General features: G+C 46.2%; 47 protein-coding genes (1 of these 47 cut by a window edge). 24 read left to right on the top strand and 23 right to left on the bottom strand.

Going from position 1 to position 57671, the window contains the following annotated elements; genetic code table 11:
- The 5 genes from fusA to NC994_RS02640 form a co-directional block, all read right to left on the bottom strand.
- Positions 1–2068 carry the 5' portion of an elongation factor G gene (gene fusA / locus NC994_RS02660; RefSeq protein ID WP_190441036.1) on the bottom strand. 8 nt of this gene lie to the left of the window's left edge, so only the first 2068 of its 2076 coding nucleotides appear in the window; the start codon lies at positions 2066–2068; its stop codon lies off the left edge, out of view.
- 146 nt (positions 2069–2214) lie between these two features.
- On the bottom strand, positions 2215–2685 hold the full coding sequence (gene rpsG, locus NC994_RS02655) for a 30S ribosomal protein S7 (protein ID WP_190415409.1): 471 nt from the start codon (positions 2683–2685) through the stop codon (positions 2215–2217).
- A gap of 388 nt (positions 2686–3073) precedes the next feature.
- The gene (locus tag NC994_RS02650; protein ID WP_190415411.1) at positions 3074–3220 is read right to left on the bottom strand and encodes a hypothetical protein; all 147 of its coding nucleotides are present in this window, start codon (positions 3218–3220) and stop codon (positions 3074–3076) included.
- 18 nt (positions 3221–3238) lie between these two features.
- On the bottom strand, positions 3239–3616 hold the full coding sequence (rpsL, locus tag NC994_RS02645; protein ID WP_190415413.1) for a 30S ribosomal protein S12: 378 nt from the start codon (positions 3614–3616) through the stop codon (positions 3239–3241).
- Between the two features lie 98 nt (positions 3617–3714).
- Positions 3715–4095 (bottom strand): iron-sulfur cluster assembly accessory protein, encoded by a 381-nt coding sequence (locus NC994_RS02640; RefSeq protein WP_347275865.1) that lies wholly within the window; start codon positions 4093–4095, stop codon positions 3715–3717.
- Between the two features lie 265 nt (positions 4096–4360).
- On the opposite strand from NC994_RS02640, the gene NC994_RS02635 reads away from it, so the two are divergent.
- The 7 genes from NC994_RS02635 (at position 4361) to nblS (ending at position 15766) form a co-directional block, all read left to right on the top strand.
- Entirely contained in the window at positions 4361–4816 is a 456-nt protein-coding gene (locus NC994_RS02635; protein ID WP_190441034.1) for a CAAD domain-containing protein, read from the top strand.
- Positions 4817–4909: 93 nt separating this feature from the next.
- The gene (folK, locus tag NC994_RS02630) at positions 4910–5431 is read left to right on the top strand and encodes a 2-amino-4-hydroxy-6-hydroxymethyldihydropteridine diphosphokinase (protein ID WP_190441031.1); all 522 of its coding nucleotides are present in this window, start codon (positions 4910–4912) and stop codon (positions 5429–5431) included.
- A gap of 6 nt (positions 5432–5437) precedes the next feature.
- Complete coding sequence (locus NC994_RS02625; protein ID WP_190441028.1) at positions 5438–5986, top strand: NUDIX hydrolase; 549 nt, start codon at positions 5438–5440, stop codon at positions 5984–5986.
- Between the two features lie 389 nt (positions 5987–6375).
- Positions 6376–7827, top strand: coding sequence for a deoxyribodipyrimidine photo-lyase (locus NC994_RS02620; protein ID WP_190441025.1), 1452 nt, complete (start codon positions 6376–6378; stop codon positions 7825–7827).
- Between the two features lie 122 nt (positions 7828–7949).
- A complete protein-coding gene (locus tag NC994_RS02615; protein WP_190441022.1) occupies positions 7950–11903 on the top strand; it encodes a DUF2157 domain-containing protein in 3954 nt (1317 codons plus the stop codon).
- 276 nt (positions 11904–12179) lie between these two features.
- Positions 12180–13454: a phosphoribosylamine--glycine ligase gene (gene purD, locus NC994_RS02610; protein WP_190441018.1), complete on the top strand. Its 1275-nt coding sequence runs from the start codon at positions 12180–12182 to the stop codon at positions 13452–13454.
- 287 nt (positions 13455–13741) lie between these two features.
- Positions 13742–15766, top strand: coding sequence for a two-component system sensor histidine kinase NblS (gene nblS, locus NC994_RS02605; protein ID WP_190415723.1), 2025 nt, complete (start codon positions 13742–13744; stop codon positions 15764–15766).
- A 1-nt stretch (position 15767) separates the two neighbouring features.
- On the opposite strand, the gene NC994_RS02600 is transcribed toward nblS, so the two are convergent.
- A complete protein-coding gene (locus NC994_RS02600) occupies positions 15768–16136 on the bottom strand; it encodes a zinc ribbon domain-containing protein (RefSeq protein WP_190441015.1) in 369 nt (122 codons plus the stop codon).
- Between the two features lie 73 nt (positions 16137–16209).
- On the bottom strand, positions 16210–16518 hold the full coding sequence (locus NC994_RS02595; protein ID WP_190441012.1) for a TIGR03792 family protein: 309 nt from the start codon (positions 16516–16518) through the stop codon (positions 16210–16212).
- A 217-nt stretch (positions 16519–16735) separates the two neighbouring features.
- Here NC994_RS02595 and NC994_RS02590 point away from each other — a divergent pair, with 217 nt between their 5' ends.
- The 5 genes from NC994_RS02590 (at position 16736) to NC994_RS02570 (ending at position 22094) form a co-directional block, all read left to right on the top strand.
- Positions 16736–17059, top strand: coding sequence for a phasin family protein (locus NC994_RS02590; RefSeq protein WP_190415431.1), 324 nt, complete (start codon positions 16736–16738; stop codon positions 17057–17059).
- A 135-nt stretch (positions 17060–17194) separates the two neighbouring features.
- Entirely contained in the window at positions 17195–17758 is a 564-nt protein-coding gene (locus tag NC994_RS02585; protein ID WP_190441009.1) for an FKBP-type peptidyl-prolyl cis-trans isomerase, read from the top strand.
- A 227-nt stretch (positions 17759–17985) separates the two neighbouring features.
- Entirely contained in the window at positions 17986–19677 is a 1692-nt protein-coding gene (locus tag NC994_RS02580) for an iron uptake porin (RefSeq protein ID WP_199299812.1), read from the top strand.
- A 232-nt stretch (positions 19678–19909) separates the two neighbouring features.
- Positions 19910–21379 (top strand): ABC transporter substrate-binding protein/permease, encoded by a 1470-nt coding sequence (locus tag NC994_RS02575; protein WP_190441007.1) that lies wholly within the window; start codon positions 19910–19912, stop codon positions 21377–21379.
- Positions 21345–22094, top strand: coding sequence for an amino acid ABC transporter ATP-binding protein (locus NC994_RS02570; protein WP_190441005.1), 750 nt, complete (start codon positions 21345–21347; stop codon positions 22092–22094). Before NC994_RS02575 ends, NC994_RS02570 begins: the two co-directional genes overlap by 35 nt.
- A 293-nt stretch (positions 22095–22387) precedes the next feature.
- On the opposite strand, the gene NC994_RS02565 is transcribed toward NC994_RS02570, so the two are convergent.
- The 10 genes from NC994_RS02565 to NC994_RS02520 all read right to left on the bottom strand — a co-directional run bounded on the left by NC994_RS02565 (position 22388) and on the right by NC994_RS02520 (position 38746).
- The gene (locus tag NC994_RS02565) at positions 22388–24007 is read right to left on the bottom strand and encodes an adenylate/guanylate cyclase domain-containing protein (protein ID WP_190441003.1); all 1620 of its coding nucleotides are present in this window, start codon (positions 24005–24007) and stop codon (positions 22388–22390) included.
- A 76-nt stretch (positions 24008–24083) separates the two neighbouring features.
- The gene (locus tag NC994_RS02560; RefSeq protein ID WP_190440992.1) at positions 24084–24428 is read right to left on the bottom strand and encodes a hypothetical protein; all 345 of its coding nucleotides are present in this window, start codon (positions 24426–24428) and stop codon (positions 24084–24086) included.
- Positions 24429–24468: 40 nt separating this feature from the next.
- Positions 24469–25053, bottom strand: coding sequence for a DUF6272 family protein (locus NC994_RS02555; protein WP_190441295.1), 585 nt, complete (start codon positions 25051–25053; stop codon positions 24469–24471).
- Positions 25054–25359: 306 nt separating this feature from the next.
- Positions 25360–27300: a PAS domain S-box protein gene (locus tag NC994_RS02550; RefSeq protein WP_190440990.1), complete on the bottom strand. Its 1941-nt coding sequence runs from the start codon at positions 27298–27300 to the stop codon at positions 25360–25362.
- Between the two features lie 289 nt (positions 27301–27589).
- Positions 27590–30385, bottom strand: a complete 2796-nt coding sequence (locus tag NC994_RS02545; protein WP_190440988.1) for a SpoIIE family protein phosphatase — start codon at positions 30383–30385, stop codon at positions 27590–27592.
- A gap of 610 nt (positions 30386–30995) precedes the next feature.
- Positions 30996–33983: a UPF0182 family protein gene (locus NC994_RS02540; RefSeq protein ID WP_190440986.1), complete on the bottom strand. Its 2988-nt coding sequence runs from the start codon at positions 33981–33983 to the stop codon at positions 30996–30998.
- Positions 33984–34058: 75 nt separating this feature from the next.
- Positions 34059–35345, bottom strand: coding sequence for a glutamyl-tRNA reductase (locus tag NC994_RS02535; protein WP_190429782.1), 1287 nt, complete (start codon positions 35343–35345; stop codon positions 34059–34061).
- Positions 35346–35500: 155 nt separating this feature from the next.
- Positions 35501–36538, bottom strand: coding sequence for a class II fructose-bisphosphatase (gene glpX / locus NC994_RS02530; RefSeq protein WP_190415450.1), 1038 nt, complete (start codon positions 36536–36538; stop codon positions 35501–35503).
- 193 nt (positions 36539–36731) lie between these two features.
- Entirely contained in the window at positions 36732–37649 is a 918-nt protein-coding gene (locus NC994_RS02525) for an NAD(+) kinase (protein ID WP_190415730.1), read from the bottom strand.
- Positions 37650–37768: 119 nt separating this feature from the next.
- Positions 37769–38746 (bottom strand): SDR family oxidoreductase, encoded by a 978-nt coding sequence (locus NC994_RS02520; RefSeq protein ID WP_190440984.1) that lies wholly within the window; start codon positions 38744–38746, stop codon positions 37769–37771.
- 159 nt (positions 38747–38905) lie between these two features.
- On the opposite strand from NC994_RS02520, the gene NC994_RS02515 reads away from it, so the two are divergent.
- On the top strand, positions 38906–39064 hold the full coding sequence (locus tag NC994_RS02515; RefSeq protein WP_190441342.1) for a hypothetical protein: 159 nt from the start codon (positions 38906–38908) through the stop codon (positions 39062–39064).
- Here the strand turns inward: NC994_RS02515 and NC994_RS02510 are convergent.
- Positions 39026–39139: a PetM family cytochrome b6-f complex subunit 7 gene (locus tag NC994_RS02510; protein ID WP_190415454.1), complete on the bottom strand. Its 114-nt coding sequence runs from the start codon at positions 39137–39139 to the stop codon at positions 39026–39028. The genes NC994_RS02515 and NC994_RS02510 overlap by 39 nt on opposite strands.
- Before the next feature lie 58 nt (positions 39140–39197).
- Between NC994_RS02510 and pdxA the strand changes: the two genes are divergently transcribed.
- Positions 39198–40370: a 4-hydroxythreonine-4-phosphate dehydrogenase PdxA gene (gene pdxA, locus NC994_RS02505; RefSeq protein ID WP_347276605.1), complete on the top strand. Its 1173-nt coding sequence runs from the start codon at positions 39198–39200 to the stop codon at positions 40368–40370.
- 67 nt (positions 40371–40437) lie between these two features.
- Entirely contained in the window at positions 40438–41478 is a 1041-nt protein-coding gene (locus NC994_RS02500) for a phosphodiester glycosidase family protein (RefSeq protein WP_206753544.1), read from the top strand.
- Between the two features lie 110 nt (positions 41479–41588).
- Here NC994_RS02500 and NC994_RS02495 read toward each other — a convergent pair whose 3' ends face one another.
- Together NC994_RS02495 and NC994_RS02490 are read right to left on the bottom strand one after the other, a co-directional pair.
- A complete protein-coding gene (locus NC994_RS02495) occupies positions 41589–41945 on the bottom strand; it encodes a hypothetical protein (RefSeq protein ID WP_190415458.1) in 357 nt (118 codons plus the stop codon).
- Positions 41946–42543: 598 nt separating this feature from the next.
- Positions 42544–43221, bottom strand: coding sequence for a response regulator transcription factor (locus NC994_RS02490; RefSeq protein ID WP_190440980.1), 678 nt, complete (start codon positions 43219–43221; stop codon positions 42544–42546).
- A 150-nt stretch (positions 43222–43371) separates the two neighbouring features.
- On the opposite strand from NC994_RS02490, the gene NC994_RS02485 reads away from it, so the two are divergent.
- The 6 genes from NC994_RS02485 to NC994_RS02460 all read left to right on the top strand — a co-directional run bounded on the left by NC994_RS02485 (position 43372) and on the right by NC994_RS02460 (position 51649).
- Positions 43372–47115, top strand: coding sequence for a PAS domain S-box protein (locus tag NC994_RS02485; protein ID WP_190440976.1), 3744 nt, complete (start codon positions 43372–43374; stop codon positions 47113–47115).
- A gap of 105 nt (positions 47116–47220) precedes the next feature.
- Positions 47221–47823 carry a DUF1517 domain-containing protein gene (locus tag NC994_RS02480; protein ID WP_190440973.1) on the top strand — a complete coding sequence of 201 codons (603 nt, stop codon included), beginning with the start codon at positions 47221–47223 and terminating at the stop codon, positions 47821–47823.
- Between the two features lie 50 nt (positions 47824–47873).
- Positions 47874–48755 (top strand): hypothetical protein, encoded by an 882-nt coding sequence (locus tag NC994_RS02475; RefSeq protein ID WP_190440971.1) that lies wholly within the window; start codon positions 47874–47876, stop codon positions 48753–48755.
- A 1405-nt stretch (positions 48756–50160) separates the two neighbouring features.
- Entirely contained in the window at positions 50161–50385 is a 225-nt protein-coding gene (locus NC994_RS02470) for a hypothetical protein (RefSeq protein ID WP_190415469.1), read from the top strand.
- A gap of 116 nt (positions 50386–50501) precedes the next feature.
- The gene (locus tag NC994_RS02465) at positions 50502–50663 is read left to right on the top strand and encodes a hypothetical protein (protein ID WP_190428556.1); all 162 of its coding nucleotides are present in this window, start codon (positions 50502–50504) and stop codon (positions 50661–50663) included.
- A 644-nt stretch (positions 50664–51307) separates the two neighbouring features.
- Positions 51308–51649: a hypothetical protein gene (locus NC994_RS02460; protein WP_190440968.1), complete on the top strand. Its 342-nt coding sequence runs from the start codon at positions 51308–51310 to the stop codon at positions 51647–51649.
- A 72-nt stretch (positions 51650–51721) separates the two neighbouring features.
- Here the strand turns inward: NC994_RS02460 and nadB are convergent, their stop codons facing one another.
- Both nadB and psbU read right to left on the bottom strand, forming a co-directional pair.
- Positions 51722–53494, bottom strand: coding sequence for an L-aspartate oxidase (gene nadB, locus NC994_RS02455; protein ID WP_190440965.1), 1773 nt, complete (start codon positions 53492–53494; stop codon positions 51722–51724).
- 225 nt (positions 53495–53719) lie between these two features.
- Positions 53720–54154: a photosystem II complex extrinsic protein PsbU gene (psbU, locus tag NC994_RS02450; protein WP_190415476.1), complete on the bottom strand. Its 435-nt coding sequence runs from the start codon at positions 54152–54154 to the stop codon at positions 53720–53722.
- A gap of 242 nt (positions 54155–54396) precedes the next feature.
- Here psbU and NC994_RS02445 point away from each other — a divergent pair, with 242 nt between their 5' ends.
- The 3 genes from NC994_RS02445 to NC994_RS02435 all read left to right on the top strand — a co-directional run bounded on the left by NC994_RS02445 (position 54397) and on the right by NC994_RS02435 (position 56833).
- On the top strand, positions 54397–55035 hold the full coding sequence (locus NC994_RS02445; RefSeq protein WP_190415478.1) for a peroxiredoxin: 639 nt from the start codon (positions 54397–54399) through the stop codon (positions 55033–55035).
- A gap of 174 nt (positions 55036–55209) precedes the next feature.
- Positions 55210–55794, top strand: coding sequence for a Uma2 family endonuclease (locus NC994_RS02440; protein ID WP_190440962.1), 585 nt, complete (start codon positions 55210–55212; stop codon positions 55792–55794).
- A 64-nt stretch (positions 55795–55858) separates the two neighbouring features.
- Complete coding sequence (locus NC994_RS02435) at positions 55859–56833, top strand: cysteine synthase A (protein WP_190440959.1); 975 nt, start codon at positions 55859–55861, stop codon at positions 56831–56833.
- Between the two features lie 69 nt (positions 56834–56902).
- On the opposite strand, the gene NC994_RS02430 is transcribed toward NC994_RS02435, so the two are convergent.
- Positions 56903–57661 carry a 4'-phosphopantetheinyl transferase superfamily protein gene (locus NC994_RS02430; protein ID WP_190440956.1) on the bottom strand — a complete coding sequence of 253 codons (759 nt, stop codon included), beginning with the start codon at positions 57659–57661 and terminating at the stop codon, positions 56903–56905.
- Positions 57662–57671 lie beyond the last annotated feature (10 nt).

Here is a 57671-nt window from a genome sequence, read left to right as displayed (position 1 = left end):
TCCCTTTGCTCTTGGCGATGATGGTTTCAGCCACGTTGCGAGGAACTTCTTCGTAATGGCTAAACTCCATTGAGAAGATACCCCGCCCTTGAGTCATCGACCGGATATCCGTCGCATAGCCAAACATCTCTGCAAGCGGAACTTTGGCTGTTACTCTTGTAATGCCTTGTTCCGAGTTCATGCCTTCAATCTGACCGCGACGGGAGTTGAGGTTTCCCATCACATCCCCAAGGAAGTTTTCTGGAGCTTCCACCTCAACTTTCATCATAGGCTCCAATAGCACTGGTGAAGCCTTCATTACAGCTTCTTTAATCGCCATTGAGCCTGCGATTTTGAAAGCCATTTCTGAGGAATCTACCTCGTGGTAAGAGCCATCCACCATCGTCGCCTTGAGGTCAATCACCGGATATCCAGCTACAATACCCGATTCGCAGGCTTCTTTCATCCCTTGCTCTGCTGGGTTTATGTACTCTTTAGGTACTATACCCCCAACAATTTTGGAGACAAACTCGAAACCAGTCCCCGGCTCTCCTGGCTCGACTTGAATCACAACGTGACCGTACTGACCTTTACCACCGCTCTGACGGATAAATTTCCCTTCAGCTTTGACAGCTTTGCGAATGGTTTCGCGGTAGGCAACTTGCGGCGCACCAACGTTGGCTTCTACTTTGAATTCTCGCATCATCCGATCTACGAGAATCTCTAGGTGCAGTTCGCCCATCCCCGCAATTACTGTCTGGTTAGTTTCTGGGTCAATGTGAACTCGGAACGTCGGGTCTTCTTCTGAGAGCGATTGCAGAGCCTTGGAGAGCTTCTCCATATCCTGCTTAGTTTTGGGTTCCACTGCTACGGAGATTACAGGTTCTGGTATAAACAGAGACTCCAGAATCACTGGTGAGTTTTCGTCACAGATGGTATCGCCCGTATAGGTTTCTTTCAGACCTAAAGCTGCACCTAAGTCACCAGCCCGCATTTCATCTACTTCGATTCGTTCGTCAGCTTTGAGAACGATCAAGCGGGAGATACGTTCCTTTTTATCTTTGGTTGAGTTGAGGATGTAACTGCCCTTTTTGATTACGCCAGAATATACCCGAATGAATGTCAAGCGTCCATAGGGGTCTGCCATAATCTTGAAAGCTAAAGCAGCCGCTGGTTCGTCATCGCTAGCGTGCCTTACTACCTCAGTGCCATCTGGCAATAGTCCTTGAATTGGAGGAACGTCAATAGGAGCGGGTAGATAATCTACCACGGCATCTAACAGCAGCTGGACACCCTTATTTTTAAAGGCAGAACCACACAACAGCGGGACAATTGTGCCAGCAATTGTGCCTTTACGCAACGCCTTTTGAATCTCTGGTTCGGTTAGTTCTTCGCCTTCCAAATATTTTTCCGTCAGGGCATCATCGGTTTCTGCTACAGATTCGATGAGCTTAGTGCGGTACTCTTGGGCTACCTCCTGAAGGTTTGCAGGAATGTCTATTTCCTCAATTTCTTTGCCCTGATCGTCTTTGTAGAGGTAGGCTCGCATCCGAACTAGGTCTACAATTCCCTCAAAGTTGCTTTCAGCACCAATAGGAATTTGAATGGGGACAGCATTTGCCCGCATGCGATCGCGTATCTGGTTATAAACTTTGTAAAAGTTCGCTCCAGTCCGATCCATTTTGTTGATAAAAGCGATCCGAGGCACCTTATACCGATCTGCCTGTCGCCATACAGTCTCAGATTGAGGCTGCACGCCTCCCACCGAGCAGAACACAGCAATCACGCCATCCAACACCCGCATTGAACGTTCTACTTCAATCGTGAAGTCTACGTGACCAGGGGTATCAATGATGTTGATTTGGTGATTCCGCCAGCTCGTGCTAATCGCAGCGGCGGTAATGGTAATACCTCTTTCCCGCTCTTGCTCCATCCAGTCAGTCGTTGCTGTGCCTTCGTGGACTTCGCCAATTTTATGAACGATACCGGAATAGAACAGAATCCTTTCTGTTGTTGTTGTCTTGCCCGCATCAATATGGGCAGCAATTCCGATGTTGCGTGTTCTCTCTAGCGGGACGGTACGTGCCACAGCTACCTCCTTCCTCTGTGCCGCATAGCTAGTAATGTGCTATGCGTTCTATCTCGTTTAAAATTGTATACTTTATTTAAGATTTTCAGCTCGTACAGACGCGAGCAAAACAGTCGCAATAACCGATCTCGCGTCTGTAGTAGTGCTTAGTATCGATAGTGGGCGAACGCCTTATTCGCTTCAGCCATTCGGTGAGTTTCTTCGCGTTTGCGAATCGCATTCCCTGTCTCATTAGCGGCATCAAGCAGCTCATTTGCGAGCTTCCCAGCCATTGTGCGGCCTGGGCGAGAACGAGCAAACTGAATTAGCCAACGCAGCGCTAGCGCAGTTCCACGGTCAGGGCGGACTTCCATTGGCACCTGGTAGGTGGCACCACCCACTCGACGAGCCTTGACTTCCACCAAAGGGGTCGCATTCCGAACTGCTTTCTCAAAAGTCTCTAGGGGATCTGCTCCAATCCGTTCTTCGATGGTTTTTAGCGCATCATAGATAATCCCAGTCGCAATAGATTTCTTGCCACTATGCATAATCCGCCGCACCATCATACTGACAAGACGGCTGTTATACATCGAATCAGGGGGAACAGGACGCTTTTTAACAACGGTACGACGAGACATACTAAGCCTTCAATGAATAAAATACAGAATTTTTACGATCCCTCCCAATGTTCGTGCCTGAGATGGGATTTTTTTCAACAAGTCTTTGCGGGTTCTTGAGAGCCGCCTTCTACTAAGGTAGAGATTTCGCCCGACTGTGAAACTCTTCCCTACCTACATTGAGGACATTGAGGTTTTCCCTAAATGCCAGCAACGGTTGTCTCCCTGGCGCATTAATTTCCCAATTTTTTGGTTTGAGGAACTGAAGCAACCTTCTACGGATTTGGATACATCCTACTGGATTCGCATACACTCGCTTTAACGGGTGCTTATCTACGTGTTTACAACATCTCTGATGCGTCTTCCCGCACGGAATCCAGTAAAAACATCCTCAATTCAACTCTACCACCTATACCGGGGGTTCATCGGCATCCGCTCGTAAGCGGATATCTTCACACATTTCCTGTGCAATTGGCACGAGATTTGGGAGCTTTCGAGCCGTATGAGCGTTTTGTCTTTTCTGCAAAACGGAAGCCATCAATTGTGACTGTACCAATGCAGATAGGCACTCCGCTTACTTTGCCTTGGGACGTTTTGTACCGTACTTAGAACGACCCTGACGGCGATCCTTAACCCCGGCGGTATCTAAGGTTCCGCGAATAATATGGTAACGGACTCCGGGCAAGTCCTTAACCCGTCCCCCCCGAATCATCACAACCGAGTGTTCTTGCAAATTGTGACCGATGCCAGGAATATATGCCGTTACTTCAAAACCTGAAGTCAAACGGACTCTTGCCACTTTCCGCAGGGCTGAGTTTGGCTTTTTAGGCGTCGTTGTATATACTCTGGTGCAGACACCACGACGTTGGGGGCAGCTTTTTAGGGCTGGTGACTTAGTTTTCTTCTGTGTACTTAGGCGCTCGTTACGAATGAGCTGCTGGATTGTGGGCATGAGTTACTGGGGTTACTGAATCCTTGCTAGTTCCAAATGCAGACAAATTCTGAGTGTATCATCTGTCAGGGGTTCTGTCAATTTAAAGGAGCTGGAGATTAAGCTTCTGGGGTGGCAGAGTCGGCAAGCGGCTCATTAATAGAGAAAGAATTACCGCAACCACAACTTTCTTTAGCGTTTGGGTTGTGGAAGCGAAACCCGCCACCCATGAGATCCTCTGAGTAATCTAAGGTGAGACCATTGAGGTAGGCTAGGCTTTGAGCATCAACCAATACTCTAATGCCATTGCATTCATACAGTCTATCGTCCGGCTTCACAGCTTCATCAAAGCTGAAAGTATAGGAAATGCCAGAACAACCACCTGATTGAACTGCTAGACGAAATAATAGAGCGTTGGCGTTTTGACGCTTGGATTGCAAACGCTTTATTTCACTAGCTGCTGCTTGAGTGAGATCGATAGTGGACTGAGTGAGTTTCACAGAGCTTTCTATAGAGTGCTGAACCAATGCTACAGCCGGTTGCGGGAAAGCTTGTCAATTTTTAAAGGAGAAAATCGAGCGTTCGGTGTTCCAGCTTGGTAGTTTTGCTACTTGTACCTCAGGATGCTTGATTTTTATCACCCCAATAGATAATAACTTGGTAGCAGAGTCTGTTCTTCACTTTTTGATTAGAAAAAGCAGAACTAGAAGAAACACTCCCATAACCAACCAAGACATCAAGTTGTTGTCATTCCCAAAAATTGATATGAATCCTGAAACTCCCTCTTCTGAAAGTAGGCTCGAATCTGAAAATCCTTCAGTAGAAGTCAATGTACAAAACGTAGAAGCAACACCTTCGGAGTTACAAGTGTCGTCTACTCAAGCCTATACTGGGCAAGTGCAGCAGGTGTGGGCACAAATCGCTAGGTTTTTAGAAAAGATGCCAAGTTATGCGGGCAACTTTTTTTCCTCCTACCAGCGATCGCTCGTTACCCTTGGACTACTCTTAGCAGTGTTAGTCACATTAAGAATAACAGTAGCTTTGCTGGCGGCGATTCATAGCTTGCCGTTGATAGCGCCAACCCTACAGCTCATTGGCATTGGATATACGGCTTGGTTTGTTTATCGTTACCTACTTACTGCTGAAAGCCGCAAAGAACTATCTCAAGACTTCCAGACCTTAAAACAGCAAGTTTTGGGCAGAGGAGCTTCAAACAGCTAAGAGTCCTAATCTTCGATTCGACTGAGTTTGTTTAGCCTGTGTAGGCAGGCTAAGTTTCTTTATAGCCGCACCTGAAGGGGTCAGGCTGGAATCATGACATACGCAAAAGCTGCGTTAGCAAAGGGTGGGCGAAGCGCAGTTGCTCTTGGTAGCAACCTCGGCGACTCCCGCGCCACTCTAGAGGCTGCTCTAGAAACGCTGAACCGAACTCCTGGAATTACTCTGCAAGCCCAGTCTAGTTGGTATCAAACGAAGGCTGTAGGGCCACCTCAACCAGATTATTTGAATGGATGTGCCCTGCTGCACGTTCAGATGAAGCCTCAGCAATTGTTAGAGACCCTGTTGGCAATTGAAGATCGCTTTGGTCGCGTCCGTCATGAGAACTGGGGGGCGAGAACACTTGACCTTGATTTATTGCTCTTTGATGATGTGATTTTGGACACTCAGGGTGGGGAGGTTCCGCCTCTCCAGTTGCCTCACCCTCGGATGAGAGAAAGAGCGTTTGTGCTGGTGCCTTTAGCGGAAATTGCACCAGATTGGCTCGATCCAGTTTCTGGATGTGCGATCGCGCAACTCGTTCAGGCTGTAGACTGTTCAGAAGTCCGTCGTTTGTAGTTTCCTATGGCACTGGGTCAAGAACCCCCTGAAGTCCTCAAACAACGCTTGTTCTACCAGGGGCGTAAATTTAATTTTGAAGTCAGCCGTCTGCGCCTCCCGAACCAAGTAGAAGGAGACTGGGAATGCATTCGGCATCCTGGTGGTGCGCTTGCTGTTCCTGTAACCTCAGAAGGGAAGTTGATCCTATTGAGGCAGTATCGTTTTGCTGTACAGGGGCGTCTTTTGGAGTTCCCGGCTGGAACGATAGAACCGAATGAAGCTCCAGAGGAGACTATTAAGCGCGAAATTGAAGAAGAAACCGGATATCGCGCTCACAAATGGCAAAATTTAGGTAAGTTTTCCCTTGCTCCCGGTTATTCAGATGAATTTATTTACGCTTTTTTAGCGCAAGATTTAGAACGTTTGGAGATACCTCCCAGTCAAGATGTTGACGAAGATATTGAAACGATTTTGATGACTCCCCAGGAATTAGAGCAAGCAATTCTGGCGGGTGAACCAGTAGATGCTAAATCGATTTCTAGTTTTTTCTTAGCTCGTCCTTTTTTACAATAGTTCGTTAGGTTAAAGTCTGCGACTACACAAAATTAGCCAGTTTAAGTTGGCTAATTTTTTATATTTTAATAGCCAGATATAAGATTATTTCAATTCTCAATTAGGTGCGATACATCAGTAGGGACATGGCATTGCTATGTCTCTATTGAGCATTAGAACTGCAATATATTCCACCCACCTGAGAAACGCTATATAGGAATCTTGTTTGATTTGTAAGATACCAGCGGTTCAGATCCGCGACTTCTTTAAAGTCGCGGATCTCGCCTTCACGAATCATTGAGGATTGTTATAGCCGTTTAGTTTGCAGTCACTCGCAGGAGTGATACACACGCTGTTGTCACCTTTTAAACTGTCAAACATAAGCAAGTTATTTGAAAAGCAAGGATTGAATGTCTGACCTGATTTTGTTTTGGCACCGCCGCGATTTACGCATTTCGGACAATTTAGGATTAGCTGCTGCACGGCAGCAAAGTCCAAAGGTGGTAGGGGTTTTCTGCTTAGATCCGAATATTTTGAACAGGGATGATGTGGCACCAGCCAGAGTGACTTATATGATTGGCAGTTTGCAGTCACTCCAAGAACGCTACGCGAAGGCTGGTAGCCAGTTGTTGATCCTTCATGAAAATCCGACTCAAGCCATCCCAGCTTTGGCGGCGGCGCTGAATGCGAAGGCTGTATTTTGGAATTGGGATGTCGAGCCTTATTCAAAAGAGCGCGATCGCGCTATCAGCGAAGTCCTGAAAGAAAAGGGTATTTTTGTCCAAAATCACTGGGATCAGCTATTACACGCACCAGAGGAGATTCGCTCAGGTTCTAATCAGCCGTACACGGTTTATACTCCGTTCTGGAGAAATTGGAGTAGTAAACCCAAGGCTAAACCCGCAGCAGAACTCCACAATGCCGAGGGACTCTCACCAGAAGAACAGGAGAAAGCGCAACAAGCTGGTGCGCGTGAACTGCCTACGGCTCAGGATTTAGGATTTATTTGGGAAAATAAACTGGTGAGTGCGCCAGGAGAGAAGGCGGCGCAAGAAAAACTGGCAGCTTTTTGCGATCAAGCGATCGCAGAATATAAAGAACAACGGAATTTTCCAGCAGTTAGCGGCACCTCTCAACTCAGCGCCGCTTTGAAATTTGGCGTAATCGGCATTCGCACCGTTTGGGATGCCACGCTAAAGGTGTTAGAACACAGCCGCAGCGATGAAGAAGACACCCATATCCGCACATGGCAACAAGAACTAGCATGGCGAGAATTCTATCAACACGCGATGTATTGGTTCCCAGAATTAGCCGAGGGTGCCTTCCGGGAAACGCTCAAAAATTTCCCTTATGACAACCATCCAGAACATTTCCAAGCTTGGTGCGAGGGGAGAACCGGCTACCCGATTGTCGATGCAGCAATGCGCCAGATGAATCAAACAGCCTGGATGCACAACCGCTGTCGGATGATTGTTGCCAGTTTTCTCACTAAAGACTTGCTGATCGATCCGCGCTTGGGGGAAAAATACTTCATGCAAAAGCTTTATGACTGGGATCTTTCGGCGAATAATGGCGGCTGGCAGTGGAGTGCTTCTAGCGGGATGGACCCCAAACCAGTCCGAATTTTTAACCCAGCTTCTCAATCGCAGAAATTCGATCCAGACGGGGAATATATCCGGAAATGGGTGCCAGAACTCAGGTCTGTAAATACAGAATATCTCGTCAGTGGGAAGATACCGGCGAATGAACGCGATCGCTGTAATTATCCCGCTCCGATTGTGGAACACCAGCTACAGCAACGTCTGTTTAAACAGCGCTATCAGCAGCAAAAAGAAGCACTAGGGGACAAAGATAAAGAGTAAGAGTCTGGTGGACAGTGCCCGCCGGACAAGCGTGCTTTCAATACCCTAAAGTGTCACAATAACCACAGCCAATCCTTCAATCAAGAAGATGATTTGAGTATTCATCTTTAGGGTGGCTGCCGATGTCATCTTCACATGACCGCTCCATCAACATTAAAGTAACGATTAGCAATTCGCAGCCTCAGTTATTGGAAGGACTAGATGTTTGGCTGCGCTTGGGTTTGATTTCTGAGGCTCAGGTTAGCGATTTAAGTCAAAAATACTTGGTTTGTGCGTTGCCACCCGCTGCGGTAACGCCCAAACCAACGCCTGAAGTAACGCCTCAAATTACGATATCTTCTGATTCGCAGTTACTACCAGGTGCTGCTGGTAAGAATGCTTCTCGCCAACATCCCAAAGCGATCCCAGGGATATGGCAGTCGCTGATGGCAGAACTCAGCGTCCGGTGGCTGCTGTTTTTGGGAGTGTTCATGGTGGTGGTGTCCTCCGGGGTGCTAGCCGCCACTCAATGGGAAAGATTTCCTGCTGCTGGGCAGTATGGGGTTTTATTAGCGTATACCTTGATTTTTTGGCGGGTAAGCGCTTGGGCGAATCGCCAACCCAGTTTGCAATTGACGGCGCAGACGTTGCAAATTGTCACCCTACTGTTAATGCCCGTGAATTTCTGGGCAATGGATAGCTTTGGGTTGTGGCAGAATCCCGTCAATCTGATAGTAGTTGCGATCGCATCCGTTGTCCTGACGGGGATTACTTTCCAAGTATTGAAAAATTGGCGATTGGCGACTTCTGGACGGCTGAAACTACTAGAAGCGTTATCAGCATTGAATATCCTGGGACTCAGTTACCTGCATTGGGGCTGGAATTTGTCAGGCTTTCCAGTCATCGCCATTTATCTGGGAATGGTGGGAACGTCCCTCCTCGCGTTCTATCAAGTTCGTCACCGACAGCCTGCGGGGACTATCGAAAAAAAGGGAATCGGGATTGAGTTGCCAGCCGGGGTAGTGATTTATGCCTTGGTGGTGCTGCTGGTACGAGCAATTTTTATTGTCCAAGTACCTGTAACGCAGTTGGGGTTAGCCCTTGGTATCTGTGGCTGGCTGGTGGTGTGGTTATCGCAACAGCAACCGGAAACATCCACCGAATCACTCCCATTGCCGTGGGAGAAAGTTGGCGGTAGTTTGTTGTGCCTCGGTTGGCTGGTTTCGGTAGGAACAACGGTTCCCTGGCAAGCAACAGCGGTTAGCGGATTGGGTTTGTGGTTTTTCTTCAGCCGATTGCAGCGTTTTTGGCTACAGGTTGATCTGGCAGCATTTTTAGGGATTGGCTTACAGACGATTTGGCTGGTTTGGCGGTTAGTTCCTGCTTCCGTGCAAGAATGGGCGATCGCAACTGGCACTCAACTGACGGGTTCGGAAACAGTTCCTTGGGCTTTGCTGAGCCTGGTTTTATTTCCCTACATTATTTTTATCGTCGGGGTAAGCGATTGGCTGCATCGAGCTTCTAAGACCGATTTAGCCACTTTTGGCGAACAACTGGCACTCACTTTTGGGGCGGTGCTGAGTTTAATTAGTTTACTAAATCCCACATTGCGATCGCTCAATCTGTTGTTTTCGACTGTGACACTGGCAATTGTGACACAGCGCCGACTTCCCACTAGGGTCAGTCTGGTGTATTCCACTCACTTGGTGGGGTTGCTGACGCTATTCTCTACAATTGACCGCTTTTTTCCCAATCTGCCCCAAGAAGTTTGGGCAAGCATTTTGTTGGCGGTGATGGTTGCCGAATGGACGCTTCACGTCCTCCTACCCTCCTCAGCACTTCTGTGGAAGCAAAGTGCTTGGCACATCGGTTTAGGGCTGGCGGGACTCAGTTATCAATTATTGTTAGCAAATGTTTCCTTATTCGGGGACGATGCCTTTAGCCGTCAGCAGTGGGCAATTTTCTGGCTAATTACACCTTTGGCATTAACCGGAGTTGCCAGTCAAACTGCTGGAAAGCAACGCACATTGGCGAGTTGGTTGAGTGTCGCCAGTTTGGGAATGCTACAAATTCTCACATTCGTGCTACCTGGAGGTAGATTCATTAGCTTAGGAATGGCAACTGGGCTGATGTTGGTGAATACGCGCTATTTGCGGCATCTGGCAGCAGCCGTCATTACAGTCGGGTTTAGCCTGAGTTTTCTCGGTGTGCTGCTGGGGGATGGCGTGCCTGGAGTGCCGCCCCTTTCGGTACCGGGTTGGTTTTTAGCCGGAGCGATCGCGCTGGTGGGTTTATGGCTTGCCAGAACCTGGCTGATGCGTCGTCATGGGACGTTAGCGGCACTTTATGCACAAGCGGTTGAGAGTTGGGCGATCGCGTTATGTATTTTTGAGCTGTTGATGCTAACGTTGCATTCGCTTTTTCTCTACCAAGGGGTTGTTTCTCCAAGTGGGGAATATTTACTTGCGGTTACGTTGACAATTGGGGCGATCGCTTATCGCAGTTGGCAACAGTCGAATCATTGGGCATTTTATGGACTGGGTTGGGGTTTAGAACTGTTGACAGCCGAGACGCTGGGCTTCTTGGAACACTCGGTGATGAATTTAGCGATCGCAAATATCGTCTTAGGTTTAAGCACGCAGCTTTTGGGAGAAGCATGGCGGCGGCGATCGCAAATCGAAAGTGTTCCGAACAGGTGGCATATCCTGCCGCTACTATACGGCGTGTTGGGGGCACTTCTGCGGTGGGATACTTTTACCAGTTGGACGGGATTGTGTACGCTTGCGATCGCGTTCATTGCGATTGGAGTTGGCAGACGACGGCAGGAACTTAAACCCATCCTCTATTTGGGACTTCTGGGAGTATCCATTTCTGCCTACGAACTTTTGTTCTATCAACTTTTACAAGCATCAGGTGGAGCTTTGGGCGATGGGTTCATTGTCATGTCCGCCCTCGGCACCAGCATCATGTATGCCTATCGCCTGCTATTCCCCTGGCTTCTAAATTACTTACACCTTACTGCTGAAAAACTGAAAGTAATTGCCCATCTTCATTGGGCTTGGAGCAGTTGCTTACTCATCGCGGCGATTGGTAATCCCATTGCAGCTAGCCGAATTCTCGGATTAGGAACTGGCTTGTTTTTAATCCGATACGCGATTTTTCAAGGTCGCAGATTTCCCCTTTCTTCCCTCCCAAAAAACAGGGAAAGTTCCCAACTCCCTTTAAAGACAGAGGAAAATTCAGCACCTTCCTTATTCAGTGAAAACTGGAGGATTACCATTGCAGAAGTCTGGGTTTACCTAGGTTTATTAGAAGTAGGTGTCATCAGAATATTTTGGCTTTATACAGCCATTGAGCAGTTCTGGGCTGGGCCATTAGTTCCCTGGAAAGCCCCGATTTCTTGTGTTTGGGCTTATTTTCTGTATATTTTGCCTTGGGAGAAGTGGGGATGGCCTAAAAGACCTTGGCTGCACGCGGCATATATTCTGCCACTGGTGATGATTTGGGAAACCAGAGTAGAAATTCACCCGATTAGCTTGCTCATAACAGCGGCATTTTATATCTTTATTGCCAAATTATCCAATCAAATTCGCTTTACTTATATCAGCCTAGCACTGATTAATTGGGCACTTTTTCGGTGGTTTTTGGAATTACAATTTTTCGATTACTTGTGGTACGTTATGCCGATTGGCTTATCCTGGCTGTATATTGCCCAAGTCGACTCTGGGCTGACGCTACCAAATCGCAAACAGACTCGCCACCTATTTCGTTGCGTAGGCGCTGGGGTAATTTGTGGAGCGGCATTTTTGCTACACCAAGAAACTGGATTGATACCGGGAATTTTGAGTATTTTATTCATTTTTGCTGGATTGGCTTTCCGAGTCCGGGCATTTCTCTACGTTGGTACCGCCACTTTTTTACTGACTGCTTTTTATCAGTTAGTGATTTTTGTTTTCCGTTACTCCTTTTTCAAGTGGGTGATCGGGTTGATAGTCGGTATCAGTTTTATCTCGATTGCCGCTAATTTTGAAACTCGACGCGATCGCTTTATCACTTTGGTTCGGCACTGGTTGTCGGAATTGGAACAATGGCAATAATTTCCACTGGTTCAATCCCAAAATGATTAAATTTAGCCCTGCTTTGCTCCCATCCATCAGGTATCTCTTGGCTAACTTAGACATTTGGTAATTGCGTGGCATAATGAAGTATTTGCTTGCCTTATACGATTTGCCCTGTAAATTTACTTGGTTTCAGATGTGAAATCGTCCCTGAGGATAAGCTGCTGGATTGAGGCGCTGCCCTTAGTCAGGGTGGGCGTAAAGCCTGCAATTTAGCAAGATTCAAGAAAACAAAAACAGGAGCGCGAGGCGAACGTGAAGGTTTTGGTTGTTGGCAATGGGGCACGCGAACACGCCCTGGTATGGAAACTGCTGCAATCTCAACGCATTCGGCAGATAGTCTGTGTTCCTGGAAACGGCGGCACAGCTTCTCTGGATCGTTGTCAGAATCTCCCTTTAAGTGTTGATGATTTTGAGGGAATAGCACGATTTGCTCAAGTGAATAACATCTCGCTGGTGGTCGTCGGGCCTGAAGCCCCCCTGGCTTTGGGGATCGCAGATTACTTGCAACGCCAAAATCTCAAGGTGTTTGGTCCCACCAAAGCGGGAGCGCAAATTGAGGCGAGTAAGTCTTGGGCAAAGGATTTGATGCGGGAAGCGGGTATCCCAACCGCCAACTCAGAGGTGTTTACAGAGCCAGAAGCTGCAAAAGCTTATGTAGCAGCGCAAGGGGCACCGATTGTTGTTAAAGCCGATGGTTTGGCAGCGGGTAAGGGTGTTACGGTAGCGGCAACGGTGGAAGAGGCATACTCTGCGATCGCAGATTTATTCTCCAGTCGAGTCAAGACTGTAGTAATTGAAGAATATTTAGCGGGTCAGGAAGTCTCGGTTTTGGCGCTGTCGGATGGCTTGACCGTTCGCCAGTTGTTACCGGCTCAAGATCACAAACGCATCGGTGAGGGCGATACAGGGGCAAATACGGGCGGAATGGGAGCCTATTGTCCTGCTCCCATCCTGACACCTGCCCTGAGTGCGCGAGTTCAGAAAGAAATTCTGGAGCCGACTGTTGCCGCTTTAAAAGAGAGGGGCATCGACTACCGGGGTGTCCTTTATGCTGGATTAATGATTACCCCCCAAGGCGATCCGAAAGTTTTGGAATTTAACTGTCGCTTTGGCGATCCGGAAACACAGGCGATCTTGCCTTTACTCGAAACCCCTCTAGAAGACTTACTGGTTGCCTGCGTCGGACAGAAACTTGCCCAACAGCCTCCGATTGCCTGGAAATCAGGCGCTTCCGCCTGTGTCGTTGTAGCGGCGGGGGGTTATCCCGAAAGCTATAAAAAAGGTCACGTCATTACCGGCATTGAGCAAGCCGAGGCAGCAGGAGCAAATGTGTTCCATGCAGGCACTCAGAAGAAGCAGCAACAAGTGGTGACAGAAGGCGGTCGGGTGTTGGGAGTCACCGCCATTGGAGAGGATTTTGATGCAGCGATCGCTCAAGCATACACGGCGATTAATTGCATTGAGTTTGAGGGGATGTACTACCGACGGGATATTGGTTATCGCGTCCGCACGGCAGGGAAACTTTAGCGTTTAACGTCATGTGCAACTGCAATCCAATCGCTCCTCGTTTCCAAAGCTCTGTAGCCTAAGCTAGAGAGTTTTGGAAAGTTGCACATCACGTAAATCTTTAAATTTCTTCAAAATCTTAGTCAAGCTGCATCCAAAGATACATGAGAGTTCCAGGGGGAACTTGAGAAAATAGAAGTGGATAAATATAATTGAGAAACGTTCAAAAATCCACCTATCCCTGGGAAGAATCCTCTACAATTTTTGATAAATCTCTAATTTTTACCATTTTTAGTGGCAAATTTACCTTGCTGGCTCTATTAAAAACCCTTCGAGAAGTTATTGCCCATTGGTGGTCTGAGTTTACTCTCCAGACGCGCCTGATGGCGGCTGCTACCTTAGTCGTCTCCTTGGTGATGAGCGGTCTGACCTTCTGGGCAGTGAATACAATTCAGCAGGATGCTCGGCTGAATGATACTCGCTTCGGGCGCGACCTGGGTTTGTTGTTGGCGGCGAATGTCGCGCCTCAGATTGCTGAAAAGAATCTGACGGAGGTGGCACGTTTTTCTCACCGCTTCTACAGCAGCACCTCCAGCGTGCGCTATATGCTCTACGCCGACGAAACTGGCAAAATCTATTTTGGAATTCCTTTCTCTGAGTCCGAGGTACAAAACTCGCTGACAATTCAGCGTCGGATTCAATTGCCAGAGGATTACGCTGATAATTCCGACTTACCAATGGTGCGTCAGCACCTAAGTCCGGATGGGGAAGTTACGGATGTCTTTGTTCCCCTGTCGCACGATGGCAAAAATTTAGGGGTTTTGGCAATTGGGATTAACGCCAATCCAACCGTGGTGGCGTCGTCCCATCTGACACGAGATGTCACGATTGCGGTATTTATTTCCATTTGGGTGATGGTGATTTTGGGGGCTGTTTTTAATGCCTTAACCATTACTCAGCCAATTAAAGAACTTCTCGTTGGGGTTAAAAATATTGCCGCTGGCAACTTCAAGCAACGAGTTGACCTGCCACTCGGAGGAGAACTGGGCGAACTGATTTACAGTTTCAACGAGATGGCAGAACGGCTGGAGAGTTATGAAGAGCAAAATATCGAGGAACTGACAGCAGAGAAAGCCAAGCTAGAGACGTTGGTTTCTACGATTGCTGATGGAGCGGTGCTGATAGACACCAACTTTCAGGTGATCTTAGTCAACCCGACAGCGCGACGAATTTTCGGGTGGGATGGCGTTGATGTGGTGGGATCTAATGCTCTGCATTGCTTGCCTTCTCCAGTAAACTTGGAGCTAGCGCGACCCCTGCATCAAATTGTTGCTGGCGAATGCGAAGGGGCAGAGTTTCGGGTGACGCTATTCCAACCGGCGAACCGCACCGTCCGCATTCTCCTAACGACCGTCCTCGACCAGTACCGGGAAACCATCAAGGGAATTGCGATGACGGTACAGGATATTACTCGTGAGGTAGAGCTGAACGAGGCGAAAAGTCATTTTATTAGCAATGTTTCCCACGAATTGAGAACGCCGCTTTTTAACATCAAGTCGTTTATTGAAACGCTCCACGAATACGGCGAAGATTTGACAGAAGAGGAACGTCGGGAATTTTTAGACACTGCGAATCGAGAAACAGACCGCCTGACTCGCCTGGTAAATGACGTTTTGGATTTATCTAGGCTTGAGTCGCACAAGCGCTATCACTTTGAGCCTGTAGATATTGCCCAACCTGTGGAGCAAACGCTGCGGACTTACCAGCTAAACGCCCGCGATAAAGGAATTGAACTCATCCAAGAGATTGAACCGAATTTGCCAGCAGTCTGGGGCAACTATGATTTGTTGCTCCAGGTGTTTGCTAATCTGGTCGGTAATGGACTGAAGTTTACTGAGACAGGCGGACGGGTGGCAATTCGCGCCTATTTGCTGGAGTCGAGGGATGAGCGGAGTCAAGGCGGAGTCTTCCCTTCCGGCGCAGAGGAACGCGGGAAAATTCCTGCAACGAACAATCCCAAATTAGTGCGGATTGAAATTTCTGATACGGGAATCGGCATCGATACAGAAGACCAAGAGGCAATCTTCGATCGTTTTTTCCGAGTAGAAAACCGAGTTCACACCCTTGAAGGAACAGGTTTGGGTTTGTCAATTGTTAGAAATATCATTGAGAAGCATCACACCAGGGTTCACTTGGTTAGCGAGGTCGGCGTCGGTACAACTTTCTGGTTTGACTTGACGGTTTTTCAAGAAGCAGCACCCGTTGAGGAGTTGCCTCTAAAAGAAGCAAAAGAAGCTTCAGGAACCAGTTCGGTTACGGCGAAGGTTGTCTAAATTATTTGCTTGCATAGAAAGCGATCGCTAAACTTACCACAATGAGACCGAATAGCAGCAGCAAAGGCTGGTTTCGCTGACACCAAAGTTGAAGCGAGTGACGCCAGCCGAGACTGTAGTGAGTGGCAGTCATCGGGTGAGATTCTTGAGAGCGATCGCTATACATCGTACATTCCTTAGCGTAAGGACGCTTGGAAAAGGTACAGGTATCATCTTCGTGGTAAGTGCAGGTGTCGCACAGAAATTCCTCCCCCGTTGCTCGATGTAGGGGAATGCCAGGATGACCGTAGGCTTTTAGCTCGGTTCGGCAATAAGGACAGGTCGTTACCTGGGCATTGACGGGTTGATGGCACTTTGGACAGTTCGGCATGGATAGCAGCACGGTAATTCTAGGTTTCTATCCAGTCAGCAAGTCGCAATCTAAAAAGACCTCTAGATCCAGTTTAAGCTTGGGGAAACTTTCGGATTTGATATTCTGCTAACTGAACGATGGGAAAAGCCTCTCCCATCGCTTGGACAAACTGCCGCTCGATTTCTTCCAGGCTTTCTAGCTCAACAGACTTCCACTGTTCCCGCGTCGCCCACCGAATGACTAAAATGACCTCTGTTGGCTCGTTTGGGTTGAGCCAGACTTCTTTACCCAAAAAACCCGGACATCTGGCGAGGAAAGCCGTCCAGATTTCGCCATCCTTCTGAATGTATTTTTCCCGCAGTTCGGGAGCGACTCTTACCTGAAGCCACTCAATTACCATGAGCTGGAGTATAAGCTGCTTTGAAGCTGTAAATAGACTCTTCAATCATCCATCAGAGCGATTGATTTTGCCACGAGCAAAGTCTGGAAGATGAGCGGCAGTTGTTGAGAGAATGTCACAAAATAGAACTGTAGGCGAAAAATCGGTAAGATTTTAGCACCGCTTTATGATACGTGTTTAGCCGCTCAAAGTCGCGGCGGAGTGACAGGAAGGGAAAATGGATAATAACAACTGGCTTAAGCAGCTACTAATGATGGGTGTGGGGACTACGTCTTTGGTAGCCGACAAAATCCGCGAAGTGAGCGATGAATGGGTCAAGGAAGGCAAAATCAACCCCGAGCAAGCTAAGGGGATGGTAGATGATTTGATGCAGCAGCTCAAGTCAGATCAGGGGAACTTGGAGATCCAGATGCAACGGCAAATGCGGAATATGTTGCAGGATCTGGGGGTTCCTCGCCAGTCGGAAATGGATGAATTGCGGGGACGCATTGACCGGCTCGAACGTCAGGTGCGTGATATGGAAAATAAGCTCTGGCGGTAAGTAAAGCTGATAGGATTGAAAATCTAGTGGGACAATCAATTTTGGATTTTGGATGGGGAATTTTGGATTAAATCGAAAATTCTCTCAATCTAAAATCTAAAGTTTTGAGGTCTTAGAGGTACGGAGAACGGATGAATGAGAGAAATTCTAATCAGCGTTGGGGTAATGTTTACCTGTGTAGTACTCTTGATTTTTGCTCAAGTTACGAGCAGCAATCAAGGAGATGCAAAAGCAGCTGAACTAACCAAAACTGAAACCGCAGTTGTTGCAAAAACTCCCAGTAACGATCCTAGTGCTGATATTACAAGGCTTATAACGATGAATACCAACCCAGGAAGTGATGAAACTGCCAGTGGCGAAGTGAAGACAACGCCTTCTGGTCTTAAGTACACTGAGTTAAAGGAAGGCGAGGGGGCAACTCCTAAAACAGGCCAAAGGGTGGTAGTGCATTACACCGGCACTCTAAAGGATGGCACGAAGTTTGATAGTTCGCGCGATCGCAATTCTCCCTTCGAGTTCAAACTCGGCGTTGGACAAGTCATCAAAGGCTGGGACGAAGGACTCAGCACCATGAAAGTCGGCGGACGCCGCCAGTTAATTATCCCTCCTGAATTGGGATATGGCTCTCGTGGTGCGGGTGGAGTCATTCCTCCCAACGCCACTCTAATTTTCGACGTAGAATTGTTGGACATTAGATAACTAAATCCTCAGTTTTTAGAACCCCGATTTCTCCAAGAAATCGGGGTTGTTTTTCGCATAATCAACAAGAGTATATGTTGAACTTCTTCTTGGTAGGAGAATATACAATTACTTGCTAGGCAAAAATGTAGTATTTAAACAACATCCAGCGTAAATTCAGCGAGCACGATCGGCATTTACGTGACAAAATTCATTAGGAATGCCAAAAAGTGTGAGGAGAGACCGTCTTGAAACTGTTTGGTGCCCCTCTAAAATTTTGCCTCGCGGTGCTAGTTAACGCTTTAGCGATCGCTAGCATTGCCCAAGCAGCAGAATTTCCAACTGTGTCAGAGGAAACCCATCCCTTTGCCCAGGATACTGACGCTCTAGTTGGGGCAGATACCGTTTCTCAGGGAACTGAAGAGACTGATGCGATGGATCGAGTCAGCAACGTGTCGCAGTTGCGAGATGTAGAACCGACGGATTGGGCGTATGAAGCCCTGCGATCGCTTGTTGAACGTTATGGCTGTATTGCAGGATATCCGGATGGCACCTTTCGTGGCAATCGGGCGCTGAGTCGTTATGAATTTGCGGCTGGGATAAATACCTGCTTGCAGCAAATTGAGAAATTGATTGCTGCTAGTTCAGCAGATTTTGTCACCAAAGACGATTTAGGAACCTTACAACGGCTGATTGATGAATTTGGAACGGAACTGACGGCGCTGCGGGGTCGAGTGGATACTTTGGAAGCTCGAACAACCCAACTGGAAGCTCACCAATTTTCTACAACCACTAAATTAGGCGGTGAAATTATCACCTATGCAGGCGATGCTTTTGGTGAGAATGCTAGCGATGTAAATAACGCTACTCTCGGTCATCGGACTCGCATTGATTTTAACACTAGCTTCACTGGAAAAGACCGCTTAAGGACTCGTTTTCAAATCACTAATTTGAGGCAGTTTGACACTGGGGCAACATTTGGTGGCGGGCCAGATCCAGGCTTAACAGGTGAAACTCGGTTTACTCCCAGTAGCGTATCTCAAAATAACGAAGCCAGAATTAGCCAGTTAGAGTATCGCTTTCCAGTCGGAGACAAACTCAAAATTTATATTGAAGCGGGTTCAATCGATCCGTCGTATGTAACAGATACAATTGCTCCTTTTATCGACACCTCTACGGGTGCTATTTCTAATTTTGGTCAAGTCAATCCTGTGTATTTTCCCTTGGGAAATCGAGCTGGGATTGCAGCAAATTATGCCCTTAGCGAAGCCCTCAGTTTAGATGTTGGTTACTTTGGTGAAGACGCCCCTAACGGTCCTAGTAACCCAGGCAGAGATTCAGGTATATTTAATGGTGGTTACAGTGCTTTTGCCCAGTTGGTTTATAGTGGCGATCGCTTGAAACTTGGCTTGCTTTACCTAAACTCTTTTTCTCAAGCTTTTGGTGTCGATACTCTCGCAGGTAGCAACGCTGCCAAAGTCATCGATCTCACCGATCCTGATGGCAATCCTGTGGTCGGTAATGGTTACGGCGCACAAGTTAATTACCGATTTAGTCCCCGCTTTGAACTCGGTGGGTGGGTGGGCTACACTGCCGCCCGCGCTCTTGGTAATATCAAGGGGGATGCAGATGTCTGGAATTATGCGCTAACGCTGGCTTTCCCTGATTTGGGCAAAAAGGGAAATTTAGGTGGCATTGTGTTAGGGATGCAACCAAAGTTAACAGGGACTAGCAATCGTGCTTTAGCAGAGGCGATTGGTTTACCTCCCGGACAAAGAAGCGATCGCGATACCGGATATCACATCGAAGCTTTCTACAAATATCAATTAACCGAAAATATTTCGATTACTCCTGGTTTCTTTTGGCTAACAGCACCTAACCATGATGAGCGAAATCCCGATGCTGTGATTGGTGTGGTGAGAACGAGTTTCGTCTTTTAAAATCAAACAAACCTAACCTGCTGACTTTCTCCTCTTAGGAGAGGGTTAGAGGGAGGTGAAGAGGGTTTAGAGTAAGGTTAACAAACCTATGTTTTTTTATGAGCTTATTTATCATAAAAATTTTGAAAATGTAACTTTATGTAAGCAAAATATCATCCTTAAGATAGTAGAAATGGTCTTGTGGTTTGAGTGTTAAATATTCATACATCAAGACATTAAGGACTTACTAGCCATGCCAAAAAGGAAATGGCTTTTTGCCATCCTATTTTCTATTGCATTATCGATAAGTTTACTTTTTGGGGGTTGGGGAAGCGATCGCGTATTAGCCCAATCACCTCCCTATCAAGGTAAAAAATTTGTGATGGTCACGTCAGCGGACTATCCACCTTATGAATTTCGAGATACGGCTAGCGGTAGCGCTGATATTGTAGGTTTCGACGTAGACATTGCCAACTATATTGCCAAAGAGCTAGGGTTTCAACTTGATATTAAAGATACAGATTTTAGTGGCATAATTCCGGCTGTGCAATCCGGTCGGGCTGACTTTGCGATGGCTGGGATGACACCGACAGCAGAACGGAGAAAAAATGTTGATTTTTCCGATATTTACTATGAAGCTAAAAATACAATTGTCGCTAGAAAAGGTAGTAACCTAACGACACCTGAAAGTTTAGCTGGAAAAAAAGTCGGCGTTCAATTGGGTTCTACTCAAGAAAAAGCTGCTAAAGAAATAAAGGGCGCGAATCTGGTAGCCCTTAATAAGACTGGTGAAATTATCCAAGAAGTTAAATCAAATCGTATCGACGCTGCAATTATTGAAGATACCATCGCTAAAGGTTTTATTGCCAATAACCCAGATTTAGAATTTAATACGGTTCCGAATACTGGGGAAGCAGGGAGTGCGATCGCTTTCGCCAAAGGTTCGCCTCTAGTCAATGATTTCAACCGCGTTCTGGCAGAAATGAAACAGAACGGTGAAATAGAAAGGTTGGTGACAAAGTGGTTTGAAAATAATGGAAAAACTGAAATTCCCGCCAGCAGTTCCAGCTTGGCTTTTGCTAAGATAACGCCTCGGATTCCTTTTATTCTAAAAGGAATATTAGTAACTCTCCAATTCACTGCTATCTCAGCAATTTTGGGCTTTATTTGGGGGACAATCCTCTCTTTATTTAAGATTTCTACCTTTAAACCACTGGTTTGGTTTGCAACAGCCTACACCTCTATCTTTCGAGGAACGCCGCTACTATTGCAAATCGCTTTAGTTTATTACGCAACGCCTCAGTTGATTGGCTACAATATTCCGGCATTATTAGCCGGTGTCATTACCTTTACTCTCAACTCAGGCGCTTACATTTCTGAAACAATTCGCGGCGGTATTCTTGCCGTTGATAAAGGTCAACAGGAAGCTGCTTTGTCTTTAGGAGTTCCCTATAGACCGATGATGCTGGATATTATCTTGCCACAGGCGATAAAAAATATTTTGCCAGCATTAGTAAATGAGAGTATTGCACTACTCAAAGACTCAGCATTAGTCTCTACAATTGGGGTAACTGACTTGTTACGCCGTGCCCAAATTGTGGGTGCAGAACAATATATTTACTTTGAACCTTTGCTATTTGCAGGTGCAATTTACTATTTAATGGTCATGAGTTTAACATGGGGGGGTTATGTACTCGAACGAAGATTACAACGCAGCAGTTAAGGTTGAAGATTTGCATAAATCTTTTGGAAATCTGAAGGTTTTGCAAGGAATTTCGACTGAGATTAGACACGGGGAAGTTGTGGCAGTGATTGGCCCTTCGGGTTCTGGTAAGTCCACTTTCTTGAGGTGCATGAATTTACTGGAAGTGCCAACTTCGGGTAAGATTTATATACAAGGAGCAGACATCACCTCACGAAAAACCGACATTATGAAAGTTCGGCAAAATGTCGGCATGGTGTTTCAACATTTCCATTTATTTCCTCACAAAACCGTCCTTTCTAATGTGACGTATGCACCTAAAAAGGTAAAGGGCATTTCTTCGGAAGAGGCGCGGCGAGAAGGAATGGAACTGCTGAATAAAGTAGGTTTATCAGAAAAGGCTGATGTTTATCCTTCTAAGTTGTCAGGGGGACAGAAACAGCGAGTTGCGATCGCGCGTTCCTTGGCAATGAAGCCAGATATCATGTTGTTTGACGAACCGACCTCGGCACTCGACCCGGAAATGGTGAAAGAGGTGCTAGAGGTGATGAAAGACCTCACCAAAACTGGTATCACAATGGCAATTGTCACCCATGAAATGGGGTTCGCGCGAGAAGTTGCCGACCGCATTTTGTTTCTTGATAGTGGAAAACTGGCTGAAGATTCACCGCCTAGTAAGTTCTTTACAAATCCAGACTGCGATCGCGCTAAGCAATTCTTGGATAAGATCTTGTAAGAGATAATCGTTAGAGGCTGCATTCTTTCTGTATACACTTGGGCTAATCTACCACGCTCCTCAGAAATTTAGGCAGCCTCATCCGCTCATTTGAGTAATAAACCAGTTAGTTTTTAAGCAATTGTTGTAGTTTTTGCCGTAGTTTTGCTGTTGTTTCTACTGTCTCTTCATCTCTTACCCCCTTATTTACCCAAAGTTGATTGAAAAACTTTTGTATTTTTATATAGATAAGTAAATTAAATTACAAATACTAGTCTTGATAATATATTTCTAACTAAATACTTCTGCTTCGATTACTCTTCATTTATCCTGAAATTAGTAGATACAAATTGACAGCGCTCTAAATATATCTTAGCAACTTTATCCATCGGGTTATACCATAAACAATCTTGAAAGAGTTGTGCAGCTTCATGAAACTTTTGATTTTTGTAAAATAACAAAGCTTTTTCAAATATTGTTTTTGCGCTTAATTTACCATCTTTTAATTCCGCTAAATCTCCATCGAATACTTCATAAACTGTTACTTCTTCGGATTTACCTTTTATTTTCACCCGATCGATAATGCGGATGAAATAATCAGATGAATTCTGTAACTGCAAAAAAGTTTGATGACTGATTAATAATGACACTCCATACTCTTTCGTCAATCCTTCAATACGGGAGGCTAAGTTGACAGCATCGCTAATGACAGTGCCCTGTAGCCGGTTATTTCCTCCCACCGTACCCAACATCAAAGAACCCGTATTGATGCCAATCCCGATTTGAATTGGATGATAACCAGCTTGGGCGCGATGCTGATTATACTCGGCAAGATTATGTAGCATGGTAATGGCTGCTTTAATCGCATCATCTGCACTGCCGCTAAACAGCGCCATAATCCCATCACCGATATATTTATCAATGAAGCCGTTATTCTCGGTAATAGCAGGCTCCATGCGGCTCAAAAAGGCATTAATAAATTGAAAATTGTCTGACGGCGTCATTTTTTCTGATAGTGCAGTAAAGTCTCGAATATCGGCAAATAACACCGACATTTCCTGCTGCACTTGGTCGCCTAATATGACATCAATAATGCTTTGTTTCTTCAAAAACTGAAGAAATTCACGGGGTACAAACCGTTCGTAAGCGATGTTAAGTTGATAAAGTTGATCGATCAGCTGAATTCGCTCTGCTTCTGCCTTTTTGCGTCGCGTGATATCTTGAAAAGCCGCGATCGCGTAGACAATTTCGCCCTTCTCATCAAAAATTGGCGTTGCCCACACCTCTATCGGGATAATCTTGTCTGCTTGGCGAACCTCCATATCATCAACAGTCGAGCAGGAGCCACTCAACGCCAGCGCTAGGGGCTGTTGGGCATTCGGGTACAACCGATCTGTCCCTGCCACATAAGCTTGATAAAGTTCTGGCAGTTGAGCGGTGGTGTCTTCCGGGACGATGCCCTTGCCGAGAAGCCGCTGTGCCGTATGATTGGCGTAGTAGGGTTTGCCCCTCGCATCAATCACGAAAACACCTACCGGCACGGCTTCTAGAAATTGAGCCAATCTTCTCTCGCTGGCACGTACTGCCTCCTCTGCTTTGTGATGCAACTCAGCTTCCACCCTATCGGAATGTTCCGTAGTCGTCTCCAGCAAAATTTCCAAATCGATCTTATCTCTAGTAACGATTGTCAAAAGAGACTGGAGCGCGGCTTGACTCGCTTGTAGTGCTTCTTCGGTACGCTGGCGTTCGGCAATTTCGGCTTGTAGCTGTTGATTGGACTGATGCAGCTGAGCTTCAACTATATCGGAGTGTTCTGTTGTCGTCTCCAGCAAGATTTCTAAGTCAGCTTTTTTGTTTTTTAAGTCTTCCAATTCCCGTCGCAGATTTGCGATTTCTAAAAACAGCTGTTCCCTTGAGGGTTGTTCTTCTTGCATCGCCTTACGATTTGCACTTCGACGAAAATGAACTTATCTAGTTTTCAGTGCCAGTATCTTAGCCTTGTAGGAGTTTTTATGCCAATTCCAGCTGTAAAGAAGGCATTAGCCGCTGCAAATTTTTCAACGACTTACTTTGCCAGGGGATATTCTTAGAGCCTTGTACAATCATCTGCATACTTTCTTTTTGACGCACATTGATGACAAATTTCGACAGAACATTGATTCCCGAACTATTCAAAAATTCTAGTTCCCGCAAATTCAAGGTAATTTTTGGTGGCTCTGAATCTACTAGCTCGTTAAGTAACTTTACGATTGGTGCATATTCTTCCATTCCGCTAAGTCGAAGCGAACCCTGAAAGATCGCTGTTTCAGTAACCGAGTCGTACCAAATGCTGTAATCTTCGGTCTTAATTTCCATTACGCATCAACTCCTTGCATATTCTGAACAACTCGGTAAGCTATACTGCCAACTGCACCATTGTGGTCACGGCGATCGCTTCCGCCTCCGACTCTTTTTGGATAGTCTCAAACTTCCAACCTAGCTTAGCCTGATAATCGTTCATCATTGTCAAAAAGCCTAGCCCAGATTCGCTCTCGCTCTCGTCTTCTGCATTTTTTTCTAGCTGGCGAAGATAGAACTCGCTCGGATCGCAGGTGGTTAACTCTGTGATAAATGCCTGAAACTTAGCGATCGCGCTTGGATTGATATTGTTCGTACCAAGGAATACCAGGCGATCGTTATGCATTTGCAGCCGAATACTGATAGGTTGCACTGATATGTCATCGTTAAATTTCATCGCATTCTCTAGCAACTCATTAGCGATAAAACTAACAGCACTTTTTATCTCTGCTTTTGGGTCGGTTTCGGTCGTATTTTTATTACCAGGAAAGAAAGTTGCAAAATAGTCAGCCATAAAATCAGCCGATAAACCATTATTGCGCCAGCGTTGCTTTAGGGGGATGGAGGTAGGCGAAAATACAATTGTTAAGCCTTCCTGACTGCTTGGAAGCTCGTCCCTGAAGTCTCCGAATATTTGAATCATATCAATTTGGTAATTGGTAATTTGTAATTGGTAATTGGTCATATTTTGAGTTCTAAGTCTTGAAATATAGTGGTTACTACTCTCGCTTACAATACATTCTGCTACTTGCTTCTTAACCGCCTCTTTGAAAAGCAAGGAAGGGGAATATGGAACTGCTCCCTGGTTTTCGGGCAGCGGCAGAGGTGGGATTAAACTGTACTGCATCCAAACGAGAATTACTATAAATAATTCCTTTTAACTCAACATTCATTACCAATTACGCATTTTTGCTTGAACATCGCGAAGATGATTTGCTTGTACATTGGCTCATTGATTTGCCTCTGTACAGCTAATCGGAATCTCAATGTAGAATTCTGTTCCTTGCCCTAGTTCAGAGATACATCCAAGCTGTCCCCCATGTTTTTCTACTACAATTTGATGACTGATTGAGAGACCCAATCCAGTGCCTTTGCCGACTTGCTTGGTTGTAAACAAAGGTTTAAACAACTGTTGCTTTGCCTCTTCTGAAATCCCAACTCCATTATCTGCAATCCGAATCACAATATGAGAAAAATTAAGTCCCAACCATGAAGGATTAGCCAATCCGTTTTCTATCATTGTTCCTCCCTCTTTTATTTCAGTGCGAATCCAAATGGTAGGTACGGGTTTTTGATTGTTAGTGAAAACTAACCTTTCCGATGCCATTGCTTCTTCTAGCGCATCAATGGCATTGGCAATGATATTCATAAATACTTGATTGAGCTGTCCAGCATAGCACTCTATAAGCGGGAGATTTTCATATTCTTTAATTAGTTTAATTTGTGGGCGATTTCCGTTAGAATTTAGGCGATGCTTCAAAATTAGTAGGGTGCTATCAATCCCATCATGAATATTAAAAAGTGTCTTTTTGGATGTATCGGCACGAGAGAAAGTTCTCAGAGACACGCTAATTTGATGGATACGGTCTATTCCTATTTTCAGAGAAGAAAGTATTTTAGGGAGGTCTTCGGCTAAAAAGTCAATATCAATATCTTGTATTTCTGATTGAATTTCCGGTGCTGGAATTGAAGAGTGGGTTTGGTAAAGTTTTAACAACCTAAGCAAATCGCAGGTGTAGTCGTAGACATAAGTGAGATTGCCAGATAAAAAATTAACTGGATTATTGATTTCGTGGGCAATTCCTGCGACTAATTGACCAAGAGAAGACATTTTTTCACTTTGTATTAATTGAACTTGAGCTTGCTGCAAATCGCGCAGCGATCGCGCTAACTGTTGAGCTTTTTCTCGTTCTCGCGCTTCGCTTGCCCTTAGAGATTGCTCAATCTGCTTGCGCTCAGTGATATCAATAATGGTTCCCTCGTAGTAGAGTAAGGTGCCGTTGGCATCACAAATCGCGCGGGTATTCTCGGAAACCCAGATGATGCTGCCATCTTGTTGATAAATTTGATACTCGAATCCTTTAACTTCACCCTGTTTAGTTAATAAATCTAAAAGGTTCTTGCGGCATTTCGGGTCAACATAAACTTGCTCTTTGATTTCTGGGATGCTATTCATCATCTCCTCAGGAGACTCATAGCCGTAAATTTTTGCTAGTGCCGGATTGACACAAATGTAGTGTCCGTCTAATGTAATCTGGAAAATTCCCTCAATGGCATTTTCAAAGATACTGCGATACCTTGTTTCCGCTTGTTGCAGCGCTTCTGCGGATCGCTTGCGCTCGGTGGTGTCTTGAAAGGCAGCAATCGCATAAGCAATATCGCCCCGGTCATCAAAAATGGGGGACGCCCACACCTCTATGGGAATTATTTTGTCTGTTTGATAAATCTCCGTATCGTCAACGGTTACTTTTTCGCCTCTCAACGCTCGTATAATCGGCAGGCGATCGCTGGGGTACAATTGCTCTGTGCCTGCGAGATAAAGTTGATAAGTCTCTGGCAATTCCTCGACAGTGGCTTCTGACATAATGCCTTTGCCTAAAATTTGCTGTGCCGTCTGATTGGCGTAGTAAGATTTACCGCTAGCATCAACCACGAAGACGCCCACTGGCAGGGCTTCCAGAAATTGCGCCAGCCTGCGATCGCTTTGTTTTCCCGCCTCCACTGCCTTGTCATACAACTGCGCTGCAACCGTATCCGAGTGTTCGGTAGTATTCTCCAGCAAGATTTCCAAGTCAACTTTTTCTCTTTTCAAGTCTTCCAATTCTTGGGACAAGCTTTCTATCTTCAAAAAGAGCTGTTCTGTTAATGATTTTTCTTCCTCAATTGCCATAAATTTTTATCTTTGCCAAAAAATGGATTACCCTAGCAAGGGATATTTTTAGAGTTTTGTATCACTATTTAAATATTCCCTTTCTTAGGGGCTTTTGTAACAAACTTTACAGAACATTTACTTACAAACTGGTTAAAAGTTCTAGCTCCAGCAATTTGAGTTTGAGAGCGGCAGCAAACTCACGAAAGATAAACTGCAAGTTCTATACAAACAGCGCAGACTACAGCCTTTGGTGTGAAGGCAATGCAAGCTGTTTTGCATCTACAACAGATAAGAAGTCAAACTCGGCTTATTTCTGTTTAAGAATCAGCAAAGTGATGTCATCGTAAATTTTTTGCTCACCGATATGCCGTCGCAGATCCTCAATCACAGCTTGTTTAATTTCCTCAACGGTTTGTTGGCAGCTGCGGCTGACTATGTCGCACAGCCGATCTAACCCGTATTGCACCTTGAATCTATTTTCGGCTTCAGTAATGCCATCGGTGTACAGCACCACGACGTCCCCTGAGTGCAATTGCAACTGAATCTGGGCAACGAAATTGGTAATGTCTGCTTCTAGCCCAATTGGAAAGCCTAGATCAACCGTGTCAATTCGTTCGACCTTACCTCCGGAACGCACGACAATCATTTCTTCATGTTGCCCCGTCAGGCGCAGCGTTCCCGCTTGGTAGTCCAATAAGGAAAGGCTAAGATTTTTATCGGAACTCATCCGCTGCACATTGTGATAAATAGTGCGGTTGAGTACGTCCAAAAATTTTTTGGGGTCGGTTTCGTTGTTTTCCAGTAGCGTCCGGACTGCTGTCTGCACCATGATCGTTAAGACGCCGCTTTCGAGTCCGTGTCCAGTGACATCGCCGATCCCGATTTTGACTTTATCCTCATAATTGAGTACATCGTAGTAGTCGCCGCCTACCTCTTCGGCGGGTTCCATAAAGCTGGCAATCTCCAGTCCAGGAAGCGATTCAAGTTCTTGCTGTTTAGGCAATAGCATCTGTTGCAGTCGGCGCGTTACAGCTAACTCAGCGCTCATACGGATATTGTCGGCTTGAAGACGCTCGTTGAGGGCAAGAATCTCGGCGTTGGCGTGAGCGAGTTCGCTGGTGCGTTCGTCAACTTTTTGTTCCAAAGTGTGGCTGTAATTCCGCACCGCCTCCTCAGCTTGCTGGCGCTCGGTAATATCGCGCACCAGTACCACATATTCTTGAAAGTCCTGATTGAAACGGTTAGAGACGGCTGCCTCAACGATGGTGGGATGTTCGGGCGTTTTTAGGGTATGTTCGCTCCGACTCGACCAATTATCTGGCTGACCTGCTAAGGCGGGAAATATCTGGTTGAGACGACATCCTAGGAGATTGGGAGCGATCGCTTTTAATAGTTGCTCGGCGGCTGGGTTGGCTTGCCGAATAACGCCCTTTTCATCGACGACGAGAATCCCGTCAATGGCAATATTAAACAAATGCTCAGACTGTTCTCTGGCTTCGACGATTGCCATGACTTGGGGCAAACTTGTCCAGCAAGCGATCGCTACCCCAACAAAGGCAGCGATCAGCAGCATCACCACATAGAGATTGTTGCCATTCTGACCCAGGTCTACCGCCCCAATTCTGGCTCTAAACATCCAGCTAATCGTGGCAGCGCTACAGATCAGTAAGATCAGGATGACTACCTGAAACCCTACAAAATCGGATATTTTAGTTTGCGATCGCCCTCGGTAATGCTGAATCCACCAAGCAGCATGAAAGGGTGCCCACCGGATGCGGCGTATCACTTGATCTGCTGCCAAAATCCCTAGGGGAAATAGCAACCCAATCAAGAAGTCTTTCCAACCCCAAGCCAAACCCCCAACCGCTAAGACAACGACTTCCAGCAAAAAGAAGACCCCCGACCACCAAGGCAGAAATACCTCCGGTCTCTTTCGGCGCAGCCACAGTGCTAAATGTACCGACATGATAGACACAAACCAGCCGGTGTTACTCACCACCGCAATCCGGGCGACATCCCCCCAAGCTAGACAAATGAAAGTGAACAACAACGTCAGCACCAAAGCGGGACCGAATACACCCCGTCGGGACACCACAGCGAACACGGGAGATAAATGTCCGTCTGTAGCAAGTTGGTACAGCATTCGGGGACAGTTGGAAAGCACCGTCGCGCAACTCAGAAGCGACCCAGCAGCGAGAAAAAAGGTAACGATGATCGCTGCCGACTGCCCCCAGAACGGCGTAGAAACTGCTAACAAATTTAAGAAAGTGTCACTACCCAAACCTGGGTCGGTTGCTAAGCGCATCAGTACCCAGGAACCCCCCAGAAAGATGGGCGGCATGATCCAACAGGAGATACTTAGAAACCGCAACGTTTCATCAGGGCGTCGGCTATCAGCAACAAATGCAGACGCAGATTCACAAGCGTAGGTCGTGTAGGTGACGAAGAATAACCACTTCGCCCAATCTACAAAAGAGGGAGGCGACCAACTGGATGGGAAAAAGCCAGGACTTGCTGGGGAAATGGCTAACCAGCCGATGCCAAATAGACAAAAAGCGAGTAAAAGTCCAATTGCCGGGATAACAAAAAATAAGTGCAGGATACTTAAAGCGCGGGTGCCGCTAAACGCCAAAATAAACGCGATCAGCGTCAAGCCAATTTTCACAAGAGTATCGGGACAAGCAATTCCTAAAGGCTCCAGGTTTACCTTAATAAGTTCTGTAAGGACAACCACGTTAATCGCCAGCGTTGAAACCCAGCTGAAGAAGTAACCAACTGCCGCGTAACGGGCTAGCCCCGGATAGTGCTTTAGTAATCGGGTGGTATAGTTGGGCGTTCCTCCGGCTACGTCAGGAAAATGCCTGCCTAAGCGTTTTACTTGCAGGTTTAGCAAGATGCCAAGGATCGTTCCTGGCAACCAGACAAAAATAGCCCCCGTACCGAGAGCAATGTGCAGTACGGGGGCTATGGCAGGCCAAGAGATATGAGCCGTTACACCAAAGCCCCACGTTTCCAGAGAGCTAAGACTGCGGGGTAAGCGCGGGGCTGAGTACTGATTCGGAGGCGCAGAGTCTATGATTGTCGGCAATGGTGTTGAGGTCATCAGGTTTATTCGTATTTTTGTCTCAATTTATTTTTAAAGCTTGACAAGGAGAGCGATCGAGCTATTGAGATTTCCAGGAGATTAATTGCAGTAAGATACTTTTTTTAATTTATATGTCGAACTATTCCTATTTGAGTCCTGGCATGATGTCATCGTAAATTGTGCGCTCTGCAAATCTTCGCAGGTTTTCAACACAACGCTGTTCTCGCCAGTATTGCATCCTAGACCTGTTTTCGGCTTCGGTAATTTCATCGGTTATCTTAATTTATCTTCTCTAGAGATACTTGCCTATCTATTCATCGTTGATTTCATAGTTGATTGTTATTGGGATAGTCGTGATGAACCCCAAGCTAAAAACTATAAATTTGAATCAAATCTTTGAATTTGATTCAAATAGAAAGTTTGATGATTAGGTGATTCATATCCTTTCGCTTTATATCTCCAGCCGCAACCCTAATCGAGTATTAGTAAGGGTTCTGCTATGTAGCATCACCACAGAAAGTAGTATTCGTTTGATTTGATAACTACGTTTTTTTTGAGAACTTACACTTTGTAGAGATGCTTTCCAGAAAACATTTTTACAAAGTGTTAAATTCTTGGAATAAGCGATTTAAGGAGCGCCCGACGGTTCGACTGGACGGATAATTGCTGGGGTAGCGGATTCTTCGGGTTGAAAGATTGCCTGAAGTGCTTCTTCTAGAGTTTCTGCCATAACGATACGGTTTTCGTAAGCGACAATCACTCTCACTAATGTTGGTAGACTATTTTGTTCTGCTTCTAGATAAAGAGGTTCGACGTAGAGAAGCGATCGCTCAATTGGAATTACTAACAAATTACCTTGTATTGCCCTAGAACCCTGCCGATTCCATAGAGAAATCTGTTGAGAAATAACCGGATCTTGGTTGATTAAAGCTTCGATTTGCTCTGGGCCATAGACCAACTCCTGTTTGGGAAACCGATAAAGCAACAGCTTGCCGTAATTCTCCCCATCGGAACGCGCTGCTAACCAGGCAATTAAATTGTTACGTTGGGTGGGTGTAAAAGGAAGCAGCAGAATAAATTCTTCCTCCTGGGCAGTTGGCAGCCTTGTGATCAAGTAGTAGGGTTCTACGGGTCGCGGTTCGCTGCCATAAATCTCAGTCGGAACCTGCCACTGGTCTTCCCGGTTGTAGAACACCTGGGGGTCGGTCATGTGATAAGTCCGCAACCGTTCCGACTGAATGTTGAAAAAGTCCACTGGATAGCGGAGATGGCTCCGCAGGGAAGTGGGCATTGCATTTAATGGTTTTACTAGGTCGGGAAAGATAGCAGTCCAGGAGTTAATAATCGGGTCTTGGGGGTCGGCAACGTAAAAATTAACCGAACCGTTATAGGCATCGATGACGACTTTGACAGAGTTGCGGATGTAATTAAATTGGTTTTCTCCAGGATCGGAGTAAGGATAGCGATCGCTTGTCGTATAAGCGTCAATAATCCAGTAAAGGTAATTTTGCTCCTTGGATGCATCAGTCTTGGCAACCACTAAGTAGGGGTCGCTATCAAACCGCAAGAAAGGCGCGAGCTTCTGAACTCGCTGTGCAATATTACGACGAAACAACAGCTTGGTTTGCGGTGTGAAATTCCGCGTAAACATCATCTGCCAGTCTTTCAAATACTCGGCAAATAAAAGACGTCGCCACCACGAACCGATGGAGACGCCGCCAGTACCATCGTAAGTGTTATAAACATTCTCGTTGCCACTGGGATAATCTAACTCTTCGACTGTCGTTGGCGTCATCACATAAGTATTCGTGAGTTCGCCGTAGTAAATCCGGGGTATCCCAATCGGAATGCTGACTCGAATGCGTTCGCTGGATACATTTAAGGCATTGTTATCACCAGAATCTGCACTCGTTCCAATATCTTTAACAAAGTAATCTGGCAACCCACCTGCGCCAACTGTATTCACAGGGCTGAGGGTAAAGCCATAACCGTGAGTGTAAACTAAATGTTTATTAACCCAAGTTTGAGCTTCTTGGGGAACGGCATTGTAATCTAATTCTCTTGCTGCCAGAATCACCTGTCGCTTTTCGGTCCCATCGCTTTGTGCAGATGCTTCTAGCTTCAAAGTATACCGATCGATATCGGCGTCAGGAAATTTGTAGTAAAGCCGAATTTGTTGCAGTTGGCGATTTGTTTGTAACAGGGGACGTGTATCCCAAAGGCGAATATTGCGAATCGTCAGTTCATTTTGCTGGAGGTCTACGGCAGTAAGATTTGCTTGAGGGTCGAAGGTTTGAACGTCAATATTCTCTAAATTAAATGCTTCCCTCGTATAGGCAATACTGTGTTCAATATAGGTTCTTTCTCGCACCAACTCATTGGGTTGAACAATGAGGCGTTGCACTGCGACAGGTAAGCCAATTAAAAATAAAAAATTGAAAATTGAAAATCCCAACAAACCAATTTTTAATTTAAAAGTTTTAATTTTTAATTGAATTGTCTGCCAAAACAAAAGCAACGCGATCGCTAGTAAAAATACGCTCAATCCGGTATACAGTGGCAATCGCACGGTGACATCGGTGTAACTGGCACCATAAGTAACGCTGGTGGTGGAATACAACAATTGATACCGCAATAACCAATAACCGAGAGAGAGAGCAGCACATAGGCAACCGCTGAGTCCGTACAAATGGCGCATCTGGGATTTGGAAAACCCTAGAAATCTTCCCTCACTAAAACTATCTCCAGATAGCAAATATATTAGAGTGACTGCTGCAAAACCATACAAAAATAGTCCAAAAAACCAAAATTCTAGTAACTCCCAAACAGGCAACTGAAATACATAAAAGCTGATATCTCGTCCAAATAAGGGGTCAACACTGTTAAAACTGGTGGGATGAAAATACTGTAAAATTCTCGCCCAGTGGCTTGATAGCACCAGTCCAAAAAATAAACTGAGGACAAGCGCGATCGCAGTTAACAAAAACTGCGGATAAATCAACACCAGCGCCGCCGATACCAACACCACGACAACCTGCCAGATGCTAGAGAGCATCTTTCTACCCATCTGCCAGATCAAGTCAGGCTGAAACCAAACTGGCAACAGAGGAGATACACTTGGCAACCCGACCTTAGAATGCCAATAACTCGTGGCTATTTGACTGTAGTGCAGCAGCATCAACCCGATTGCTAAACTAAGTACCCCTAGCAAAGGCAAAAGCGATCGCAATTTCAGTGCTGAGGACTGAGGACGGATCGAAGAAAAAGATTCTCTTTGGTACTCTTGACTTAAGACTTTATCTCCCCTAACTCCCGCACCAACGCGCTGCTTCGCTAGAAAAAAGGGAGAATCAACCTCCCCCTTTTTAAACCCTGTTGGGGGGATCTCTTTAGAATACTTAAGACGATGGGCAAGATATAGATTACCCAGTAAAAAGCCAGCGGTGACGATAAATGCGATCGCCCACAACCCCGCTTGAGTGCTTACCCTGAGAAGAAACGCCGGTAGATATCCGACTTCCTGAAACCAAAAAACATCTGCTACTAGGTAAGCGACTAGATCGAAGGCTAGCCACAGTCCTAGTAGCAGTAAAAGTCCTGGAAAAATTCGATTCATTATTCATTGTTCGTTGTTCGTTGTTCATTGTTCATAGAAGTTTGCCATGAACCCTGAACGATGAACCCCGAACGATTAGCTAAATTGTTCGCCTATATCCAGGTTAAACAGAGTTTGGAGTGCCTGCATCGCTTTGCGTCTGGCTTCGATATCCTGCTGCGATCGCAGTTGTACCATCGGATCGTGCAGAATTTTATTGACAATTCCGCGCGTTAGTGCCTCGATAACTTCTTGATGTCTTTCGGCAAATTCCGTACCCAAGCGAGACAAAGCTTTTTCTAACTCTTGGGTGCGAATCGTTTCCATTTTATCGCGCAGGCAGCTGATGGTAGGAACGGTTTCCAGAGATCGCCACCAGAGATCAAAGGCTTCCACCTCTTCTTCTAGCAATTCCTGGGCTTCCATTGCCATCTTGCGGCGGCTTTCGTGATTCTGAGCCACCACTGCCTTTAAGTCATCGACATTAAACGCCTGCACGTTGTCCAGATCGTTAACATCCCCATCCACATTACGCGGCACGGAAATATCAAAGATCATCAAACCTCGGTGCGCTTCCAGGTGAATTTCCAGTTTCGATCGATTTAACAGGGGTTCTGTGGAAGAGGTACTGGTAAACACTAAATCCGAGGAAGCGATCGCTGACATCATTTCTGACAGTGGATACAGTTGCAACTGTGCCTCTGGGAACTGATTCGCCAATTCCTGTGCCCGTTGCATAGAACGGTTCAACACCGAGATGTGAACCGCTCCTTTTGCCAGTAAATGTTGCACTAACAGCCGGGACATTTTCCCCGCACCTAGAATCATCACTCGACAAGCTGCCAAGTTCTGGGCTTTGATCTGGGCTAACTCTACCGCTGCTGAACTGATGGAGACAGCACCCGTACCGATACTGGTTTCCGTCCGAACTCGCTTCCCAGCAGTCAGTGCTTGCTTGAACAACCGATTCAGGATGCTACCAATGCCCTTGTATTGCTGTCCCAGTTTGTGAGTATGTTTCACTTGCGCCAGGATTTGCCCTTCCCCCAGCACCAAACTATCTAAACCTGCTGACACCCGCATCAAGTGCATAACTGCATCTTCATGCAACAAAACAAACAAGTGTTGCCGCAGTTGATGGAGGGGAAATTTGCTGTGTTCGGAAAGAAATTGGGTGACTTCCCGAACGCCCTGTTCGGTTTCATGAGCAACGATGTAAATTTCCAGGCGGTTGCAGGTGCTAAGAATCGCGACTTCTGCAATGTGGGGGTAGCTCATGAGGGCAAGAGTTGCACCTTCACACGCTGGCTCTGGAATACTTAATTTTTCCCGAATCTCAACCGGCGCTGTTTTATGGCTAAGACCTACGACTGCAATATTCATTTGCTAATTGCTAATTACTAATTGCTTATTGGGTTGATGGTTAAAAGATTAGAAGATTGGAGATTGAAGGGTGAAGATTGAAGGGTGAAAGTTAACCTGCACAACCTTCAACCTGCAACCTACAACCTGCAACCCGATTTCCGATTATCCGCAGACTACCTCAATTGCAGTTGCTTCGGCTCTTCAAACATGTGGATCGTATCAACAAAGCGGGCGGTCTGCGACTGGCTAGAAATGACCAAGCTTTGAGTCCGTGCCCCACCCTTGAAGAACCGCACGCCTTCCATGAGCGTACCAGGAGTGATACCACAAGCTGCGAACAGAACTGTCTTGCCAGAGGCGAGTTCCTCAGCACTGTAAACTTTGTCTGGGTCTGTGATGCCCATGCTATTAAGCCGTGCGATATTGCTCTCTCTGCTCTCTCCGATCAATCCAGTTTTCACCACATCTGGATCGTAGATCAGCTGACCTTGGAAGTGTCCACCCAGACAGCGCAGAGCGGCTGCTGAGATGACGCCTTCGGGTGCAGCACCAATTCCCATCAAAGCGTGAATATTGGTACCGGCAAAGGCGCAGGAGATGGCAGCAGAAACGTCACCATCGCTGATCAGTCGCACTCTGGCTCCCGCTTGCCGGATTTCTTGAATCAGTTCTTTGTGACGAGGGCGATCCATCACTACGACCACCAGTTCCTCAATCGAGCGACCCAGGCACTCTGCGAGAATCTTCAGGTTTTGGGTGGCGGACTTGTTAATATCAACATGACCGCGTGCAACTGGGGGCGCTGCCAGCTTTTTCATGTAAAAGTCAGGAGCGGCAAACAAACCGCCTTTTTCAGCAATTGCCAGAACTGCCATTGAACCATTTTGACCGTAGGCAACGAGGTTGGTGCCTTCGCAAGGGTCAACGGCAATGTCAATCTCAATTAATTCATCTGGGTTGCAATAAGTTTTGGCATCTTCGCGGGTACAGATACCAACTTCTTCTCCGATATACAACATGGGGGCATCATCCCGTTCGCCTTCACCGATGACGATCCGACCCCGCATATAAATTTTGTTCATCCGCTCCCGCATGGCTTCCACCGCGACTTGGTCAGCGATGTTTTTTTCGCCTTTTCCCATCCACCGGGAGGATGCGATCGCAGCTTGCTCAACTACCTCTATAATTTCTAATCCCAGCGTGTTTTCCACAAAAATTATCCTCTCAACTGCTTGATTTAGCGTCGTTTCATCTGGCGATTCCAGTTAGAAGTCTATCAGAGGGGGGATACCCAAAGCTGGAGATTAACGGCTTGGTTTATGTTAACTTTTGTAATTCGTCCGGCTGATGGGTCATGGGTCATTCGTTGGGAAATCACGAATAACTCATGACTCCTGGCTTTTTTTAGGGCAATTCAACCGATGTCGGTTTAGCAATGTGAGGCAGACCCCAACCGAGTTTTTCTCGTAAAATTCGGAAAAACTCAGGGGATTGTAAGCGGATGAATCGAGCTGAAAAAGGCGATCGCTCCAGATACACCCGATCTTCTGGCAATACATAGCACCCAGCATTGCCATCTACCACCATCACCAGTCGGTTAGGATTTGCGGGGAAAATCGTCACAGGTTCGCTATCTGCAAACACCAATGCCCTAGACGCCAGTGAATGAGGACAAATCGGTACTAACTGTAATGTCGGCACCCCAGGCGTCACCACCGGCCCCCCAGCACTCAACGAGTAAGCCGTCGAGCCAGTCGGGGTCGAGATAATCACCCCGTCTGCGGCAATATCCATCAGCGCGTGACGCCCAATCAGCACCTCAAAATGGCACATACTGGTGAGCGGTTCCCGATGAATCACCATTTCATTCAGGCACAGCGCTTCCCACAGCCGGACATTATCGCGAAATAGTTGCACCGCGAGCATCGCCCGCTCTTCGACTTCATACTCCCCAGCCATGAGCATTTCCAGCGCTTGCGGGATCTGGTTCACATAAGCTTCAGTGAGAAAACCCATGTGCCCAGTATTCACCGCCAGCAAGGGAATCCCGCAAGGTGCCACTTGGCGAAATGCCGCCAGAACCGTGCCATCTCCCCCTAACACCACGGCAAATTTCATCTCTTCATCAAAGCCGGGGGGAGCCAGGGAATCGATTGGGGTATGACATACCGGACGATCGGGGCGAGAATATCCCAAAATCCCACCGGAACCTGTTGTCATGCAAACTTCCCAACCAGCGGCTGTCAGCTTGTCTTTTAACTCTGTTGCAGCGCGACAAGCTACAGGTTTGGTGTCATTGTATATAATCCCTGCTTTGGGCACGCTTCGAGTCCGGTAGTAGTTCATTCTTAATTGTTAGCGATCGAGGATTGGTTTTTAGGTATGTAACCTATTAAAAACCAACAACTAACAACTCACTTTGCTTTGAGGCTGTAATCAGTTCAAGAGGTATAGGGCATCTTCTTTTTATTCTGCTTTTTATTTTTTGATTTTTCGTAATCAATTTCCTTGAGTTTTTTCAAGATGCGACTGAAGTAGTCTTGCAGGTATGCCTCCAAAGTCGTGATTTGGGCTGAGTCTATCCCGAAGACTTGATAAACCTCATCCATCGACGCATTCAGGGGTTTGCCGGTCGCTACCACTTCGGCAAAAGCCAACCGATCTGCTAGGTTCCAGCCCCATTCAAAAAAGCGAGCGATCCGTCGCACTGTCCGCAGTAAGCCCAAAGGCATCCGCGTCACCTTGGATTCTCGCCCAGAAAGACGTTCGCACAGGCGGATGATTTCATAAGCACCCCAAGCGCGAGAACCGACAATCGGGAAGGTTTTCTTTTCAGTTTCCGGAACCTTCAGGGCTTTGATTGCAAACTTAGCAATATCCTGAGTGTCCATGTAAGCCACCGGAGAGGTGTCCCCTGTCACCCATACAGCTTGTCCATCTAAGATCGGCACTGCATACTGACCAATCAGCCCTTGCATAAAGCCGCAAGGTCGCAAAATGGTGTAATTTAACCCGGATTCTGCTAAGAAAAGCTCCGTACACCGCTTGATTTCCATCAACGGGACATTGGGATACTTTTCAGCATCCAAGATGGAAAAGAAGATAAAACGATCAACTTTGGCAGCGCTGGCGGCTTGAATCAGCGCTACTTTGCCATCCCAGTCTACCTGTTTGATACTGGTGCCGTCTGTCGGTCGTGAAGTTGCCGCATCAATCACGGCTGTGACACCTTCAAAGGCTACTTTCAGGCTTTCAGGATTGGTGAGATCGCCGCCGACTAACTCAGCTCCCCATTCTTTTAAAAATGCCGCCTTCTTCGCACTTCGTACCAGACAGCGAACTTGATAGCCCTCTTCTATTGCCCGACGAGCCACCTGTCTGCCCAGGGTGCCGGTGGCACCGACAATTAATAAAGTCATCTAGTAATTAGTAAGGAATCTTAAACTTTCTATAAGATGTTATCAGAAATCTCAGAATTAACGCAAAGAAAGTTTACAAAACTAGTAATCAGAGCGATCGCGCACCTCAATTGCTAGTCGCTAATCCTATGAAAATGCCCAATAGTAAATTCTCGCCAGATGACAAAGCAACGGGCGAGGAACAAATCAACGATTCGTTTTTATGGCAACGGACAAGCTGCTAGGCGCGTTGATGGAACACGCCCCCGCGAGGCTTGCCCTTGCTTTCAGGGGTTGCCCTTAGAGGGACTCGTTTTCGCCGCCTTGGATTTTGAGTAACAAAAAGCCTAGACCCAGACCCACTAAAATCAGGGTAGAGGACAATATAGCTGCATTAAAAATCTCACCGCTCATCGGTTGTAGGCTCCTTCGGAATCAATTAAAAAGTTTAGAGTATTTTAAACTGAAAGCTGTGAAAACTTTCTTTACACAAACACCGACCAATCTCACACAACGGCAAGAACGTCCTCGGTTAGCGGTAACACTGGGAGATCCGGCGGGGATTGGGCCAGAGGTGGTGCTGAAGGCGTTGGCAGATCCGATTACCGAAAATTGCGAGATTACTGTCGTTGGCAGTCGGGGACTGTTGCAAGAAACTTATCATCGATTGACCCGGCAATGTAAGGGCACGGTGCCGCGGCCCTCCCAGCAACAGGAGCAAAGCCTGCCTACACAGACTTTAGAAGCGGGTGGGGAGGCATCTGAGTTGGTGTCAGCACCGCTAGCAGACCCGGCACAGTTATCAATTCTTGATGTCCCACTGGATGGGGAAATAGAGCGGCAAATCAAGATTGGGACTGGGAATGCTGCGAGTGGCGCGGCAAGTTTTGCTTATATGGAAACAGCGATCGCGCACACGCTTTCGGGTGAGTTCCAAGGCATTGTGACTGGCCCGATTGCTAAATCTGCTTGGAAAGCCGCAGGATATGATTATCCGGGTCAAACAGAATTGTTAGCCAAGCGTTCTGGCGTCCAGCGATTTGGGATGTTATTTGTGGCGCGATCGCCGCATACTGGCTGGACACTCCGCACTTTACTTGCGACTACTCATATTCCCCTCCGTCAAGTCGCTGAGGTGCTGACACCGCAACTGCTGACGAGTAAGCTTGATTTGCTGGTGGAATGCTTAAAAGCAGATTTTGGGATAGAAAAGGCGAAGATAGCGATCGCTGGATTAAATCCCCACAGCGGCGAACAAGGTCAACTAGGACGAGAAGAAATCGATTGGTTAATCCCTTGGCTAGAGCAACAACGGCGACCCGAGCTGCAACTGGATGGCCCAATTCCCCCAGATACGATGTGGGTAAAGCCCGGTCAAGCCTGGTTCGGTTCAAATGGCATCTCATCGGCTCACGATGCTTACTTGGCGCTCTATCATGACCAAGGCTTAATCCCCGTTAAACTGATGGCATTTGACCGAGCGGTGAATACTTCTATCGGTCTTCCCTTCATCCGCACCTCCCCCGATCACGGGACTGCTTTTAATATCGCTAGTCAGGGAATTGCCGATGCTACCAGTATGAAGGCAGCGATTCAACTTGGGGCTGAATTAGCCGCTCGGAGGACAGCCGCGAACGCTATGTAGCTTTCGCTAGCGAATCAGGTATCGTCAGCCAGATTAATTCGAGAAGAGATTGTTCATGTTTGCATATTTGATTTTTAGCGCGATCGCTCAAAGCATCCACTTGAGCGCTCCCAAACTTCCTGCGTCTAAATCTGAGAACGATCGAGCCAAGTTCGAGCGAATAGCAACCTCAACAGTACCAACGAACTCCGCCTTCGCAGACTTAAGGTATTTAAAAACCGCACAGAGGGGTTTTGCCGTTTTACCTGTTGCTTATGTAACCGCGAATTCTATTCACCGGGAACATTCTCTAGGGTTGGATGCTAAAAACGGTATCTCCTCACAAACACCATTTGTTAAAAGCGATCGCAATCAAAAATTCTTTCCTCTTGGTTTTAAAGCTATTAGAAGTGCGCCAGGAGTTACGCTTTATAACCAAAAATCTGATTATGTGCAAGTTGTTGATTTGAGCCAAGGCGCGTCTGTCAAATTCCTTTATGGCGAGATTACCAATCCCGGTAAGAAACAAGGCGCTTATGGAGGAAACGATCCTAAGTTGAGACGCCAAACGCTGACACAAGCTTGGAAAAATTTCTATTCTTTTAATAAAAAAGCTTTTTCGATAACGAATGGTCAGTTTTTCAGAAATGACACTAAATCCGCCACCATCACTAACTTAGCTTTTCCAGTTAAAGCCAATGGAATCATTATGAGTGACGGCTATGCAGGCGAAAGTGAATTTGCTAGCCAAAAGCTGATGCTTGCGGTTTGGAAGAATCGCGCAGAAATTAGCGTTTTCAATGGTAAAAACTCTCTTTACTCTTCTTCAGCTCCCAATATCATTGTTGGTTTAAGCGAAAAGGCGAATAAATTTATGAACAAAAATTTAGGTAGAACTTTTATGGGAGTCCTAGATAGAGACTCTAATGGAATCTCCGAAACCGTTTTAATTTTTAATTCGAGTGATTCAACTCAGTTTCATGCAGCACAGACACTAAAAAAGTTTGGTGCAGATCAAGTAGTTATGCTCGATGGTGGCGGCTCTTCACAGTTGCTTGCTCAGGGTGTAAATTATATTACATCTCCAAGAACAATTCCCCAAACTATTGGCGTGGTGAGCGCTCCTTGAGCAAAGAGTAGGCAGGAATAAAAATGCGATCGCAAGGAATGCCCTGTTGATTCAGGTAGGGTGCGATCGCATTTTCATTTTTTGCTTTCTTCATTTTAAACCTTTGCAAATTAGGTAAACCAAGTAGATGGGGAAAAACTCTGCTCAGACGAGCTAGGAAGTTGATGTTTAATCCAATCTCTCTTCCTTTGGAGAATCTCAAAAATTCCTTGGCGAATTACTGTTTCTATGTGCAGCTTTCTTTCTCCAGAGCAGTAACGGCGATTACATTTCTCTGAAAGTTTTTGACCATCCTCGATCGCAGCGTATACGTTAGGAACTCGACTCAAGGTATAAGTCATTAATTCTTTATATAATCTAGAATTTAAAAAAGCTCCGTATTCAAAATACTCTTGTTCATTGTCTAAGATTTGAGCAATTTCATCGGCAACCCATAACATTGTTAAATTGATGGTTCGATTAGCCATTTTAACCTCACTTTTTATCTAATAACATTCTGGTTTTGTCTGGTTGATTTTCTAATTTATATCTATTATTTTTACTTTTAAAAACATCAACGTCTTGCCCGAAGCAAATTTTAAAACTGGAGATTTTCTCTTATTTCATTTATGAAGTTTTCACGTAAAAACACAGATGAAATTTAATTACTTTCTTTGCAAATAAAGAGACAAAAATAGTACTTATAGGCTGACTAATAGGTAATAATTTCCCCCAGCCATAAAGTTTACGGGTATCTTGCTTAGAGGTTTTTGTTAACATCGGCTGCTTTGTAAACTCAAGGCATGAATACTAACAGGAAACTCAGCTTCTATTGGATTAATATCAGTTCATCTACTAGCACAAAGAGAGCATACTGGATTAATCGCTTCTAGCGTATGCCGACTAACCCAGTCTGCATTAAAAGGAGGTCGTCAGATTGGGAAACAGACTCTAGCCTGTTTTGAATCTAAGATTACGTCTCAAATGTAAAAAACTAGAGGAGAAATCGGGAAGAAATCGAGAAGAAATGAAAAAAACAGTAAACTTTTGCAAATAATATTTTGCTGCTGTTTACAAAGCATCAAATTAAGATAGCTGTTTAAGGCGATACCCAATACCGTGAATTGTCTCAATCAAATCGGGCGGTGCGCCTACTGCTCTGAGTTTCTGCCGTAGGCTTTTAATATGGGCTTTAACAGTCTCCTCCTCTGGCGGTTCCTCAAGAGACCATACGTGTTCAATGATGCTACTGCGGCTGAGTACCCGCCGACCATTGCGGAGGAATAGCTCCAATAAAGAATATTCCTTGCGGGTTAAGTGCAAAGATTGCTCAGCATAGTTAACTTCATAGGTACTAGGGTTAAAGCGCAAGCTGCCCCACTCTAGCACTGGAGACGCTGAGGAACTTCCTCGACGCAACAAAGCGCGTATCCGGGCTAATAACTCTGGCAGATCGATCGGTTTAACAATATAATCATCCGCTCCAGCATCTAAGCCGGTGACTTTATCTGCGCTAGTGTCACGGGCAGTGATCATGAGGATTGGCTGGTTGTAGTCATGAGAGCGCAATCGACGGCAAAGGCTTATGCCATCTAGCTTAGGCAGCATTACATCTAGCAAAATTAAGTCATACGTAACGGTTTGGACTTGATCCCAAGCAGCTTCCCCATCTGTCACCACATCAACCACATAAGTTTGATCGGTAAGAGCTTCTACTAAAGCTTCTGCAAGACGCAAATCATCTTCTATTAGAAGGATTCTCATTGCATAAATTGCTTTTAGTTGATAAAAAACGGGAAATAAAGATGATTGATAAAGTCTCTAATTGGCTAAACTGCCCTATTCATAGAATATCATCTATCATTCGGACGATTAACGCAGGATAAACAGTAACCTTAGCAAGAAAACAATGCGATGAAGTGGCCTATTAAAAAAACAATGATTATCAGCGGTTTAGGGTTGGCATTGTTGCTACTCGGTGCAACAAGTACAGCTTCGTATTGGAGCATGACTCAACCGATCGAATGCCATGAATGGATACAGCACACTGAAGAAGTTGTGCAGAACCTTGATGAGATGCTTTCTACGCTAAAAGATATTCAAGCAAAGGAACGCAACGATATCCTAAGGGGCGACGAAACTTGGCTAAACACCGCTCCCGCGGCTAGTCCGGAAATTGGCTCGAAAATTCAAAAGCTCCGAAAGTTGACGGGCGATAACTCCCTGCAACAGACAAAGTTGAATGTGCTTGAGTCTTTAGTGACAAAGGAACTCCCTGTAGTCGAAAAGTTAGTTTCCTTGCGGCAAAACAATGATGAAGATGCGGCGGGTCAGATTGCCCTGATTGAAGAGGAGCAAAAGCGTCAGGGTGAGATTCGCCAGTTAATTCAGCAGATGCAGAATGATGAGCGAGCATTTTTACAGCAGCGATCGCTAGCAGTATCAACCAGCGCTCAAAATACAATCCTGATGCATTATCTTGGCACAGGCTCGGTTTTTTTGCTTTTATGCTGGGTTTATTTCCTTCTGTATAGCGAAAATGCAAAGCGTCAACGCGCAGAGGAAGCACTCAGAAAGGTTAATGAGGAACTAGAAATCAGAGTTCAGGAACGAACCGCAGAAATCCTTAGTACGAATGAATTGCTGCTGGCTGAAATTATCGAGCGCAAGCGAGCTGAAGAAGCGTTACATCTAACCCAATTTTGTGTCGATCGGGCGGTATATGCGATCGCTTGGATAAATCCGGAAGGGCGGTTTGTCTATGTAAACGACGCCCTTTGTCATTCCATCGGTTATTCACGAGAAGAATTACTCTCGATGAGTCTATATGACGTAAATCCGGACATTTCCCCAGCAGTCTGGCCAGATATTTGGCAAGCTATCAAGCAACGCGGCTCTCTCTCCCTGGAGTCTCATCATCGTAGCAAAGATGGCAGGATATTCCCGATTGAGGTGACAGGCAATTACTTGCAGTTTAAGGGCAAGGAGTACGCTAGTTTTTTTGCTCGCGATATCAGCGATCGCCTGCGGCACGCTACGCTACGCCAACAAGCAGAATTCGCTCTCAAAGAGAGCGAACAACGGCTCCAGGCAATTCTAGATAACTCCCAAGCAATTATCTACCTTAAAGACACTTCTTGCCGACACATTCTAGTCAATCGCCAGTTTGAAAATTTATTGCACCTCACTAGAGAGCAAGTTCTCGGCAAAAACGATTACGATATATTTCCCAAGGAAATCGCAGATAGATTGGTGTCCAACGACAAGAGAGTGCTTGAATCTGGAAGTTCCTTTGAGTTTGAAGAACTCATTCCTTGCCCCGACGGTATCCGCACTTACTTATCGCTCAAGTTTCTCATTCATAACACTGAAGGGATTCCCTACGCAATTGGTGGCATTTCCACCGATATTAGCGATCGCAAAGCTGCTGAAGAAGCACTGAGAATTAGTGAGGAACGCTTTCGGATTGCGCTCAAAAATTCACCCATCGTTGTCTTTAATCAAGACACCGATTTACGCTACACCTGGGTACATCATCCCACCTCAAGGGTTGTTGACGAAGTTTTACTAGGAAAATTAGAAACCGAAGTCTTTTCGCCTGAAGATGCCCAACAGCTGGTAGCGATTAAGCGCCCGGTGCTGGAAAGCGGAATTGGAACGCGCAAACAGACGTGTATTGCACTCAATGGAAAAGTTCGCCACTACGATTTAACCGTAGAGCCGTTGCGGAATCCAACCGGGGAAGTTATTGGCATTACCGGCTCAGCGATGGATATTACCGACATCCGTACTAGGGAAGAACAACTGCGAGCAATCTTCGAGGGCGCACTCGAAGTGATATTAATTACAGATGACGAGGGCGCTTATGTGGAGGCGAATCCAGCCGCCTGCCAACTACTGGGGCTGCAACTTTCAGAACTTTTGGGAAAGCGGATTGCAGACTTTCTGGAGCCTAGTTTCGATTTTGAACAGGCGTGGCACAGCTTCCAAAAACAAGGGCTGGCAACCGGAGAATTGCGCCTCCTTCATCCAGATGGAACCGTGCGAGAAGTTGAGTATGCGGCTAGAGCTAATTTTCTTCCTGGGCGAAATCTATCGGTGCTACGCGACATCACCGTGCGTAAACAAGCGGAGGCAGCGCTACGGGAAAGCGAGGCTCGCTTCCGCATGATGGCTGATAGCGCCCCCGTTATGATCTGGATGTCCGATCCAGACGCACTTTGTACGTTTTTCAACCAGACTTGGCTAAACTTTACCGGACGGACTCTAGAACAAGAAATTGGGAATAGTTGGTTGGAAGGCGTGCATTCCGAAGATATTCAGCATTGTTTAGATAGCTACTTATCCGCTTTCAATTCCCGAATGTCCTTTTGTATAGAATATCGATTGAGAAAGGCTGATGGCGAATACGGTTGGATTGTAGATAAAGGAGTTCCCCGGTTTACCCCAGAAGGAGATTTTGCGGGTTACATTGGCACCTGCATCGACATTACCGAGCGCAAAGCTAACGAGGAAGCGCTGAAGGAAAGCCAACGTTTCATTCAGAAAATTGCTGATACAACGCCTAATTGGCTCTACATTTATGACATAATCCAAGATTGTAATGTTTATGCCAATCGTCGAACGGAAGACTTTTTTCAATGCACCCAGGCAGAAATTCAAGCAATCGGATCGCGGATTTTATCAGATTTTTTACACCCAGAAGATTTCGCTAAAATCGAGGAATTTAGCAAAGAGTTTGCCACTACTACAGAAGATCAAGTAATCGAAAAAGAATACCGGATGAAAAACGCCACGGGTGAATGGCGTTGGTTTCATATCAGTGAGGTTGTCTTTACAAGAACTGCTGACGGTAGACCCGAACAAATCCTAGGTACAGGAGTAGACATCACCGATGTTAAAAAAGCGGAAGAAATTCATCTGGCGCTAGAAAGAGAAAAAGAACTCAGTCAGCTTCAGATGCGCTTTTTTTCAATGGTTTCCCATGAATTTCGCACTCCAATCAGCACGATTTTACTCTCTTCGCAATCCTTAGAACATTCCTTCGAGCGATGGTCAAAAGAGAAATTATTGAAAAATATTGCTCGGATTCAAGCCAGTGCCAAACACATGGTTCAGCTATTAGAAGATATTCTAATAATCAATAGAGCAGAAGCTGGAAAACTAGAATTTAATCCCGCGTCTATTGACATCAAAAAGCTTTGCTATTACTTAACCGAAGAAATGCGGTTAATTGCGGGTAGTAGAAATTCAATAATATTTGTCAGCCAAGGAGATAGCCCAAACTCAGCAATCGATGAAAAACTTCTGCGCTCGATTGTTACCAATTTACTCTCCAATGCGATTAGATACTCCCCCCAAGGCAGTCATATTCATTTTTCCCTCGTTTGCGATCGCCAAGAGGCAACTCTGCAAATTAGGGATAAAGGCATTGGTATTCCACCAGAAGACCAACTTCATCTATTTGAGCCGTTCTATCGAGGGGAAAATGTTGGAAATGTCGCTGGTTCGGGATTAGGACTAACCGTGACTAAGAAGTGTGTGGACTTACACGGCGGCACAATTACAGTAAAGAGTGAAGTCGGGGTGGGAACCACTTGCACTGTGACATTGCCTTTATACAACCCTGTAAGGTCAGGAAGTCTCCAGCCCAGCTAGAGCAGTCAAACCATTCTGAGGGTAGACGGCTGCGATCGCACCCACCGAGTAAAGTAAAAAAGTAGCTCAATTGACTAAGATTGGCATTTGGTAGCAAGATAAGTCATGACTTCTTGGCGCGATCGCTTCAATCAAATCAGTGGCAAAAGCCGCTTCGTAGTCTGTCGTTTGTTTGTCCATCTAGCAGGTGCAGAGGTTGCGCCTCTGTTGGGAGTTTTAAATCGTGCTGCTAGAGAAGCCGTCGAAGCTGACGGGGATCTGCAAATTTTGGGCGAAGGACTGGTTGAAATTTGTCAGAACCTCTTACAGTACGATACTTACTGGCAATCCGCAGCGAATGAAGGCGACGTTTTCTGGAATGAAGGTGAAGCTGGAGACTATGTGAATGAATTGTTCACAGACTCTGCTGAGCGCTATTTGAGCGAACCAGACTTCAGCCAACCCTCTCACGGAAATGAACCCTTGTCATTGCCAGTTACTCGCAACTTGATTGTGATGATTACGGTGGCTTACGAGGGGGAAGTTCCCCCACTCGAAGGCGGTCTCGCCAATCTTAGTGCGCTTAAAGAAGGTCTAAAAGCCTTGGTTAATCTGCACTATCAGGAAAGGCTGCGAGCAATACAAGTTCACTTTTCTCCAGCGCAGTTGGGTGATGAACTCACAAACGATCAATTGTTGCTGAATTTTCCAGAACTGATTCCTCTTTAGATTCCCCTTTAATGGCTAATAGCTTCCTCATCAAAATTATTCATCCGTTTATGTTACGTAGATTGACCATTCTTTTCATGTCTCTGACGTTGTGCTTCACAACGGTAGCTTGTGGTAGTCCCTCAACCACAACCCAAGCCCCATCTCAGAATCGGGACTTTAAGACAACGACCACTCAAAGTCGTTTGCCTGACGGTCAATATCCAGTCCAGCAGGCAACCTACAATGATGCCAATGGGGAATACACCCTCATGTTGCTCAATACCCCTCCGGGCACGCCCGCCGTTTATCGCTCTACAGATTTGCAAATGGCACGTCTGACAGACGAAGAAATTAAGTCTGGTCAGAAGGGTTATGTGAAAGCAGCTAACGGTCAGGCATCTCTGCACATTCCAGAAGACTTCAAAATTGAATACGTTCACAACGTCACTGAAACGCGACCCGACCCTCAAACAGGTCAACCCCAGACCGTGGTCGTGCGTCAGCAGTCAAGCTTCTGGGCACCTTTTGCAGGAGCATTGGCAGGTCAAGCCGTAGGCAGTTTGTTGTTTACGCCGCGTTACTATATGCCGCCAGTGTATCAACCGGGCGGAATTATGAGAGGTTACGGCGGATACGGCAACACTTATAGTCAAGCAGTTCAGCAATACCAAACCCGTTATCAAGCGCCGCCACCAGCTGTTAGAAATCGTCAAACCTTGCGGACAACTGGGCGCTTAAGATCGCCTTCATCCAGTCAACCGACCAGCATTCGTCGAGTCCCGCAAAGCGGAAACCGTTCTACTGGATCGGGTTATGGTTCCAGCACGCTGCGTCGCTCTAACGGATCGACTCCCAGCCGCGCGAATAGAAGTCCCAGTTTTGGCAGCGGATCGCGATCGCGTCCCAGTCGTAGTCGGGGATCGTTTGGTTCTGGTGGCAGACGCCGCTAATTATCGAGAGCGTGGGTAACGCCTATTCTCCTAGCTAGCTCTGTAAGCGCACATTGCCTTGCGCTTACAGAGTCAAAAGAAATTTTTACAAGCTGTATCTTATTGCTTTTGGCCGTTTGAGAAGACTCTGGGGCTGAACTTCCTGGAACCCCTCCCCGCAAGCGCGGAGGGAAATTAACTTGCGGTTACGAGTATTAAGTCAAACAAAAAACGCCCAACAAAAACTTGAGGGCGTTGATCATCAGGGTGCATCTACTAAATTCAATATACCTCACTGAGGGGTCACACCCCCCACCCCTAATAAAAGATTGTTATAAAACTTCTCAATCGCTCCTCAAAAAGCCAAACGTTCTGGCTGTCGCGCGTTATCCCCCTTCACTTTATTAGCGGCTACATCAGGGCTTCCTCTTTACCCACCTTGGTAGGTAGTGTAGCGGTGCGTCCATTGCGGGGGTTAAGGAACTGTTGCAGACGATTTGCACAACAAAATGACATTACTACCAGAAGCTGCTTCTACCAGCTTCAAAGAACCGAGTAGCCGCCCATAGCCTGCGCGATCGCTACTCCCCTAAAAACAAAAAACGCCCAACAAAAACTTGAGGGCGTCGATCATCAGGGTGCATCTACTAAATTCAATATACCCCACTGAGGGGTCACACCCCTCACCACCAAAAAAGTTGTTACAAAACTTTACATTTTGGGGGAGCGATTAGCCGAGAGTCCTTATCAAGGGGGTTGAAGGATGCTTGCAGTCAATCCAGATAAAGCAATACCTTGAAACCTACGTACAGCCTAGACGTCAAGAGAGACTGAGAGACACACTAAGCGATCGCTTCTGTTAGCTTTGTATTTACTTGATCTGTACTTTGTCTACCCAAATCGCTTATCTCTCAAGCAGTGCGTGCAGATTGAGCTTTCTCGCCTGATTGACTGAAAAAACTCCCCTCCTTCCTATCCCTGCTACCTATAGCAGTCTTCAAGGATTCGTGAAGCCTTGCTCCCCGGCTTCTTAGAGAAGTTGAGAAGCTGAAGGGCTGGCATTCCACAACTCAAATAGGATTGCTATAGTTAGTTGAATTTCTCCAGCGTAGCTGCTGCTTAAACGAAATTCGCCCAAAATAGTATCAGTGGTTTTGGTCGCAACAATGCTATATTTGATAGCCGTTATCGTTCTTATTTAAATTTGTTTTTATAAATTGACGGCGACTTAGGGCGTAAAATTTAAATTCGATCTATACTAATCCCTCAGACGATCCCCTGTATTTTTCCTAAGAAAAGTTTACCCATTAGGGTGATGTGTAAAGGAGGTGAGGAGGGAAACATGGTAATAGCTTGATGGAATGACCCTAAACAGGGCAACTTGACAACAAGTAGCCTGCATATTCGATTTCAAGAGGTTTTGGATATGTCCTTGCTTTTTTTAATCCCTTTAGCAATCTCGATAGCATCAGCCTTCGTCATCTTTGAGAATTCTCACGATGAAGTTGCCATGCTTGCTGCATCAGCAGCATCTGTCAGTTTGATTCTATGTTTGCTCTTTTTGCCTTGGCAAGTCCAGCTTTTGGTGTTGATGTTTGTCTTAACGATTACTAGACGGGTTTCTGTGCCAAATCAGAGCAAATTTAGGTAAAAAGAGAATAATTTATGCTGCGCTTTCCTGTACAGCGAACTCCAATCCAGTCTCGATCTAGGTTGTTAGAGCTGGATTTGGTAACGCTGATACTTAACCTCTAACTGAAACATCTGATGAACTGCTGCCATTTTGAACAGCAGCTATCGTTTACAGGTTCTTCGGATAAACTCATCGACTCTCAAGAGTTTATTTGCTTTGGTAGGTATATCCCAGTTTGCCCTGCCATCCTAAGCGTGAAAAGGCGCGATCGCTGGAACCTCTACACCCAGCGCTGAAACTGCCCTTTCTTAAACACAGTCTTTACCAGTGCTGCCTTGTGCTTTTCGCCTTGATAATTCACTTAATAGAGTTTGGTGTGAATACGCCTACTTTTTTGGGATACGTCATGAGCTGAGGATAGAACCATGTTTGTCCTCTAGTTGTTTGGCGCTCGGCACGCATAGCCGCGCCATTGCTTGTGACAGATGTGTAAGTCCTGACGATTTTACTTCATGTCTGCAATGGATACATCTAGTGCCCCTCTTTAAAAAAGACCTGGGGATATCTGATATGTCGTCTCCAAAAATGAAAGGTATAACACCTGTCTTGAAAGCTTCAATCAAACTTTTAGCAATTAATACCAAAGGAAGAGCCTAAATCATTTTTGATTTGATAATAACTTTTTCGAGAAAATAAAAATACGAAATATTAAGCTTATAAAAATTTTCCGGATTCATTGCCAGATCTATCGTTGAAAATACTGAATACTAAACTTACAAATAAACGTTTAGTTGACCACTACACAGAAACGCCTGCTATTGTCAGAAAATCACTCGAACAACTTCCACAGCTTTGTTTAGCATACCTTACTACAGATTCTAACTTTACAAATTCTTTGTAGAAGCTCAAGTTTTTATAAAGAGAACGTAAAGAAAAAGATTTGATAAAGGTACTGGCTACTGAGGTTTTCAGTGGATATACTGATATTACTGGCACTCCCAAAAGTGGCACTCCCAAAAGTCTAGGAACTGTAACGGGTGTTATGAGTAATTACTTTCGATTCACAGGAACAGCAACTTTACTGATTGGGTTGCAACTATTCAGCCCCCAGATGGTGTCTGCCAGAATCGACCCCACTCTTCCCAACAACAGCCCGTCAAACAGCTTCTGGAGTGCTGCTGAGACCCAGAATTTACTAAAATCTGGCGGGGAAGGGAAAGCATTTCAACCGAAAGATAACGGCCCTCCGGCTGGTGATGGAACGGGTGCAGGAACGCGCTGAACCAGGCAAAGGTAAAGGTCAAGTAAAAGTTAAAAGGCAAGGATAAAGAAGTTTGTTCTTTCTTAGAACTGTTTAGTTTTGCAGAGGGGGAGATTTCCACCAATGCTGATGTTGAACTAAGGTGTGAACTTGCCAGCTTGGCGAGGTTTGAGAGAAGTCAGTTCGGTAGTGTCCGCCTCGACTCTCTGTACGAAAAGCAGCACTTTTGAGAATTAGATACGCTACATCTAATAAGTTGTGGGTTTCTCCCCAAGTTCGCAGTTGTTGGTCGGCATCGGGTAAGTCGAAACTAGCGCGCTGACCGGGGATTAAATTCATCAGGTACTGACTCAGAGACAGAGCAGCAAATTCTTGTTGCCAAACTTCGATTTGAGCGATCGCATTCTCTAAAACCTCTTGCGATCGACAAATTCCAGCACTTTGCCACACTAAGCGCGGTAACTCTTGCCGTAAAGCTTCAATTTTGTCTCGTTCGGTCGAATCGCAGATGAATGATGAGGGATGAGAGAGAGTCAAAGGGGAAAGTTCTCCCATGCTTCCACTGTCTGGTTTTTCTTGTATTGTTTCATCCTGCATCCTTGCTGTTTGAGCCTTTCGAGTCTTTCCTTCTTGCTTCTGACTGCTTTCTAAATGAGCCAGTTGGGCACCAAACACCAAACATTCCAGGAGGGAATTACTGGCGAGACGATTGGCACCGTGAACGCCAGTACTAGCTGTTTCCCCAATCGCATATAAACCGGGAATCGAGGTGCGATTCATTAAATCGCTGGCGACGCCTCCCATCCAGTAATGAGCCGCTGGCGCAACCGGAATTGGCTCGTGAAAGACATCAATTCCCCACCGCTGACACACCTGGATAATGTTAGGGAAACGGTGGCGAATCTTTTCTTGGGGAATTGGGCGCAAATCTAAGAAAACGTGACCTGTGGCAGGGTCGGCTGCGATTTGCTGCAAGTGGCTAAAAATCGCTCGACTGACAACATCTCTCGGTGCGAGTTCACCCGCTGGATGGTAATCAAAGGCAAATCGTCGTCCTTGGGAATCGACCAGATGAGCGCCTTCCCCCCGGACTGCTTCGCTAATCAAAAAACGAGGCGCACCCGGCTTGGTGAGGGCTGTAGGGTGAAATTGGACAAATTCTAAGTCTCGCAGGATAGCCCCAGCACGCCACGCGATCGCTACCCCATCTCCCGTACTGACCGATGGATTTGTCGTTTGAGCAAATACTTGACCTCCGCCGCCTGTCGCCAGCACCACCGCACCCGCCCTTATCCAGCTAATCTGATTTTGGTAAACCAGGCAAATTCCCTGGCACTCACCAGTTTCAGGATTGAGCCACAGACTTAGGGCAAATGCTTGAGAGATAATCTGGATATTCTGACGACGCAGCACTTGTTCGGTTAAGGTACTCACCATTGCGCGACCCGTCGTATCGGCAGCATGAAGCACGCGGGGACGAGAATGAGCCGCCTCTAAGGTCAAAGCGAGATAGGTTCCTTTGCGGTCAAAGGCAACGCCCATATCCACGAGCGAATCAATGCAGGATGCAGCCTCCTCTACAAGAAACTGTACGGCTTCTTTGTCACACAAACCCGCCCCTGCCCGCATTGTGTCCTCAATGTGCAGCAAAGATGAGTCTGTCGGGTCAATTGCAGCCGCGATGCCGCCTTGCGCCCAGTCGCTGGCAGAAAGGGGCAGAGTATCCTTTGTAATCAAACCAACTTGATACGAGTCTGGCAGGCAAAGCGCTGCATAAAGTCCGGCTGCACCAGCGCCTACTACTAAGACATCAAAGTGGATAGGTATTTCCTGCTGGGGTAAAGATTCTGAGCTTATAGGGTTCAATGATAAGTTCCTTAATACTTCCACTCATAATAAATAACCCACTCCATTGAGGAGTGGGTGGTGAAAATGAGTCGTTAGGGGCGAATGTTCTTGTTATGGTCTAGATTCCGAGTGTAAGGTGAGTTTAGCTCACCCGGCTTGCGAAATCTTTTCCTTGATAGTCACGACTCAGCACGATTAGCAAATCGCTACGTCTATGCTCAAAGGGCTATAGCACTCAGCACTTTAGTAGTAACCGTTGTTATAGCGATCGCCACCTTCCACGAAGCTTGATTCTATTTCTGTCACCGTGAAATTATCCAGGTTCGCTTGAAGCCGTTCTTTTTGACCGTCACTTAGCCCTGGAATTTGCAGGACATCTTCTACTTTCTTGTAAGGTGCATTATCGACAACTTTGCGAGCCAGAGTGGGGTACAGCCCTGGATATTGCCGAAACGCTCGCACATTGGTGTTGTTCAAGTCAATCTTTTTCCCGAACTCGGTGGCTAGCTTATCATCCGCCCGATTCCGGAGGGGTGCCTCGACTGCTGCCAACACTGATGAAGAGTGCAGTGCTACACCCGTCAAATCGGCTGCAATAGCGCTTTTGGGCAGCCCCATCCATCCTAAGCAGCTCACCAACATAGCCAACACTGTCAGCAGACGAACCAATCGTTTCATAAACTTAAATCCTCCTGACACAGCATGATTGAGGGTACCATGTCCTCAACTATTAGTTTAATTTTTGTTTTCTATCCTCTCATCTTATTACCTCTCGGTACCCACTCCACCTCAACTCTGGAACAATTGGAAGTTGGCTAGTTTTCCCAAATCTTAATAAAGAGCTAAACTCCGACCGGGAAACTGGGGTTTTGTGGCAATATAGAAGATCGTTCCTCAAGGTAGTTCACAGGAAATTCAATATGGTTCTTAGATTAGGCGACCAAGTACCCGACTTCACTCAGGATTCTACACACGGTCAAATCAACTTTTATGAGTGGGCTGGCGATAGCTGGGTAGTGCTATTTTCTCACCCCGCAGACTTTACGCCCGTTTGCACCACAGAACTTGGCGAAGTCGCTCGTCTCAAGCCAGAATTTGACAAGCGCAACGTGAAGGCGATCGCACTTAGCGTCGATGATGTTGACTCCCACAAAGGGTGGGTTGGTGATATCGAAGAAACTCAGAGTGTTGGTCTTAACTACCCAATTCTGGCAGATCCGGATAAGAAGGTCTCTGACCTTTACGACATGATCCACCCCAACGCCGCCAACACCGTAACGGTTAGATCGGTCTTCGTCATCGATCCGCAGAAGAAACTGCGTCTCACCTTCACCTACCCCCCCAGCACCGGACGTAACTTCGATGAATTGCTGCGGGTAATCGATTCGCTGCAACTGACGGATCACTACAGCGTAGCCACTCCAGTTAACTGGAAAGAGGGAGACGATTGTGTAATCGTTCCTTCGCTGAAAGATCCCGAAGTATTAAAAGAGAAATTTCCTAAAGGTTACACGGAAATCAAACCTTACCTGCGGATGACTCCCCAACCGGACAAATAGTTTTGAGTGGGTAAGTGAGCGATCGCTGTGCGCGATCGCTCACTAGATAATTAACAATAGCCTGATGGGTCGAAAGCTAATCGTCCGTCAGGCTATTTTCATTGGTTTGAGTGAGCCAACAGTAAAATTTTGGAGTAGGCGTTGCCCACTCTAACTGAATCGAGGAAATCCAGAATGCTTTCTTCTCCCCTAGTTGTGCGAATTCCGCCATCAATGCCAATGACAGACGAACAGTTTTTTGAATTTTGTCAAATTAACCGCGACTTACGCATTGAACGGAATAAAACTGGAGAAATAGTCATCATGCCCCCAACTGGTTCAGAGACAGGAAACCGCAACTTTAATATAGCTTTGCAGTTAGGGATGTGGGCAGAGCAAGATAAAACAGGTATCTGTTTTGATTCCAGCACGGGATTTATTCTATCAACGGGTGCAGAAAGGTCGCCTGATGCTTCATGGATAAAACTGGAACGATGGAATGCTTTATCCCCAGAACAACAACAAAAATTTGCCCCCATTTGCCCTGATTTTGTGATTGAACTGAGGTCAGCTTCGGACAACTTAAAGCCTTTGCAAGAAAAAATGCTCGAATACATGAGCGAGGCAGGATTCCAGCTAGGCTGGTTGATTGACCGGAAAAACCGCCAAGTTTATATCTATCGTCCCGGTCAAGAAGTGGAATGTATAGATAATCCCGACACGGTAAATGGCGATCGCGTTTTGCCTGGATTTTCCCTCAACATGACTAAAGTTTGGTAAAAGTCGAGTCGGACTACCGCGATACGCCAAAATTTTTATAGGGAAGAACTTAGGTAATTTCAGAATGGATATCAAAAAGGGTTTTGTAGAGACAGTTGGCAACACACCGCTCATCCGCTTAAACAACTTCAGCGATGAAACAGGTTGTGAAATTCTGGGAAAAGCAGAATTTCTCAATCCAGGCGGTTCTGTGAAAGACCGGGCAGCACTTTATATCATTGAAGACGCCGAAAAAAAAGGTTTGCTCAAACCTGGCGGTACAGTCGTTGAGGGAACCGCTGGGAACACCGGCATCGGTTTAGCTCATATTTGCAACGCCAAGGGCTACAAATGCCTGATTATCATCCCAGATACCCAGTCTCAGGAAAAGATGGATGCTTTGAGGACGCTGGGCGCAGAAGTTCGTCCCGTTCCAGCTGTACCTTACAGCAACCCCAACAACTATGTCAGGCTCTCCGGCAAAATTGCGTCTGAGATGGAAAACGCGATTTGGGCGAATCAATTTGATAATTTAGCCAATCGACAAGCGCACTACGAAACTACCGCAAAAGAAATCTGGGAACAAACGGACGGTAAAGTTAATGCTTGGGTTACAGCCACGGGAACTGGCGGCACCTTAGCGGGTGTAGCGATGTACCTGAAAGAAAAAAATCCTGCTGTTAAAACCGTCTTAGCCGACCCGATGGGCAGCGCCCTCTACAGTTATATCAAGACGGGTGAAACGAAGAGTGAGGGCAACTCAATCACAGAAGGAATTGGCAATAGCCGCGTCACTGCCAATATGGAAGGCGTACCGATAGACGATGCTATCCAAATTGATGACACCGAAGCGGTACGGGTTGTCTACAGACTCTTAAGAGAGGAAGGACTGTTTCTGGGTGGCTCCACAGGAATCAATGTAGGAGCAGCCGTAGAACTCGCCAAGCAGATGGGGCCAGGTCATACGATTGTGACCATCCTCTGCGATAGCGGCGCTCGTTATCAGTCACGGCTGTTTAATCGGGAATGGCTAGAATCGAAGGGACTTTCACCCGATTAGAAAGGAAGCAAAGGGGAGGCGGTGAGAATTTTCACCGCCTCCCTACCCTCAGCATTTAGTCGTTTTTATCTAACCATTGCTAGCATCCCATTGCCAGCAGCGGGTGCAAGTGCCAGTTCCTTCCACAGCAAGAGCGGCTACGTAGTCGAGTTCCGGTTTCAATTCTTGGAGTGACCAGCGCTCGCTTTCAATGCGATCGCCTTCAATGCTTAGCAGCATCGCTGGTTCCCCTGGAGCCAGCGTTACCTCAATTTGATCCAGAGGTCGAGCCAGCCCTTCTCCAATTGCTTTTAGATAAGCTTCTTTGCGAGTCCAGGCGTTTAAAAATGCTTGCTGCTTCTGATGTGCAGGCAAAGCACGCAGCACGGAATTTTCTCGCGCCGAAAAGAATCGTTTAGCGATCGTTTCAACTTCGGCAACAGAACGAATGTATTCAACATCGACACCGATCTGGCGATCGCGTGTTACTGCATACAGGCAGATATCTTGAGAGTGAGATAAATTAAACCGAAGGTTACTTTCTCCGTGCGTTCCAGCTAATGCTGGCTTGCCACGGGAGCCATAGCAAAATTGCACCTCGACCGGGTTGATTTCTAAGTAGCAACCCAAAATTGTCCTGAGCAGACCTCGCCCAATGATGAAACGCTTCCTGTCCCGCTCAAAGTGGAAACGTGCGGCTCTTATTTGCTCATCTTCAGAAAGGATTTGTTGCAGATGCTGAACGTGAAATGCCGATTGGTAGAGGGAAGCACGCCAGACATGAACATCATTGCGCGATAGCGCTAAGTCAGTTGGTGGAGAACGCCACACACAATCAATATCAGTCATCAGTCTGAGC

Origin of the sequence: Trichocoleus sp. AS-A1 (assembly GCF_039962015.1) — a bacterium.
Lineage (GTDB): Bacteria > Cyanobacteriota > Cyanobacteriia > Cyanobacteriales > FACHB-T130 > FACHB-T130.
Note: the sequence above shows the minus strand (reverse complement) of the source record. Positions and strands in the feature narration are given on the sequence as shown.

What these genes read in the sequence shown, in the direction of transcription:
- NC994_RS02465 (WP_190428556.1), top strand. Translation starts at nt 50,502, where the DNA reads ATGAACTGCTGCCATTTTGAACAGCAGCTATCGTTTACAGGTTCTTCG.
- NC994_RS02550 (WP_190440990.1), bottom strand. Translation starts at nt 27,300, where the DNA reads ATGGCAATTGAGGAAGAAAAATCATTAACAGAACAGCTCTTTTTGAAG.
- NC994_RS02575 (WP_190441007.1), top strand. Translation starts at nt 19,910, where the DNA reads ATGCCAAAAAGGAAATGGCTTTTTGCCATCCTATTTTCTATTGCATTA.
- NC994_RS02635 (WP_190441034.1), top strand. Translation starts at nt 4,361, where the DNA reads ATGAATCCTGAAACTCCCTCTTCTGAAAGTAGGCTCGAATCTGAAAAT.
- NC994_RS02570 (WP_190441005.1), top strand. Translation starts at nt 21,345, where the DNA reads ATGTACTCGAACGAAGATTACAACGCAGCAGTTAAGGTTGAAGATTTG.
- rpsG (WP_190415409.1), bottom strand. Translation starts at nt 2,685, where the DNA reads ATGTCTCGTCGTACCGTTGTTAAAAAGCGTCCTGTTCCCCCTGATTCG.
- psbU (WP_190415476.1), bottom strand. Translation starts at nt 54,154, where the DNA reads ATGAAACGATTGGTTCGTCTGCTGACAGTGTTGGCTATGTTGGTGAGC.
- NC994_RS02430 (WP_190440956.1), bottom strand. Translation starts at nt 57,661, where the DNA reads ATGACTGATATTGATTGTGTGTGGCGTTCTCCACCAACTGACTTAGCG.
- NC994_RS02620 (WP_190441025.1), top strand. Translation starts at nt 6,376, where the DNA reads ATGTCTGACCTGATTTTGTTTTGGCACCGCCGCGATTTACGCATTTCG.
- NC994_RS02485 (WP_190440976.1), top strand. Translation starts at nt 43,372, where the DNA reads ATGAAGTGGCCTATTAAAAAAACAATGATTATCAGCGGTTTAGGGTTG.
- folK (WP_190441031.1), top strand. Translation starts at nt 4,910, where the DNA reads ATGACATACGCAAAAGCTGCGTTAGCAAAGGGTGGGCGAAGCGCAGTT.
- NC994_RS02600 (WP_190441015.1), bottom strand. Translation starts at nt 16,136, where the DNA reads ATGCCGAACTGTCCAAAGTGCCATCAACCCGTCAATGCCCAGGTAACG.
- NC994_RS02595 (WP_190441012.1), bottom strand. Translation starts at nt 16,518, where the DNA reads ATGGTAATTGAGTGGCTTCAGGTAAGAGTCGCTCCCGAACTGCGGGAA.
- NC994_RS02590 (WP_190415431.1), top strand. Translation starts at nt 16,736, where the DNA reads ATGGATAATAACAACTGGCTTAAGCAGCTACTAATGATGGGTGTGGGG.
- NC994_RS02470 (WP_190415469.1), top strand. Translation starts at nt 50,161, where the DNA reads ATGTCCTTGCTTTTTTTAATCCCTTTAGCAATCTCGATAGCATCAGCC.
- NC994_RS02490 (WP_190440980.1), bottom strand. Translation starts at nt 43,221, where the DNA reads ATGAGAATCCTTCTAATAGAAGATGATTTGCGTCTTGCAGAAGCTTTA.
- NC994_RS02510 (WP_190415454.1), bottom strand. Translation starts at nt 39,139, where the DNA reads ATGAGCGGTGAGATTTTTAATGCAGCTATATTGTCCTCTACCCTGATT.
- NC994_RS02625 (WP_190441028.1), top strand. Translation starts at nt 5,438, where the DNA reads ATGGCACTGGGTCAAGAACCCCCTGAAGTCCTCAAACAACGCTTGTTC.
- NC994_RS02440 (WP_190440962.1), top strand. Translation starts at nt 55,210, where the DNA reads ATGCTTTCTTCTCCCCTAGTTGTGCGAATTCCGCCATCAATGCCAATG.
- NC994_RS02615 (WP_190441022.1), top strand. Translation starts at nt 7,950, where the DNA reads ATGTCATCTTCACATGACCGCTCCATCAACATTAAAGTAACGATTAGC.
- NC994_RS02520 (WP_190440984.1), bottom strand. Translation starts at nt 38,746, where the DNA reads ATGACTTTATTAATTGTCGGTGCCACCGGCACCCTGGGCAGACAGGTG.
- NC994_RS02565 (WP_190441003.1), bottom strand. Translation starts at nt 24,007, where the DNA reads ATGCAAGAAGAACAACCCTCAAGGGAACAGCTGTTTTTAGAAATCGCA.
- NC994_RS02475 (WP_190440971.1), top strand. Translation starts at nt 47,874, where the DNA reads ATGTTACGTAGATTGACCATTCTTTTCATGTCTCTGACGTTGTGCTTC.
- NC994_RS02495 (WP_190415458.1), bottom strand. Translation starts at nt 41,945, where the DNA reads ATGGCTAATCGAACCATCAATTTAACAATGTTATGGGTTGCCGATGAA.
- NC994_RS02555 (WP_190441295.1), bottom strand. Translation starts at nt 25,053, where the DNA reads ATGATTCAAATATTCGGAGACTTCAGGGACGAGCTTCCAAGCAGTCAG.
- NC994_RS02435 (WP_190440959.1), top strand. Translation starts at nt 55,859, where the DNA reads ATGGATATCAAAAAGGGTTTTGTAGAGACAGTTGGCAACACACCGCTC.
- NC994_RS02560 (WP_190440992.1), bottom strand. Translation starts at nt 24,428, where the DNA reads ATGGAAATTAAGACCGAAGATTACAGCATTTGGTACGACTCGGTTACT.
- NC994_RS02445 (WP_190415478.1), top strand. Translation starts at nt 54,397, where the DNA reads ATGGTTCTTAGATTAGGCGACCAAGTACCCGACTTCACTCAGGATTCT.
- NC994_RS02545 (WP_190440988.1), bottom strand. Translation starts at nt 30,385, where the DNA reads ATGACCTCAACACCATTGCCGACAATCATAGACTCTGCGCCTCCGAAT.
- rpsL (WP_190415413.1), bottom strand. Translation starts at nt 3,616, where the DNA reads ATGCCCACAATCCAGCAGCTCATTCGTAACGAGCGCCTAAGTACACAG.
- NC994_RS02585 (WP_190441009.1), top strand. Translation starts at nt 17,195, where the DNA reads ATGAGAGAAATTCTAATCAGCGTTGGGGTAATGTTTACCTGTGTAGTA.
- NC994_RS02480 (WP_190440973.1), top strand. Translation starts at nt 47,221, where the DNA reads ATGACTTCTTGGCGCGATCGCTTCAATCAAATCAGTGGCAAAAGCCGC.
- NC994_RS02515 (WP_190441342.1), top strand. Translation starts at nt 38,906, where the DNA reads ATGACAAAGCAACGGGCGAGGAACAAATCAACGATTCGTTTTTATGGC.
- NC994_RS02535 (WP_190429782.1), bottom strand. Translation starts at nt 35,345, where the DNA reads ATGAATATTGCAGTCGTAGGTCTTAGCCATAAAACAGCGCCGGTTGAG.
- NC994_RS02540 (WP_190440986.1), bottom strand. Translation starts at nt 33,983, where the DNA reads ATGAATCGAATTTTTCCAGGACTTTTACTGCTACTAGGACTGTGGCTA.